Genomic DNA, 54358 nt, shown 5'->3' with positions numbered 1-54358 from the left:
GCATCAGCGAAGACCGCCACACCGGCTTCAACCAACTGCTGGAGCCTTCGGGCATCCAGATCAGCGAAGACGAGTTCACCCTGCTCTACAGGCCCGTCCTCGCCCGCCTCTTCCTCGACCGCGGCCAAGTTCGGCCACCGGTTCACGTCCAAGCCCGCAGGAACCGACACCACACGGGGAGAAGGCGCGGGTGAAGTGTCAGGCGGACGCGTCGCGGTCCATGCTCACGCCGCGGCCGGGCTCGTCCGCCTCGGTGCGCGGCAGCAACTGACCCCCCTCGTTCACGGGGGCACCGGCCCACACTCTCAGGGCGTCCATGCCCGGGCCGAGCCATTGAGCACCTCCGGTGAGGCGATAGGTGACGGACACGGGAGAGCCTGCTGCGACTTCCCGCTCCACCACGCCTGCGTCCGCCAGTTCCGTCTTTCAACACCGCCCTGGCGACCGTCGAGGCCGACGACTCGGTGAAGCAGACCGCCGCCGCGGGCGAAGTCGGCGACTTCCTGACCGCACGGGACTCGGGCCGCTGCGCCAAGGGCGTCGACGTACCCGTGCTGTCGGTCGTGGGCGACCACGACACCTTCTTCATCAACCCCGCCGACCGCGACAGGACCGTCGCCGCGGAGCCGGCCGCCTACCCGGCCAGCCCTCGAGGCGACGTGAAGGTGATTCCCGACGCCGGTCACGACCTCGCGCTGCAGCTCACGGTGAACGCACCACGTGAGCCGATGCCGGACCGACAGGCCGGCCCATGGCACTCCGATGTTTGCCCACCGCACCTGCCCGAGAACCAGCCGGTGGGCGACGAAACCCCCTCAGACGCCTGGCGGACCGCGACCTCACACCAATCCGGCGAACGGTAGCCTCGCGCTGTCCGCGGCACGGGCACCAGCCGGGCGAGGCGCCGCACGGCCGAGGCCGTGGCTGATCTTCCGCCAGGCCCGGTGGCCCATGATTGAGGCCCCTCGGCGATTCTCCACGGGAGGCCCGCGCCTCCCTTTCAGGGGAGAATCGCTTACCCGCGAATAGCAACCGGCACGCAGGTCAATTCCCGCGGTCGCGCCTTTCCGCAGACCCCGAAGGGAAGAATCGCTTACCTGGAGAACGGTAGGCAGGGGAAATTTTCTTACCCCTCACAGCGCGCTCTTCCGATGCAAAGCTTGGTCACGAACTGAGCAGAAACCTCGAGGAGCCCGATCACCATGTCCCGTTCCGGCCGCCCCACGATCGCCATTGCCTTTCACTCGGGCTACGGCCACACAGCCGTCATCGCCGAAGCCGTGGCGCGTGGCGCAGCGGAAGCCGACGCCGAGGTGGTCTCGATCGCCGTCGGCACCATCACCGACGAGCAGTGGGCACAGCTCGACGCCGCGGACGCGATCATCTTCGGAGCCCCCACGTACATGGGGACCGCGTCCGCGGCCTTCCACGCGTTCGCCGAGGCCAGCAGCAGACGCTGGTTCTCCCATGCCTGGGTGGACAAGCTCGCCGCGGGCTTCACCAACTCCGGCGCCAAGAACGGCGACAAGTCATCCACGCTGGGCTACTTCGCCACCATGGCCGCCCAGCACGGCATGCACTGGATCAGCCTGGGTCTGCAGCCGGGCTGGGCCTCCACCACGGGCACCGAGGACGACATCAACCGCCTGGGCTTCTTCATGGGCGCCGGCGCCCAGAGCCCGACCGATGCCGGACCGGAAGCGGTCCACAAGTCGGACATCGCCACCGCAGAGCACCTGGGTGCGCGCGTCGCACACCAGGCCGCGATCTTCCGGGCCGGGCGGGCCGCCCTCCCTGCCTGATCACAAGGCCCTCTTTCCCGTATCCGAATCCCCCCGCAAGGAGCGCACCATGTCCGACTCCCCCGACCTCGCCCTCATCCGCCGGGTCTACGAATCCCGCATGGCGCCCGAGGTCACCAAGGAGGTCATGGCCCCTGACTTCGTCTGGGACATCACCCCGGGGTTTCCGAACAGCGGCGTGTACCACGGCTGGGACAGCGTGGCGAAGGACTTCTTCGGCACACCGATGCCGAACATCGTGTCCTTCGGCGCTGTGCCCGAGGAGTTCTACGCCGACGACGCAGGCCACGTCTTCGTGTTCGGGCACTACCACGCCGAGACCAAGACCGGCGACAAGGCCGACGTCCGGTTCATCCACCTGTGGACCGTCCGCGACGGCAAGGCCGTCAGCATGCGGCAGGCCGCCGACAGCCACATCCTCCAGGAAGCCCTCAAGGGCTGAGACCACCCCCAAGGAGACCTACCCATGGCGAAGATCCTCTTCGTGATCACCGCGTCCGACCACTGGACACTGGCCGACGGAACGCGGCAGCCGGCCGGCTTCTGGGCCGAGGAAGCAATCGGCCCTCACCAGGTCTTCAAGGAGGCCGGATTCGAGATCGCGGCGGCGACACCCGGCGGTGTGCCGCCCACGGCGGATGCGCTCAGCCTCACCGCGGAGTTCAACGGCGGAGAGGAAGGCGCACAGCGCATGCGCACCGCCCTGCGTGAGGCGACCGAGCTGGCGCACCCGATGCGCATCGAGGACGTCAACATCGACGACTACGTGGCCGTGTTCTACCCCGGCGGCTGGGGTCCGATGGAGGACCTGCCCGACAACACCGCCTCCGGCAACCTCCTCACCGAATGGCTCGCTTCGGGGAAGCCGGTTTCGCTCGTCTGCCACGGTCCCGCGGCGCTGCTTGCCACCATCGGCCCCGACGGCACGTCCCCGTTCGCCGGCTACCGTCTGACCGGCCTCTCCAACGCCGAGGAGAAGCTGAACGGGCTCGCGGACCGTGCGAAATGGCTGTTGCAGGACCGCCTCGTCAACGAACTCGGGGCGGACTACCGCGAGGCCGATCCGTTCACGGTGCACGTCGAGTTCGACCGCAACCTGTACACCGGCCAGAACCCGGGCTCGGCGGTCCCGCTCGCCCAGGAACTCGTCAAGGCACTGGACTGACGCCGCAGCTGTGTGATCTCTCGGCGGCCCGTACGCGCTCCGGACCGCCGAGTCCACGTTCACCTGCTGCCATAGGGGTCGGAACCGAAGCATTTTTCGCACATCAGCCAGGCCGACATGGGCAGGAACTCTCCCCCTCACAGCTGCCGAGCTTTTGTGCGAAGCTGCAAATCATGAATCGCAATCCCCATCTGAACGAGCTGGGTGAGTTCCTCAAGGCCCGCCGTGCCGAAGTCAGCCCTTCCGAGGTCGGACTCCGCGGAGGGCAGCGGCGGCGTGTGAGCGGTCTGCGCCGTGAGGAAGTGGCTCTTCTCGCCGCGATCAGCACCGAGTACTACACACGGATCGAGCAGGGCCGTCTCCAAGCATCGGCCCCCCTCCTCGAGGAAATTGCCCAGGTGCTCCGCCTGAACGACGATCAGCGGACCTACCTCTTCGATCTCGCGGCGAAAGAGAGGCTGCGTCCGCCGACGTCCGGAGACCGCCAGCAGGTGGACACGCAGCTGCAGCGCATGCTGGACGATCTCACCGCCTCCCCGGCCTTCGTCATCGGCCGGCGCACCGACATCCTGGGCTGGAACCAGCTCGCCGCCGCCCTGTGGACCGACTTCGGGCGCTATCCGGAGCAGGAGCGCGTGTTCGTCCGGCTCCTTTTCACCGAACCCTGGATGCGCGAGCTGTATGCCGACTGGGAGGAGGTCACCCGGCTGGCCATCGCCCAGCTGCGCATGGAGAGCGCGCGCTACCCCGGCGACCAGCGCCTCACCGCTCTGGTCGAGGAACTCTCCGCCCGTGACGCACAGTTCCGGGAGTGGTGGACCGCCCATGACGTCGCGATGCGGGGCAAGGGCGTCAAGAAGCTTCGCCACCCGGCGGTGGGCGAGCTGACCCTCGACTGGAACACGCTCACGTGCGGCACCGACCCCGACCAGCACATCATCGTGTGGAACGCCGAACCGGGTTCCCCCTCTCACGACGGGCTACGCCTCCTGGCTTCCTGGGCCGCGGACCAGAGGCGGACGGCGTCCGACACCGTCACGTAAACCTCCCCCAGGATCACTGCGGTCAGAAATCAACTGCGGAGTGCGAGAAAGACCTTGGGGACCACGGCCACGCCGGACAAGTCGGCGCCATCGCCGACTGCGACCGAATCCCAAGCCCTGACACCGCCCGCCACGCGCCGGACGTTCATGGCCGCGGACTGACTCTCCTGTTCGCGATGGCGGGCGACGCAGCCGTCGGGAACCTCTACCGGGCAGCCGATGCTCGACTTCAATGCAAAGGACCTGCACGCACCGACCGCCACCGCGGGCTCGTCCCGGCCGATCAGGTCGGCTACGCCGCGGGGATCCTTCTCCACGTGCCGCTCGGTGACGTACGTGACCGGCGAAGGCTCATCCCCGTGATGTTGCTGTGCTCTGCAGTAGCGCTGCTCTTGTGCGCGCCGGCACCCTCGCGGAAGGTTGAACGTTCCTTCCTCCCGGCTTGCCATCGGTGCCGTTGTTCATCAGGGCAACCAGCGTTGACAGGCTCAGCGAACCCGCCATCAGCCTGGTCACGATGCCGAAGGCGGTGTCGCACTCCTCATCGGCCAGCCGTACTTCGCGGGCGAAATCGTGCAAGTGGCGCACCAGCGCCTGGATGATCTCCTTGGCGCGCGGGGCGCCGTCTCGCTCCGTCTCGGCAAGTACCACAGCGGTGAGGTGGTGTTCGTCGTGGATGACCACGTCCGCGTCTCCTCGTAGCAGCCGGCTACCCGCCCGTAGCAAGCACTGCCAGGGAGTGCCCGAAGGCCGTCTGGCCCGCGCAACGACGCTGTCCAACCAATGAACAACGAGTAAGGGATCAGCTGTTGTTGCGGACCTTGACGCCAGGGCGCCAGCCGAGGAGGCGGGAGATGCCGAGACCGCTCGCGATCACGGACGGAAGCACCTCCTGGTGCTTCACCGAGTCAGTGCGCACGACCACGGACAGCGCCGCTACGACACGACCTTCGCCATTCACGATGCGCATGGCCACCGAATCCAGACCGGGAGTCAGCTCTTCTCGCACCGTGGCCGTCCCGGTGCGACGACAGTCGGCGAGCTCCTTGCGCAGCACCTCCGACGCCACGATGCTTCGCGGCGCGTATTCCCGGAGTTCGCCCGACAGCACGGCCTCGATCAGCTCCGTGCCTCCGTGGCTGAGCAGCACCTTGCCAACGCCCGTGCAGTGCAGGGGAAGCCGCCCACCGACCTGGGAGACGAGCTCGGGTGCCTCCGGCGCGGACAGCCTCTCGATGATCACCGCTTGCCGGCCCTCCAGGACCGCCAGTTGCACGTGCTGGTGGAGTGCGGTGTAGAGATCCTCGAGGAACGGCTGGGCCAGCGTGCGCAGTGATTCGGTGAGCGGGGCCAGGGTCCCGAGTTGCCACAGACGCAGTCCCACCGTGAATCTGCCGTCCGGCCGACGATCCAGCGCGCCGAAGTCGGCGAGTTCCATGGCCAGTCTCCGCACAGTGGCGTGAGGCATGCCCGTCTTACGCACCAGGTCGGCGAGGCTGAGCGCAGTGTGCCCGGGCTGGAACACGAACAGTACTTCCAGCAGGCGGGAGCCCACCGTCCTGCCGGGCTCGCCGGTCCGGGGCATACGGCACTGCCTCCTCGCTGTGCGGTACCGCTCGTCTTGCCCGACTCAGGATAGCGACGCCATGGAAAGCGGTGTCCATTCAATGAACACAGCCGTTCCCGGCGGCGCCGGACGCCAGACAGGATCTGGGGCCAGTTGATTTGCCCTGGACGAGTCAGAGGAGTCCATCAGTGCCTGCCACCGTGCCTGGTCCGCGCATTGCCATCGTCGGGGGTGGCATCGGTGGTCTGGCCGCCGGTGCCTTCCTGCGCCGCTCAGGGTTGACGACCACCGTCTACGAACAGGCGACCGCACTCACCGAGGTCGGCGCCGGGCTCGTGATGGCTCCCAATGCCGTGCGGCTGCTGCGGCGCCTCGGCACCATGGACCAGTTCCTCCGCCGGGCCGTACCGCTGGACTGGGGTTGGGAGTTCCGCCGCTGGACGGACGGGACAGTGCTCTCGGTCGAGAAGCTGAACGGTGTCTGTGAGCGGCTCTACGGCGAGCGCACCTATGGCGTGCACCGCGCCGACCTGCTCGACTCACTCAGGGCGGCCGTGCCCAGCGAGTGGGTCCGCCTGGGCGCACGCTGCACGGCGGTCGACGCAGGCGAGGACGTCGTGCTGCTGCGCTTCGCCGATGGCAGCCATGCCGAGGCGGACATCGTCATCGGCGCCGACGGCGTGCACTCCGTCGTCCGCAGCGCCGTGACCGAGCCCTCACCACCGACGTACTCCGGCATCTGCGCCTTCCGCACGATCGTGCCCGCCCGAGCCGCGCCCGACTTCGCGCTGCGCCGCGCCCAGACCCTCTGGCTCGGGCCCGGACGACACTTCGTGCACTACCCGGTCGCCGGTGGGCGGGCCGTCAATGTCGTCGCGTTCGCTCCGGCCGGGGATCACACCGACGAGTCCTGGAGTACGACGGCCACGATCGAGGAGTTCCGTGCCGAGTTCGCCGACTGGGACCCGCGGGTGACGGACCTGATCACCGCCGGCGGTGTACCCGGGCGCTGGGCGCTGCTGGACCGGGCACCACTCCGGCGTTGGAGCCGGGGCAGGATCACCTTGCTCGGGGACGCCGCGCATCCCATGTTTCCCTTCTTCGCCCAGGGCGCGGCCCAGTCCATCGAGGACGCCGCGGCCCTGGCTCGCTGCCTGGCCGCGTATGCGAACGACCCCGAGCGGGCTCTGAAGCGGTACGAGGCGGCGCGGATCGAACGCACCACACGCCTGCAGGAGATCAGTCATGGTCGCAGGGAGATCAACCATCTGCCCGACGGGCCCGAGCAGCAGGCTCGCGACGCCGCACTGGCCGAATCCGATCCGCTGGTGCGCAACGGCTGGATCTACGGCTACGACGCCGAGGAGGCACCGACCTCGTGACCAACAACGCCGACGACAGGAGGAATGCCACCAGGGCCACCACCACTCCCGCGGCACCGGACCGGCAGCGTCAGGTCGAGGAGGAACTGGTCCAAGCCGTCCTAGCGTCATTCCAGGACACCCAGGATCCGCGGCTCAAGGAGCTGATACAGGCCCTCGCATCAGCTGGCCACGGCGCCGGCGCACACAGCCCCCCGACGGGCGAGCCTCGCGCCTCGTTTTGTCAGGCTGTCCCATCCCGCGCCCGCTGGTACGGGGAGGCAGTCCACGACGCAAGGAAACGCAGTCCGTCATGAGACGGGGTCCCGGACTCGGCCGTCATGACCACCAGTTGCTGTGCTGGGTCAGCTGTACGGGTCAGGCTGTCCCAGTCGAGAGTGAGGTCACCGGCGACCGGGTGACGCAGCCTCTTCGTGCCGACCCACAGACCGGGCACCTGGCGACCGGCCCACCACCGCCGGAAGTCGGCGTCGGCCACCGACAGCTCGCCGACAAGTCCGGTCAACGCGGGGTCGCCGGGGCATCTGGCAGCCTCCACGCGCAGTTGGGCGACGCAGCTCCGGGCGACCGACCTCCAGTCGAGGTAGAGCTCCCGAAAGCCCGGGTCGGTGAAGACCAGCCGGGCGTAGTTGCGCCTCTTCTCCGGAACCCGCTCGAAGTCGGTGAGCAGAGCGGCTGCCAGAGCGTTCCAGGCCAGGATGTCCATGTGACGCCCCAGGACGAGCGCAGGGGTCGCGGTCAGTTCGTCCAGGAGACGTCTGAGTTGCCCCTGGACCTTCTGTGCCGGTCGGCGGCGCGGCGCACACTCACCTCTCGCCGCGAGCGCGAACAGGTGGTCACGCTGGTCATCGTCGAGACGCAGGACACGGACGAGCGTTGCGAGCACTGCTGTCGACACTGGGGCACGCCCCTGTTCCAACCGCGCGTAGCGGTCGGCGCTGATCCCCGCGAGCTGGGCGACCTCCTCCCGGCGCAGCCCCGGCACTCGCCGGGGCGCCCCGGACTCGGGCAGACCCACCGTGCGCGGACTGAGCTGCGCCCGGCACACCTTGAGAAATTCTCCCAGTTCGGCCAAATGCGCTTTACTGCACATAGCAGCTAGTGTCACAGCGCTCGACTGAAAAGTGAGGGGGAGAGTTTTCTCCCAGGCTCTGGGCAGTCGCCTCTTGTTTTCCCGAGGCGTGGTGCTACAGATCCCCGGTGGTCATTTGCGGTCAGGTCAGGTCACCCGACCGGCTGCGGACTCGCCGAGGTGACTGGCGGCCCACGAGGCCAGCGTGCGCAGTCCGTCGTACGACGGACTGCCGGACTCCGCCGTCCAGACGACGAGTTCCTGATCCGGATTCGTGCTGCAGGTGAGGGTGTCCCAGTCGAGGGCCAGTTCGCCGACGACGGGATGGTAGAAGCGCTTCGTGCCTATGGTGCGGGACACCGCGTGGCGGCTTCCCCACCACTGCCCGAAGTCCTTGTCCTGCACGGAGAGTTCGCCAACCAGACTGGTCAGCCGCGGGTCGTCCGGGTACTTGGCGGCCAGCGTGCGCAGATGGGACACGCATGCGCGGGTGACGGTCCGCCAGTCCGCGTACAACGTCCTCATGGACGGGTCGGTGAAGAGGATCCGGACGTAGTTCCGGTTCCTTTCCGGCACCTGCGCGAAATCGGTGAGCAAGGCGGCTGCGAGCGGATTCCACGCCAGGATGTCCATACGACGGCCGATCACGACGCCGGGGGTCGCATTGAGGTCGTCGAGCAGGCGGCGCAACTGTGGCTGCACCCTCTGCGCGACCTGGCGGCGGGGGCGCGCCGTCTGCCGGCCGACCAGCTCGAACAGGTGGTCGCGCTGGTCGTTGCCCAGATGCAGGACCTGGGCCAGAGCTGCCAGCACCGGCGCGGACGGCTGGATGCGGCCCTGCTCCAGCCGCGTGTAGTAATCAGTGCTGATGGCTGCGAGCAGGGCGACCTCCTCGCGGCGCAGGCCGGGCACACGCCGGGGACCACCGGTGTCCGGCAGGCCGACGGTGCGCGGGCTCAATACGGCCCTTCGCGCCTTGAGGAATTCACCCAGCTCGTTCAGATGCGCGTCGCCGGTCATGAGTGCCAGTCTCGCACCGCTCGGTCTTCGCGAGGGGGGTAAGGATTCTTCCCCTGGATAAGTCATTCCCAGGATGGAATTCTCCCCTTTGCGGGTTCGCACGATGGTGGCAGGGTCGAGGGAGCGGCCCACGATCAGGACCGACCTACGGAGAGCATTCACCCGAAGAGGCGGGGTCGCCAACCTCGGGGCCGCAATTGCTTTCCGGACGTCACCGATATTCGGTATATCCATGCGGCAGGCGGAGGAGGCGGGAAGAGAAAGTACTGAAAGAAGTCGGGTCTCCCAGCAATGGCCTGACACTTGGCGCCGGTCTCCACGCCCGACGACTGGCCTCGCACGACTTCGCCTCTCCCTCCCTGAACACACGTTAGGAACACCCCCCATGACCGACCGGAAGAAGTTCGCGCCGCCGGCGATCCAGGAGTTCGCCCCCAAGCTCGCGGAGGTGACCGACACAGTCCTGTTCGGCGACATCTGGGAGCGCCCGGGTCTGTCCCCGCGCGACCGGAGCCTGGTCACCGTCACCGCGCTCGCCGCCCTGTACCGCAACGACCAGCTCGCCTTCCACCTTGGCAAGGCGCTGGAGAACGGCGTGACCAAGGACGAGTTGATCGAGGCCATCACCCATCTGGCCTTCTACGCCGGATGGCCCAACGCCATGACCGCCATGAACCAGCTCAAGGAGATCGTGGACAAGGCCGACCAGTCCGGCTGAGCCTCTCCCGGACGGCCCACACCCGACAGAGCGGGCTCGCGCCCCCATACCGCCGGCGCGCTGTCCGGCGACAGCACCGCCGAGGGAAACACACATGGAACTGCTGAAGCAGCCCCCGACCATGAGGCTTCCCGCCGAGTGGTTCACCGGCGACGCCTACGCCGATGTGATCTACCGCGGCGAGGCCCCCTCCCGAATGCGGGCCAACATGGTCCGGTTCACGCCCGGCGCCCGCACCGCCTGGCACTCCCACTCCCTGGGACAGACCCTCTACATCGTCGAGGGCATCGCCTTGGTGCAGTCGCGTGGCGGCGACATCATCGAGGCCCATCCCGGCGACGTCATCCACACGCCCCCGGGTGAGGAGCACTGGCACGGGGCCGCGCCCGACCAGTTCATGATCCATCTCGCGCTGTGGGAGACCGACGACGCCACCTGGCTCGAGCACGTCTCGGACGTCGAGTACCACGGCCCGCGCGTCAGCACCCGCACCCGCCCCTGACGCCACCACGTACCTGCCAAGACCTGGGAAAGCATCATGCGAGCAACCATCATTCACGGCCCCGGCGACATCCGGGTGGAGAACGCCCCCGAGCCGAAGATCACGGCGGCCACGGACGCGGTCATCCGTACCGTCGCCACCTGCGTGTGCGGCTCCGACCTGTGGAGCTACCGGGGTATCACCCCGATCACCGAGCCGCAGCCGATCGGCCACGAGTACGTCGGCATCGTCGAGGAGGTCGGCAACGACGTATCGACCGTCAGGCCCGGACAGTTCGTCATCGGCTCCTTCATCGCCTCCGACAACACCTGCCCGAACTGCCGGGCCGGCTACCAGACCAACTGCCTGCACCGCGACTTTCCCAACGGCTGCCAGGCCGAGTACATCCGCATCCCCCTCGCCGACGGCACCCTGGTCGCCATTCCGGAGCAGCCGGGCAAGGAGCTGATTCCGAGCCTGCTGGCCCTGTCCGACGTCATGGGCACCGGTTGGTACGCCGCCAAGGCGGCCGCGGTCCAGCCGGGTTCGACGGCCGTGGTCGTCGGTGACGGCGCGGTGGGCCTGTCCGGCGTCATCGCCGCGAAGGAACTGGGCGCCGAACGCATCATCGCCATGAGCCGCCACGAGTCCCGGCAGAAGCTGGCCCTGGAGTTCGGCGCCACCGACATCGTCACCGAACGCGGCGAGGAAGGCATCGCCCGCGTCAAGGAACTGACGAACGGCGTCGGCGCCGACTCCGTCCTCGAGTGCGTCGGCACACAGCAGTCGATGCAGCAGGCCCTGCAGTCCACGCGGCCGGGCGGCAGCGTCGGCTTCGTCGGCATGCCCCACGACGTACAGATCGACGGCCAGCAGCTCTTCTTCTCCCACGTCGGCCTGCGTGGCGGCCCCGCCCCCGTGCGGGCCTACCTTCCCGACCTCATAGAGCGCGTCTTCAGCGGCCGTATCAACCCGGGCAAGGTCTTCGACCTCACCCTGTCCCTGGACGAGGTCGCCGAAGGCTACAAAGCCATGGACGAGCGCCGCGCCGTCAAGGCGCTGCTGCGTCCGTGACTTGAAGCCCCGGCGGTGGTGGGCAGCCCCAGCCGCGCCCACCACCGCCGGCCCCGACCGGCGGTATCCGCGCCCGCCCACCACAGCCCAGCAGAACGGACCGACCGCCATGACCAGCGAGGCGATCCTCACCGTAGAGGCGTACTTCGACGCCCTCGGCACACGCGAAATGGAACGGATCCTCTCCCACTTCGCAGCCGACGCGACGTGGACGATCCCGGGTGACCCGGCACTGACTCCCTGGGCCGGACGCCGCACCGGACCGGAGGAGATCCGGCAGTCCCTCACCGCGTTCTTCGCAGCCGTCGAGCCGCTCGCGTTCGAGCTGCAGACCATGGTGGAGGCTGACGGACAGGTCCTGGCACCAGGCCGGTACGCCTCCCGGTTCCGTCCCTCGGGACAGGTGCTCGACAGCGAGATGATCCTGCGTTTCACCGTCGCCGACGGCCTGATAACCGACTATCGCGTCTTCGAGGACTCGCTCGGCATCACACGTACCTGCCTCGGCGAGCCTCTCACCACCACTCCCGCCTGAACGCAGGTCTTCCGGCACCCCCGACCACAGTGACGCGCCCATTCCTACGCCTTCGCCGACGCCGCGGTGAATCTCGTCCTGAGGCCGCCCCGACGACCGTGACGAGCTTCCTTGCCCTCACCGGATGATGGAGTTTGGAGAAACACCGATGACGACATGGACGAGCGACGAGCTCAACCGCATCGGCGGGGCCGACGAGCTGGAGATGTCGCCGCTCCGGCGTGACGGCACCCTGCGGGGGCCGGTGCCGATCTGGGTCGTCCGCGACGGCGACCATCTCTACGTCCGCTCCTTCCGAGGTAGGGACGGCGGTTGGTGGCGCACGGCACGCGCGAACCATCAGGGGCGCGTCCGATCCGGCGGCGTCGACAAGGACGTCACGTTCGTCGAGGTGACGGACTCCGAGATCAACGACCGCATCGACACCGCGTACCGCACCAAGTACGGCCGCTTCGGCGGCGCGTACGTCAATCCCATGGTGGCGGCACGCCCGACGACGCTGGAGCTGGTGCCCAGATGAGCCAGACGTGCCCGGTGGGTGCCGCTGGACTCCCGCCGGCAGCCCGCCCGACCCAGGAGCAAGCCCCGTGATCGGTCTCGAACTCGTCGTGCTCCTGGGTGTGGCCGTGCTGGTCGGCCAGTTCGTCGCGCAGCGGCTGGGCGTGGCACCACCTGTAGTGCTGCTTGTCGTGGGTGCCCTTGTCGGGCTGGTCCCGGCCGTGCGCCAGACACAGCTTCCACCGGAAGTGGTGCTGCTGCTCTTCCTGCCGGTGCTGCTGTACTGGGAGAGCCTCACGACGTCCATGCGGGAGATCCGTACGAACCTGCGCGGCATCGCCCTGCTCAGCACGGTGCTGGTGATCCTCACCGCGTGGGCCGTCGCGGTCGCCGGGCATGCGCTCGGACTGCCGTGGGGACCGGCGTGGGCGCTGGGCGCGGCCGTGGCTCCGACCGACGCCACAGCGGTGGGCGTCCTGGCCCGCTCTCTGCCGCGCCGTCAGGTCACCGTGCTGCGTGCCGAAAGCCTCGTCAACGACGGCACCGCACTGGTCATCTTCGGCCTGGCGGTCGGTCTCACCGTCGGCGAGGAACACCTCACCCTTCCGCACGTCGGCGCCCTGTTCCTCCTGGCCTACGGCGGAGGGGCCGCGGTCGGCGTGGCGGTCGCCTGGATCAACATGAACCTGCGGCGACGCCTGGACGATCCCCTGCTCGGCAATCTCGTCATGATCCTTGCGCCGTTCACGGCATACCTGCTCGCCGAGCTGATCCACGCCTCAGGCGTCCTCGCGGTCGTCGTGAGCGGGCTGATCATGGCCCAGGTGGCTCCCAGCCTCATCCGCGCCGAGCACCGCCGCCAGGCTCTGGCGTTCTGGCCACTGCTCACCTTCATCATCAACGGCACACTTTTCGTCCTGGTCGGAGTGGAACTCCAATACGCGCTCCGCCACTTGAACGGGTCCGACCTCCAGGACGCCCTGATCGCGATCGGAGTGGTCAGCGTGGTGCTGGTCGTGGTCCGGTTCGCGTTCCTGTTCTCCTCCGCCTACCTGATCCGCGCCATCGACCGGCGTCCCCAGCAGCGGGAACTGAGAATCAGTCACCGGGCACGTGTCGTCAGCGGCCTTGCGGGCTTCCGTGGCGCGGTGTCGCTCGCCGTGGCGCTCTCGGTGCCGGAGACCCTCGACTCCGGCGCCCCCTTCCCCGACCGTGCCTTCATCGTCTTCGTCACCTCCGGCGTCATCGTGGTGACTCTCGTGGTGCAGGGACTGCTGCTGCCGGGCGTGGTGCGCTGGGCCCGGCTGCCGCGCGACACGTCTGTGGACGAGGAAGAGATCCTCGCCGACACCACGGCCACCGAGGAAGCAATCTGGGCACTACCGCGACTCGCCGAGGAGCTGGGCACCACCCCGAGAGTCACGGAGTGGCTGCGCCAGGAGTACGAGGCCCACCTGGCAACCGTACGGGCCAGGGGCGCGGGCTCCGACGGCGATCCCGCCCTGCTCCACAACCGCCACTACACCGAGCTGCGCCTGGCCCTCATCGCCCACAAACGCGCAACCGTCGTCCGCCTGCGCGACGAACGGCACATCGACGACACCGTGCTGCGCCGACTCCAGGCCGCCCTGGACAACGAAGAGGTGCGACTGGCCGGACGCGAGCAGGCGGAGTGAGCCAAGCCTGACACCCGGCCTGGATCCAAGCCTCGCGAGCCTACAAGAAGGGACCCCCTCGTCATGTCCTCCGGCCTCATCGACGTCCACGCCCACCTGCTGCCCGACTTCTACGTCCAGCAGGCGACGGCGGCGGGCCACGCCCACCCCGACGGCATGGGCGGCTGGCCCACGTGGTCCGTGCGAACGCACCTGGACCTGATGGACCGCAACGGCATCGACACCGCGATGCTCTCCATGTCATCCCCCGGCGTGCACTTCGGCGACGACAATGCGGCTCGCCTCCTCGCCCGACGTGTCAACGAGTGCACCGCCGAGCTGAACCGCGACCACCCCGGCCGCTTCGGCAACTTCGTGTCGCTTCCCCTACCCGACGTGGAAGGCTCGTTGGAGGAGATCGCATTCGCCTTCGACGAACTCGACGCCGACGGCGTGGCCTTGCTGACGCACACGCACGGTGTGTACCTGGGCGACCAGCGCCTCGACCCGGTCTTCGCGGAACTCGACCGCCGCCGGGCTGTGGTTTTCCTGCACCCGACCTCACCGGTGTGCTGGGAACAGTCCGCACTCGGCAGACCGCGGCCGATGGTCGAGTACATCTTCGACACGGCCCGTACCGTCACGGACCTGGTGATGGCGGGCGTCCTGACGCGCCATCCGAACATGCAGGTGATCGTTCCGCACGGCGGTGGCGCGGTTCCCGTCCTGGCCGACCGCATCAACGAGTTCATGAGGCTGTTCCTGCCTTCGGAGAAGTCACCCTCCCTCGATGCCGTCCAGCAACTGCAGGGCCTGTACTACGACATGGCGGGCACAGCCTTTCCACGCCAGGTCCCCGCACTGCTCGAACTCGTCGGTCCGGACCGCGTGCTGTTCGGCAGCGACTACTGCTGGACGCCTCCCCCGCTGGCCGATGCCCACATCGCGGCGATCGACGCGGCCGAGTCACCGGTTGAGGGATCCACGTGGCGTTCCCTGACAACGGCCAACGCGAAACGCCTGTTCCCGGGGACAAGTCGGTGAAAGCCTCAAGTGGCGCCGTGCAGCCTCTCCGGCGCCCTCTCGATGGCGGCAGCCAGGGAACACAGGGCCCTGTAAGTCTGGCTGCCGGGTTCGGCGGTCCACACCACGAGCTGCTGTTCGGGATCCTCCGCGCAAATGAAGGTGGACCGTTGAAATGTCAGGTCGCCGACCGCGGGATGCCGGAGCAGCCTGGTGCCGCCGGCCCGCACGGCGACATCGTGCGAGGTCCACCACAGCCGGAACTGCGGATCAAGCGCGGAAAGTTCTTCGACAAGCACGGTCAGTCGAGGATCGTGAGGGTTCCGCCTGCTGTCCATGCGCAGGTGGGACACGGCCAGTCGCGCCATGTGCTCCCAGTCTCTGTACAACACCCGGATGACGGGTTCGGTGAACAGCAGGCGCACGTAGTTGCGCTGTTCCTCGGGGATACGCCCGAAGTCCGTCACCAGAGCGGCAGCCATGGCGTTCCACGCCAGAAGATCCGTGTTGCGCCCGATGACGAACCCCGCTGTCAGGGTGAAATCGTCCAGCAGGTACCGCAACTGCGGGCCGACTTCTTGCCGAGCGCTCTTGTTCGCCGGGGGCAAGGCGGTCTTTCCCGCGAGGGTCAGGATGTACTCGCGCTGATCGCCGTCGAGGCGGAGCACCTGCGCGAGAGCGTCGAGGACGGCCGCGGACGCCTGAACGCGACCCTGTTCGAGCCGGACGTAGTAATCGGTGCTGATCGTGGCCAGCCGAGCGACTTCCTCACGACGCAGACCGGGAACACGCCGCTGCTCACCGGTGTCGGGCAGCCCGACCCCACCGGGGCTCAGCTGTGCACGGCGCGCCTTGAGGAAGGCTCCCAGTTCGTCCAACCTCGGCTCGCGTTGCACATTCACAGCTTCGCACGTTGCCGTGATCCCGAACATCAAACCAAGCGGTTGCTGACGTCATCGCCTGGAGGTTGCTGTCGATCACCGCCGTAGTGGTGATCGTCGCAACGGCCGCGGTCTGCGGCTCGGGCCACACCCCGCAGCCACCCAGTGCCGTCCCTGGCGACGAAGGTCGAGGGTCGGCTGCAGGCTCGACCCCATATCGAGCACCATGAACGACACCGGATGGAGTAAAGATGCATACCCGAACACTTGGGCAGGACCTGCGGGTCTCCGCCATCGGTCTAGGCGCCATGGGAATGTCCCAGAGTTACGGCCCGAACCCCGGTGATCGAAGCGCCATGGTCGCCGTGCTCCGCGGGGCCGTGGACCGCGGAGTCACGTTTTTCGACACCGCGGAGGTGTACGGCCCCTACGTCAATGAGGAGCTCGTCGGAGAGGCCCTCGCTCCGGTCCGTGACCACGTGGTGATCGCCACGAAGTTCGGCTTCCGTATCGAGAACGGTGCGTCAGTCGGACTCAACAGCCGGCCCGAGCAGATCCGTGCCGTCGCGACGGCCTCCCTCGAACGGCTCGGGGTGGAGACGATCGACCTGTTCTACCAGCACCGTGTTGATCCACAGGTGCCGATCGAAGAGGTCGCCGGCACGGTGGCGGAGCTCGTGCAGGAGGGCAAGGTCCGCTGCTTCGGGCTCTCGGAGGCCGGTGCGGAGACCATCCGTCGTGCTCACTCGGTCCACCCGGTCACGGCAGTGCAGAGCGAGTACTCGCTGTGGACCCGGGATCCCGAGTCACAGATCCTGCCGACGTGCGCGGCGCTCGGCATCGGATTCGTTCCCTTCAGCCCGCTCGGCAAGGGGTTCCTGACCGGGGCGGTGGACGCCTCGACGTCGTTCGCGGCCGACGACGTCCGAACCACCATTCCACGGTTCACGGCCGAGAATCGAGCGGCCAACCAGGCTCTCCTCGATCACATTGCATCGCTCGCGCAGGCCAAGGACGCCACACCGGGGCAGGTCGCGCTCGCCTGGCTGCTTGCACAGCATCCGTGGATCGTCCCGATTCCCGGAACGCGGCGCATCGCCCGCATCGAGGAGAACATCGGCGCCACTCAACTACCGCTCTCCGCCGACGAACTGTCGGGCCTCAACGAACTCGCCGACCGGGTCGGGGTACAGGGAGACCGCTACAACGAGCACCACATGTCGCTGGTCGACAATTGACATGCTCCTCGCCCTGAAGGGCGAGGATTCTGGCCTTCTCTACCGGTTGCGGTGCCGCTACGCTGCACGGTTTCCGGTGGAGAATCCGTGGCTTCCTGTTTCTTCGCGCTGTGCCAGAACGGGTTCTGGTCTTACCGGCGCTCCGCAGGCTGATACCGCCAGTCCGGCGGCCTGTTGGACGTTGAGTGCGGCGTTGTGGTCCCGGTCGTGGACGGTGTGGCAGGCGGTACAGGTCCACTCCCGGACGCTGAGAGGTTTGGGCCCGTCCTTGACGCCGCAGGTCGAGCAGACCTGACTCGTCGGTGTGAACCGGCCGACCTTGACCAGGATCCGGCCGTACCGGACCGCCTTGTACTCCAGCATGTTCACGAACGAGGACCAGCCGGCGTCGTGCACGGACTTGGCCAGCCTGGTGCGCGCCAGTCCCGCCACCGACAGGTCCTCCACGGCGATCCCTTGGTTCTCGTAGATCAGCCGGGTGGAGAGCTGGTGGTGGAACTCACGGCGGGCATCGGTGACCTTCGCGTGGGCGCGGGCGACCGTGAGACGGGCCTTCTCCCGGTTCTTCGATCCCTTCTGCTTGCGGGACAGTTCCCGCTGGGTCTTCTTCAGCTTCTTCTCCGCGCGGCGCAGAAACCGCGGGGAGCCGATTTTCGTGCCGTCGGACAGAACGGCGAAGTGGGTCAGGCCGAGGTCGATGCCGATGGTGCGGTCGGTTTCAGGCATCCGTGTCGCGTCGGCGGCGGGGTCGGTGTCGATGACGAAGGAGGCGAAGTACCGTCCTGCCGCGTCCTTGACCACGGTGACCGAGGAAGGAGTGGTGGGCAGGGTGCGGGACCACTTCACCTTCACCGCCCCGATCTTCGGCAGATTCAGGCGCCCTTTGTCGGTGATGGACCAGCGGGCGTTGGCGGTGAACCGGATCGACTGCCGTTTGTCCTTGCGGGACTTGAAATGGGGAGCACCCATCCTGGGCCCCTTGCGATCGCCCTTGAGGGAAGCGAAGAAGTTGCGGTACGCGCTCTCGGCGTCCCGCAGGGACTGCTGCAGGACGACCGCGGACACCTCGCCCAGCCAGGACCGCTCGATCGTCTGTTTCGCCTCGGTAATCAGCCGGGTGGACAGCTCACCGGCCTTCGGGAAGGGCCTACCCGCCCTGCGGGCGTCCTCACGGGCCCGTACCGCGTCGTTGAACACGACACGGGCGCACCCGAACGCCCTCGCCAACGCGGTGCGCTGACCGGCATCCGGGTACACGCGAAACACGTACCGGAGCTGCATGCCGACCACACTAGGCCGGTCGAACAAGCATCATCACCAGGAACACAAAAGCGAACCCTCACCCCCACCACAGCACAGTCCGGCTCCGCCGAAACGACACCGCGACACTCCGCGCCGCAGGCACGAGATTCGCTTCACCACCAGGGTGAACCCCGGTGCACTGCGAATGAATCCCGGTAGCCGGAGATCTCGATAACTAGTGTCCTGCGGCAGGCAACGTTTGCGACGTTCGTCGTTGACCCTGAGCCGACGGTAAGTGACGTGGCACCGTGCATCGAAGTCGAGCGTTATGGGCGCCGTTCCGTTGCGAATCTGAACGCCCCGAGCGCCGAACCGGTCGCGCGTTCGGTCTGCGGTCTGGTTCGCATCACGACGGCGTTAACGTTCGCATCACGACGGTGTTGAGTAGGTGGGGTCGGGCGCCGATGAGAAATGGCGCCGACAGTCGTCTAAGTACGGTCCGGTGAAAACGCGCTGCGCGCATCAGGGAGAGCAACGAGATGAGACCACTTCGATACTCGATCAACGTCACGCTCGACGGCTGCTGCCATCACGAGGCAGGGCTCCCCCCGGACGAGGAGTCGATGCGCTACTGGACCGCTGAGATGGAGCGAGCCGATGCCCTGCTATTCGGCCGGGTGACCTACGAGATGATGGAGTCGGCGTGGCGGAAGCCGGCCACGGACACGTGGCCCGACTGGATGGATGAGTGGCAGATCCCGTTCGCCGAGGCCATCGACCGGGCGAAGAAGTACGTCGTGTCGAGCACGCTGAGCGAGGTCGATTGGAATGCCGAGCTGGTGCGAGGCGACTTGGGGCAAGCGGTTCAGCGGCTCAAGCAGGAGTCGGGCGAGGGCCTGTGGGTGGGTGGTGTGACGCTCCCCCTGGCGTTGGCAGATCTGGGTCTGATCGACGAGTACGAGTTCCTTGTTCAGCCGGTCCTTGCCGGACACGGGCCGACGTTGCTCGCCGGTCTGCGCGAGCGCATCCAGCTCGAGCCCGTGGACCGCCATGAGTTCCGGTCGGGGGCGGTCGCCCAGCGATACCGGCCCACGCGAGTTACAGCTTGACGTGATTCATCCTGGCACGTTGGCCGCTCCCTCGCGACGGAGCGACGGCTCGGGGTCGCGTTGGCCGCGCTGACCGTGCCCCCGAACGCGCGGACCTATCGACGGGGGACATCGCCCCGAGGTCGGCTCTGGAGCGTAGCCGCCGGCGCCGCGTGACCGGACGTCGTTGCCATGATCTCGGTCGCGCCCGCTGGCCACTCCCGGGGCCATGGGGCGCGCATTCCTCAGAGGAAGACGCTTCGTCATGCCGTTGAAGAAGATGAAGGGGCAGCGTCGCTCGCACCACGTGGGCGACGTGTTCGCGCTCCGGCTGGAGGACTCCGCGTACCGGTTCGGCAGAATCGTCAAGATCGGTGAGAGTGGTCCACGAGGCAGGTTCCCCGGCGGCATCCTCGCCTACCTCTACGACGTTCCCGCCGAAGCTCCGGAGCCGGATCCGGCAGTGCTGACTCCGGACCGGTTGCTCATGCCTCCCTTCTTCACCATGAACTGGGCATGGGACAAGGGGTATTTCCGGACCGTGGCCCACGAGGACCCGGACCCCACGCACCTGCTGAAGCGGCACTGCTTCTACGACGCCAGCATCGACGGCTATGTGGACGAGAACGACGACGTGCTTCCCCGTCGGGTCGAGCCCTGCGGCTGGTTTGCTCTCACCAACTTCGAGCACTTCCAGCACGAGGTGGACGAGGCGATAGCGGGACGCCCCGTGTACGGTGCAATTCCCAAGAAATGACCGCTCAGTCAGTTGATCCCGGGCTGGGCTGCTCGCCTGGTGGCAGACGGGGCATCACTTCCGCGGGCGGGCTCGGCCGCACATCCTCTTCCGCTGTACGGCGTTGACGGACTGTGCGGCACCCATATGGTGCAGGTACGTTCTACACCTCGCTGCACCGGGCACCCCCGGCTCAGTCGCGAACGCGCCGGCCGCTGACTGGCCACGGTCGGCTCGTCCCAGACCGACTCGATCCCCCGCGGCCGTCCGCTTTCCCGTCCAGACATCGGCTCATGGCCGTCGGCACGTTCAGCCGGACGTTTCCGCGGAGGGCTGCCGGTCGGTCGGCAGAAGAATGGGGTCGAAGAAACGGTTGAGCGGCGGGATGATGTCGAGGCGAGGGCTGAGCGACCACTTCGACGTTCAGGGCAACTGCCGAGTCGGAGCGGCGAGCGGCGCGTGATCCCTCTCCGTGGAATCAGGCCCGCTGGGAGATCTGTCGAGCGGAGAGCCCGGAATCCGCGGACCCGAGCAAGTGTCACGGTCGGATCGATCCCGACCGCCACGCCACCTCTCACCGCGCGCACCACCTGTCCGCCTCAGCCGATCGGCCATCCCTCACGCTCACCACAGCCGCGCACCTCGGCCGATCGACCATCCCCTCGCGCGCCACCACCGGCCGCCCCACCACAACGCCGTGTCCGCCCCCCCAGCCGCACCCCGACGGCAACAGCAAGTGCCGTGCTCCGCCTGGGGCAGAGGCTTGCGCAGGCCATAGCGGCGGGGCCGGAACAGTCGTGCTGTCCCGGCCCCGCCGTGGACAATGCGCCACGGAGGTGAAGGTGCTGCCGGTGGGCAGTGCACCAACCTCCTCCATCGGGCGATCGGACGGTGGAGGCCGCCTGGGCTGTGGCAACGGACGCAGGGCCCGGGGTTCTCGTTTCAGCGGGTGTCCAGCAGGCCGGCGAGCAGTTGGAGTCGTTCGGCGTCGGGGCCGCCGTCTTCGGCGGTGTAGACGATCAGCATCGGACCGGGATCACCGGGCAGCGGGTAGGCGTCCCAGTCCAGGTTCAGCTCTCCGACCAGCGGGTGGTTGACGCGCATCCGGCCGCGGGTCGTCTCCTCCACATCGTGGCGGGCCCACAGGGTGGCGAACTCACCGCTGTGGACTGCGAGTTCACCTACCAGTTCCGCGGCGCGCGGATGGCCCGGATGGGCGGCGACCTGCGCGCGGAGCATCGCGGTCAGCTCGGCGACGGTGGCTGCCCGCTCCGGGCAGGTCTGGTCTGCCTCCGGGTGCAGCAGCAGTGCCAGCAGGTTGCGTTGCGCCCGCGGCCTCTGGGTGAACTCGCCCAGCAGGGCCCCGGCCAACGGGCTCCAGGCCAGCACGTCCAGGAAGCGGCCGACGACCAGCGCGGGCGAGGGCATGGTGTGCAGCAGCCGCAGCGTGGTCGGCGGCACCTCCTCCGGCGCATGTCCGCGCGGGCGGCGGGCCGGCGTGCGCGCGGCGGCGGCGAGGCCGTGCAGGTGCCGGGACTCCTCGGCGGTGAAGTTCAGGGCGCGCGCCAGGGCGTCCAGGACCTGCTCGGAGGGGCGTACGTCGCGTCCCTGTTCCATGCGCTGGTAGTAGTCCGAGCTGACCCCTGCGAGCAGGGCCAGCTCCTCCCGCCGCAGCCCGGCAACGCGCCGCCTGGGGCCCGGTTCCAGGCCAACGTCCTGTGGACGTACGCGAGTTCGGCGGGTCCGCAGGAACTCGGCGAGTTCACGCCGGGGATCGTCGGTCACGGCCAGGGCATCGAGGGAGTCGTCGGTCACGGGGCAAGTATGGCGCGGACGCGGCCGGGGATGGTGGGTCTGCCAGTCCCAGGAAAAGGCGAACGACCATGATGCGGGCAACCGGCGGAAGGATCGGATGCACACCAGCCCACCACGGAAGGACCACCGACATGAAGGCCGCCCAGATCACGAGTTACGGTGCCGCGGATGTCCTGCGGGTCAACGAGGTCGCCCGCCCCGCTCCCGGTCCGGGCGAAGTCCTGGTGTCGGTCGAGGCGTCCAGCGTGAACGGGCACGATGTGATCGTCCGCGCCGGGGAGTTGAAGATGGTCTCAGGGCGCCGCTTCCCGATCGGGGCGGGCCTGGACTTCGCGGGCGTCGTCGTCGAGACCGGCGCGGAGGTCGAGGGTTACCGGGCCGGGGACCGGGTGTGGGGCATGGTGCATCCCCGCAAGCGGCACGTAACCGCCGGAGCGGCCGAGTACGTCGTAGTCCGCGCGGAACGCATCTCGCCCGCCCCGGCCGGGCTCTCGTCGGTCGACGCGGCCTCCCTGGTCGTCACGGGCGCGACGGCGCTTCTCGCGCTGCGGGACTCCGTGCACGCGGTGAAGGGGGAACGGGTCCTCGTCCGGGGCGCGGCAGGCGGGGTCGGCACGGCCGCCGTCCAACTGGCCCACGCACTCGGCTGCCACGTGACGGCACTCGCCCGCGACCGCCACGCGCCGGTCCTCACCGGCCTCGGCGCCGACGAGGTCCTCGACTACGGCTCGACCACCTCGGACGCGATCGGCCCCTTCGACGTCATCGTCGACACGGTCGGTACGGAACTGAACTGCTACCGGAGCCGGTTGGCGGCCGGCGGCCGGATGGTCACCGTAGGACTCTCCGCATCCGCCCTGGCGGCGATCGCCGCGTCGAGCGTGTACGGTTCCCGCCGCGTCCGCACCTTCAGCGCCAACCCCGACACCGCCGTACTGCGCGACCTCGCGGACCACGTCACGTCAGGTGCACTGCGCCCGGTCATCGACAGCGTGTACTCGCTCACGGACATCGCGGCTGCGCACGAGGCGTTCGAGCGCGGCGGCGCAGTGGGCAAGCACGTAGTCGCGGTAACCGCGTAGCACCGCCGCTGTCGTGGAGAACGGCCTGCAACCGTCCGGGGACTTGGCAACTCGTCGGCGAAGCTGACGGTCGAGCGGCACGACACGAGCACCGGTTGACGCAGTCATCAACTCGCTGCGGCTCAGCCCGCGCGCCTTTGGAGTTCGGCGAGGTAGTCGCCGATCGCGTCCCGGTTGCGGGCCAGGACGTCGACGCGCTCGGTCAGCCTGTCACGCTCGCGTTCGAGCACTGCCACGGTCTCGGATGTGACGCCGTCGAAGACGATCGGATCGCGCGGTGATTCCAGGCAGGGCAGGATCGCGCGGATCACTTGCGTCGACAGTCCGGCGTCCAGCAGCTCGCGGATCTGCTGGACGCGACCCAGGGCCGTTTCACCGTAGTCGCGGTAGTTGTTGGCCCCACGGGTCGAGGTGATCAAGCCCCTCGCCTCGTAGAACCGCACCTGCCGCGGAGACACACCCGCTCGCGCGGCCAGCTCACCAATACGCACATCGGCACACTACCGCTTGACCTTGACACCAGCGTCAAGGTTTGACGCTGTCGGCATGACCGAACTCAACGGAACCGTCAGCCCAATATTCGAACCCGTCCGCGACGCCGTGGAGCACCAACTGCGCAGCGGCGCCGAGGTGGGCCTGTCGTTGGTCGTCGATGTCGACGGCCAACAGGTGGTGAACCTGTGGGGCGGCCACCGCGACGCGGCACGCACCCACCCCTGGCAGCGCGACACGATCACCAACGTGTGGTCGATCACGAAGACCGTGACCAGCCTTGCCGCCCTGCTGCTCGTCGATGCCGGCGAACTGGACCTCTACGCGCCGGTCGCCCGCTACTGGCCCGAGTTCGCCGCGAACGGCAAGCAGAACGTGGAGGTGCGTCATCTGCTGTCACACACCTCGGGAGTGTCCGGCCTGGATCACCCCGCGCGGCTCGACGACCTGTACGACGTGCGCGCGGCGGCCTCCCGAATGGCTTCTCAAAAGCCGTGGTGGGAGCCCGGTACGGCTTCCGGCTACCACGTCCTGAACTACGGCCATTTGATAGGCGAGTTGGTGCACCGCCTGACCGGTCTGCCGCTGCGCGACTTCGTGCACCAGCACCTCGTCCAGCCGCTCGGCGCCGACTTCCGGATCGGGCTGCGTGACGTCGACGTCGAACGGGTCGCCGACGTGATCTCACCGCCGCTCGACTTCGATCCCTCGACACTCGAGCACGACACCGTCGCGTACAAGACCTTCACCGGTCCCTCGTTCAGCGCGACCGCAGCCAACACCCCGGCCTGGCGCGCTGCCGACCTGGGTGCGGCCAACGGGCACGGCAACGCCCAGTCGGTGGCCGAGATCCTCGCCCCGATCGCCCGCGCAGGAGCCTCCGCCCGCGGTCAGCTCCTCAAGCCCGACACCATCGGACTCATCTTCGACGAGCAGTCCAGCGGCACGGACCTCGTCAACGGACTGCATCTGAGATGGGGCATCGGATACGCACTGCCCGACCGGCGCACCCTGCCCTGGATCCCTGACGGCCGCATCGCGTTCTGGGGCGGCTGGGGCGGCTCAATGGCGATCATGGACCTCGACCGGCGCATGACCATCAGCTACGCCATGAACAACATGGGGGCCGACATCCTCGGCTCACAGCGGGCCGCGGCCTACACCACCGCCATCTACCGAGCCCTCGGTACCCGCGCCCACGCCTGACCAGTCCGGCGTCCTTGAGGGGGCTGCTTCAGACCTTGAGCGCGGGCTGCCTCAGAGGGCGAGTCACCTCGCGCCCGTCCCCATAGTGGGGAGCAGGGCCATAGCCTCCCAACCGGTGTCCGGGCGCGGGCTGTGTGCAGTTCGCCGCCGAGGACGGTGACGCGTTCGGTGAGGCAGACGATGCCGCAGCCGCCACTGGCGGCTGCGGCATCTGCGTGCCGACGCGACCGTCGTCGCGCACCAGCACCCGCAGCATCCCGTCCTCGTAGATCAGGACAACGGTGGCCGCGGTGGCATCGGCCGCGTTACGGCTGTCGTCGACCGGAGGCTTGATGTTCACCTCGCCGAGCGTACGGAGCGGCCGAGACCACGGGATCGACCGATCGGCCGACCCGGTCACGAACGGCCCCGCGGCCCCGTCCTCGCGTTCCGGACCGATGCACCGGAGAGCAGGAGGAATCCACCGGCGCCCTCCCCGCCAAACTGGCCCCTCCTCCCTTGGTTTCCCCACCCGGGGGGGCTCGCCCGGACAACCGCCGCAGCCCGCGTTGTCGACGCCTTCGCCGAGCGTCACGGCCTCGTACTGCCGCGCTTCACGCTCACCCAGGGGCGGCTGCATTCCTTGGAATCGACGTCCTGGATGTGCTCGCCCGGCCCAGGTGAGACGTCTGTGACGATCGGCTTCGGCTGACCAAGCATGCGGCGCCGGAGCTCGCCGATCAGCTTGCTCCGGCGTCGCCTTCGGGCGTCAGGCGCCGTCAGTCCTGTCGGACACGGTCGTGCTGACCGGTGTGCCCGCCTCGACGGTGCGGCTGACCGTGCAGAGCCGGTCGTGCGAAGTCTTCACGGCTCGGGGCAGGATGGTGCGGGCGCGTTCCCCCGACGGCCCGTCCGGGAACGCGACAGAGAAGGTGACTTCGAGGTTCGACATCCGGTTGCCGCTCTCGTCCTCGACCTTGTTGCCGGTCACGGCGACGGAGAACGTGGTCGGTTCCTCGTGACGACTCGTGGCAACCTCTACGTCGGCCGCGGTACAGCCGCCGATGGCCGCGAGGAACAACTCGACGGGCGTGAAGTCGGCACCCCCGCCGGTGCCGAAGCTCAGCGTGCCCCCGCGGGCATTGGTCACGGTGAACCGGCCCGGGCCGGCCCGCTCGATGGTGACAGAACGCAGCGAATTGTCAGTCATGGCGACGACAGTACTGTCACACCCCGCGGACCGTCCTCATGCCGCGCCTGCCCATATACCGAGCGCCTATGGCCGGGCGACGGATGCAGTGGCAGGCAGATTCCGGTTGCGTCCCTTTGACACCATCTGACGGGAAGATCGGCCGGGGCCAGGCTCTTGGGGCCCAGGCGGCTGCGGTCGCCGTCACGGGCGACGATGAGCAGCTCCGCGCCCTGCGCGGCGAGCACGACCTCCTGCTCGATGCGGCCGGTGCGCACTGTACGGGTGCAGGGGCGACCCAGGCGGTCAGCATGTTCGCCCGGGTCATGCCCTCAGATCCTCCGTCATGGGCAGGCACTCGGCGAGCAGGTCGACGACGTCGCGCCAGGCTCGCTGCGCGTGCTGCGGGTGGTAGCCGACGCCGGGGACCGTGGGGTGGTCGACCGGCGGATGGTGGAAGGCGTGCAAGGCGCCGCCGTAGACCGCGAGGCGCCAGTCGACGCCCGCGGCCTGCATCTCGGCGGTGAACGCGTTCCGTTGCGCGGGCAGCATGATCGGGTCTTCCGACCCGACCCCGGCCCACACCGGGCAGCGAATTCGCGCCGCCTCGCCCGGTCGGCCCGTGGTAAGTGCGTTGACTGTGCCGATCGCGCGCAGGTTGACGCCGTCGCGCCCGAGCTCCAGCCCGACAGCGCCCCCGGTGCCGTAGCCGACGGCGGCGATCCGGTCGGGGTCGGTCCGCGGTTCGGCGCGCAACACGTCGAGCGCTGCATGGCCGATGCTCCGCATGCGGTCGGGATCAGCGAGCAGTGGCATGCAACGGGCCAGCATCTCCTCGGGGTCGCTCAAATAACGCCCGCCGTGAAGGTCGAAGGCCAGCGCTATGTATCCCAGCTCGGCGAGAGCATCGGCCCGGCGGCGCTCGACGTCGCTGAGCCCCGTGCCCTCTGGTCCGAGCAGCACTGCGGGCCGGCGGTCGACACCGGCCGGGAGCGCGAGGTGCCCGATCATCGTCAGACCGTCGGCCGGGTACTCGACCGTACGCGTCGTAATCGTCGTCATGAGACTGGACTGTAGTGATCGTCGAGCCCGGTCCGGCCGCTGTTCTGCCGCAGGCAGAGCTGCGCGGACATTCCCCTGAAACACGGCGAGGGCTCACAAGAACCGTCACAAACCTCGTCCCCACGGCAGCTATCCATTCAGTTGCCCCTTTGACCCGTATCTCTGTCAGGCCTCTCACCGGTTTGAAGATGGGTTCCAAGGCCAACGGCAACCTCAGCGGAGGCGGCACCGCGCCGGTGCTGACGGGTCCGGCCTTCATCGCCAAGGACAACGTGGCCGCCGTCCCCGGGTTCGCCGGGTTCGCCGGGTTCGCCGCAAAGGGAACGCGGTAACCGGTTCACCCAGCCCCGGAACCGTACGTCCGTCTCTCAGGCCGACGGTTCCGGGATCGGCCCGCTGCTCCCCCGGACCACCAGCTTCGGGTCCAACACAGCTTCCCGCGGCTCCAGTTCCGGCTTCTCCAACCGCTCCACCGCGAAGCGCACCGCGTACTCCGCCATGAGCCCCGCGTCCTGACGGACGGTGGTCAGGCCGATCGGCATCAGGTGGGAGAGGTGGCTGTCGTCATAGCCGACGACGGACAGATCGCGCGGCACCTCGACGCCGGCCCTGGTCAGGGTCATCAACAGGCCCATCGCGCTGCGGTCGTTGCCCGCGAGGACCGCGGTCGGCAGGGGCTGCCCCTGGTCCCGTTCCGCCAGGAACAGACGGCCGGTCTCGATGCCCGACCGCTCCGTGTGGTCACCGGGGATGACACGAGCCTCGGACTCCAGCCCGTGGCGTCGCATCGCCGCCCGGTAGGCGCGGCGCCGCTCGGCCGAGCCGGGGCCGGTGCCACCGTCGATGTGCACGATCCTGCGGTGCCCCAACTCGACGAGGTGGTCCATGGCCTGCCGTACGCCCTTGCCCTCGGCGGTGTGCACGAAGTCGACGTGGGCGTGCGGAACCCGGCGGCTGACGGAGACGGCGACCGTACGGCGCCCGAGTTCGTCGAGGAAGGAGGGCTCCGCGAACGAGCCGAGCAGGATCACTGCCTCGCAGCGGTGACTGAGCAGTGCTTCCACGGCCTTCTGCTCGCTGCGGCCCTGGGTGGCACCCGACAGCAGCACTTCGTAACCAAGGCGCTCGACCTCGGCGTAGATGCCCTCGATGAGGTCGGTGTGGAAGGTCTGATGGACGGTGAACATCACGCCGAGCGTGCGGCTGCGGCCGCGGGCCAGCAGCCGGGCCGCGCTGTCGGGGCGGTAGCCGATCTCGTCGGCGACCCGCAGCACTCGCTGTCGGGTCTCCTCGCTGGCCCCCGGCTGGTTGCGGAAGATGATGGAGACGAGCGCCCTGGAGACACCGGCCTTCTCGGCGACGTCCGCCATCGTGGGCCGCTGCTTGCCCGATGCATCCACCTGTGAACCCGCCCTTCCGACACCGTCCACCTTGACCGGTGGACTCGAAATCTCCCGGCAACAGACTATTGACATGACATTTGGACCAGGGTCATCGTACTCGTACTAGAGCGCGCTAGTAGAGCGCGACAGCAAGCACCGTGAAACTCCCGATCTCGGGGTGAAGGGACATGTCATGGCAACGGCGCCAGGCCCGCTCCGCACCATCGCCGGCAACCTCTGTCTGGGCTCCGCTCCTGACTCCTGGGGCATCTGGTTCCCCGAGGACGAGCACCAGGTGCCGTACACCCGCTTTCTCGACGAGCTGGCCACGGCCGGCTACCAGTGGCTGGAGCTCGGCCCGTACGGCTATCTGCCCACCGACCCGCAGCGTCTGAAGGAGGAGCTGGACGCCCGTGGTCTGCAGGTCTCCGGCGGCACCGCGTTCGGTGCGCTGCACCGGCCGGAGGCGTGGGACGAGATGCTCGCCCATGTCCGGCAGGTCGCCGCACTGACCGAGGCCGCCGGCGCGCACCACCTCGTCCTCATCCCGCCCATGTACCGGGACGAGAAGACCGGCGCGTTCACCGAGTCGCCCGAGCTGACCGCCGAACAGTGGGCGGGCTTCGGCCGATCCGCCGACCGCCTCGGCAGACTGCTGCTCGACGAGTACGGCGTACGGCTCGTCATCCATCCGCACGCCGACAGCCACATCCAGACTCAGCCGGAGATCGAGCGGCTGCTCAACGAGTCGGACTCGCGCTACACCAACCTCTGTCTGGACACCGGGCACGTGGCCTATGGCGGCGGCGACAACCTCGATCTGATCCGCCGCTTCGGCGAGCGCGTGGGCTACGTCCACATCAAGCAGATGGATCCCGAGGTGCTGGCCCAAGTCGCCGTCGAGGACCTGTCGTTCGGGGAGGCGGTCAAGCGCGGCGTGTGCGTGTCACCTCCCGCAGGCGTGCCGAATCCGGCCGACGTGGTGGCCGAACTCGCGCTGCTCGACGCCGAGTTGTTCGTCATCGTCGAGCAGGACCTGTACCCGTGCACGCCCGAGGTACCGCTGCCCATCGCGGTCAGCACCCGCGAGCACCTGGCCATCTGCGGCCTGACCGGAACCCGCCGCCCGCGCCTCGACCGGTAGGAGGCGGCCATGGACGTCAGGAACGACATGCCCAAAGCCCCGACCACCGTGGCCGCGGACGACGCCCCTCCGGCGGTGTCGCGGCGGCTGCGACTCATCACCGTCATCGCCACGTTCGGCGGACTGCTCTTCGGCTACGACACCGGCGTCATCAACGGCGCCCTGCCCTACATGACCGACGACCTGGGCCTGACCCCCTTCACCGAGGGCATGGTCACCAGCTCGCTGCTGCTCGGCGCCGCGCTGGGCGCGGTCACCGGCGGCCGGCTGTCGGACGCGCGCGGGCGCCGCCGTACGATCCTCGTTCTCGCGGTGGTGTTCTTCGTCGGCGCACTCGGCTGCACGCTCGCGCCGAACACCGCCGTCATGGTGGTGGCCCGCTTCGTGCTCGGCCTCGCGGTCGGCGGCGCCTCGGTGACCGTGCCGGTCTATCTGGCCGAGATCTCGCCCGCCGAGCGGCGCGGCGCCCTGGTCACCCGCAACGAACTCATGATCGTCAGCGGTCAGCTGCTCGCGTTCACCTCCAACGCGATCATCGCCCGGGTGGGCGGTGAGTCCGGCGGCGTGTGGCGCTACATGCTCGTGCTCGCCACGATCCCGGCCGTCGTGCTCTGGTTCGGCATGCTGGTCATGCCGGAGAGCCCGCGCTGGCTGGCCTCCAAGACGCGCTTCAGCGAGGCCCTGGAGGTACTGAAGCAGGTCCGGTCCCAGCAGCGGGCCGAGGCAGAGCTGCGGGAGGTGTCCGCGCTCGCCGTCAAGGAGGATCAGCAGAGACTCGGCGGCTGGCAGGACATGAAGTCCGCACCGTGGCTGCGCCGGCTGATGTTCGTCGGGTTCGGCATCGCGATCGTGCAGCAGATCACCGGCGTCAACACGATCATGTACTACGGCACCCAGATCCTCACCGACGCCGGCTTCACCGCCGACAGCGCCCTGACCGCGAACATCGCCAACGGCGTCATCTCGGTGCTCGCCACCTTCGTCGGCATCTGGCTGCTGGGCCGCGTCAACCGCCGCCCCATGCTGATGACCGGTCAGATCGGCACGACAGCAGCTCTGTTGCTGATCGGTGTCTTCTCTCTGGTGCTGCCTTCCGGCGACGGCCGGGCGTTCGCGGTGCTCGCGATGACGGTCACCTTCCTCGCCTTCCAGCAGGGTGCGATCTCGCCGGTGACCTGGCTGATGCTCTCCGAGATCTTCCCGATGCGGATGCGCGGATTCGGGATGGGTGTCGCGGCGGTGGTGCTGTGGCTCACCAATTTCGCGATCGGCCTGGTCTTCCCGTCCCTGGTCTCCGGCATCGGGATCTCCAACACCTTCTTCCTCTTCGTGGTGGCGGGCGTCTTCTCGCTCGCCTTCGTCAAGCTCTACGTCCCCGAGACCAAGGGCCGCACCCTCGAAACCCTCGAAGCCGAACTCCGGGCGCGCTTCTCCTGATTTCCCCTGTTCCGCAGAAAGGATCACCAACCATGACTGTGCGCGTAGGCGTCATCGGCGTCGGCGGGATCGGCAAGGAGCACATCCGGCGCCTCACCCACACCGTCACAGGCGCCCGTGTCACCGCGGTCACCGACATCGACGCAGCCCGCGCCGAGGAGGCAGCGGCGCCGGTCGGTGCCCGGGTGCTGGCCGACGGCGCAGCCGTGATCGCGGCGGACGACGTCGACGCGGTCCTCGTGACGTCGTGGGGCCCGACCCACGCCGAACACGTACTGAACGCGGTAGCCGCCGGGAAACCGGTGTTCTGCGAGAAGCCGCTGGCCACGACGGCCGAGGACTGCCTGAAGATCGTCGAGGCGGAGACGGCCCACGGCCGCCGCCTGGTCCAGGTCGGCTTCATGCGCCGCTACGACGCCGGATACCGGCAGATGAAGCAGATCATCGACGCCGGTCGCATCGGTGAGCCGCTGATCGTGCACTGCGCCCACCGCAACCCGACCGTCCCGCAGTCGTACACCTCCGCCATGGCCGCCCTGGACACAGCCGTGCACGAGGTGGACGTACTGCGCTGGCTGCTCGACGACGAGATCGTCTCCACCCAGGTGATCACCCCGCGCGCCACGAGCAAGCGGTTCACCCACCTGAAGGACCCGCAGATCATGCTCTTCGAGACCGCCAAGGGCGTCCGCATCGACCTGGAGGTCTTCGTCAACTGCCAGTACGGCTACGACATCCAGTGCGAGGCAGTCGGCGAGGAGGGCCTGGTCCGCCTGCCCGACCCGGCCTCGGTCGGCCTGCGCAGCGCCGGACAGCACAGCACGGAGGTCCTCACGGACTGGGTGGGCCGATTCTCGGACGCCTTCGACACCGAGTTCCGCGAGTGGATCGCGGGAATCGCCGCCGGCAACGAACCCACCGGCCCCTCGGCATGGGACGGCTACGCGGCCACCGTCATCACCAGCGCGACCGTCGAGGCCCTGGAGTCGGGCCACGTCATCGCCACCGACCTCAAGCCCCGGCCCGCACTCTACGGAGGCACCGCATGAAGATCGCCCTCGACCCGTACATGTTCCGCGCCCTGCCCATCGACGACATGGTGCGTACGGTCGCCGAACTCGGCTACGAACACATCGAGTTGTCACCCCGCGACGACTTCATGCCCTTCTTCCTGCACCCGCGCGCCGACGACGAACGCATAGCCGCGCTGAAGAACTCCCTGCGCACACACGGCATCAAGCTGTCCTCCGTGCTCCCTCTGTACAAGTGGTCCTCGCCGGACGAGACCGAGCGACAGGCCGCCGTCCGCTACTGGAAGCGCATGATCGAGATCACCGCCGATCTCGGATGCCCCCTGATGAACTCGGAGTTCAACGGCCGCCCCGAGCAGGCCGCCGCGAGCGAGGCCGCCTTCTGGCGCTCCATGGACGAGCTGCTGCCCGTCTTCGAGCGCGAGGGCATCGCCCTCAACCTCGAGGCCCACCCGGACGACTTCTGCGAGGAGAACACCCCCGCCGTCGACCTCGTCCGGGCGATCAACAAGCCCTGGGTGAACTACCTCTACTGCGCCCCGCACTCCTTCCACCTCTCCGGAGCCTCCGAAGTCGGGGCGGACATCGCGAAGATGATGCGCTACGCCGGGGACAAGCTCCAGCACGTGCACATCGCCGACTCCTTCAACCACAAGGGCTCCTCCGGCCTGCGCTACATCCTCAACCCGCCCGGCACCACGGCCCGCATCCACCAGCACCTCGACATCGACCAGGGCGAGGTCGACTGGGACACCTTCTTCGGCACCCTGCGCGACCTCAACTTCGACGGCGTGGCCACCGCGTGCGTCTTCGCCTGGGAGGAACGCGCCCACGAGTCCTCGGCCTTCATGCTCGACCGCATCACCAAGGAACTCACCCTGTGACCGACCGCCCCACAAGGCCTGCCTGAGACCCCTCCGGGAGCCGGGCGGTGGGGCTCGATGGCATCACTCATCGAGCCCCACCGCTGGTCCATCCTCACCGTCAACGGTGACACAGCAGCGATCGAAGGTACCGGCCGCTACGAAGAGCTGGGCGCCTTCGCCAACCTCTGGGCGGTGACGCTCGACAAGAGCGGCAAGTGCACCGTGTTTCGCATGTGGAACAACGAGATCCGACCTGCACGAGCCCCTGCCAACTCAGCGCCGCAGGTCAGGGAGCAGGCCGATCTCTGCCGGGACATGTGAAGGGCGGACCCGTGTCAAGGCCGCGCACCACTCTCGCCCTGACTCGCTACGAGGCCCCGTTCCTCCAAGGCCGTCAGCACCCGCTCGCCGATCTGCTCGGCGGAGCCGACGGCATGGATCGTCAGCAGCCTGGTGGCGTAGTAGGCGAGGAGCGGGGCGGTCTGGTTGCGGTAGACCTGTTGCCGGTTCCGGATGACCTGCTCGGTGTCGTCCGCGCGGCCACGGCTCAACAGCCTGCTCACCACGACGTCTTCGGGGGCGGTGAACTCCAGTACGGCGTCGATCCCGCCCTCCACATCGGGGAGCATCGACTCAAGTTCCTCCGCTTGTTGCACGGTTCGCGGGAAGCCGTCGAGGAGGAAGCCCCGCTGCGCGTCCGATTCCGCCAGCCGTCGGCGGATCACCTCGCCCGTGATGTGATCGGGGACCAGTTCACCCGTGTCGAGATACCGCTGGGCGTCCTGCCCCAGTGCTGTCCGACGGCTGACGTGTTCGCGGAACAGATCGCCGGTGGAGATGTGAGGGATACCGAAATCCTTGCGGAGGATCGCCGCCTGGGTGCCCTTGCCTGCGCCAGGAGGGCCGATGAGCACAAGTCGCATCTGCGTACGGATACCTTCCGATCAAGCCGCATCCATGACGTGCCGGAACGGCGTCGCTCCTGCCCAGTGGGGCGGGGTCCATAGTCAACAGGCCCGGCCTGTGAGCGTCTACACCGTCCCGCTCGCTGTCTCCTCCTCCGTAACCCGATAGTCACCGGGCTTGAATCGCTTCGACTGCCACCAGTAGGAGACAGTCGTACCCGGCCACAGCGTGTCGATGCGGCCGTCCGCCGACCGGTACCAGCTGCGGCAACCGCCGGATACCCAGACGGCCTTCCTCATCGACCGCTGAGTCTGTCCGTAGGCGCTCGCCTGAACCTCCGGGCGCAGTTCGAGAGCCCCTGTCCTCCTCACATGTGCGTGCTTGATGGCGCCGACGATGTAGCGGGCCTGGGCCTCGATCATGAACACCATCGAGTTGTGCCCGAGTTCGGTGTTCGGGCCCAGCATCATGAAGAAGTTCGAGAACGCCGAGGTCGCGATGCCGAGCTTCGTGGCGGCGCCGTCCCATGACGATCCTGTCGACCGGGCCCGGTGAGCCGTCCGCCGCGACGACCGCGTCCGTCGTGATCTCGCGCAGGCCGGTCGTGACCAGTTCGACGTTGCTGCGCTGAAGCGCGGGGAACCAGTCGTCCGAAACGAACCGGCGCTTGCACCCGGGGGCGTAGTCGGGCGTCGGCACTGCCCTCATCGTCTCATCGGATACGGACTCCTTGATGAAGTCCAGCGCTCGCTGCCGGTGGCACTCGACGACCTCGGGGTGTCCGAGGAACCCCCGGGCCAGTGTCCAGAACTCCCAGTACGTCGCCCAGCGTCGCAGCCGCTGCACGAGGGGCATCCGACCGAGACGGAGACGACGCCGACGCGAAGGGATCTCCGCATCGCCGCGAGGCGTCACCCAGTGTGGTGTCAGCTGGAACACGTAGAGCTTTTCGGCCTGTTCGGCCAGGTGGGGAACGAACTGAGCCACGCTCGCGCCCGTTCCGATCACCGCGACGTGGCGTCCGGTGAAGTCGTGGTCACGGTCCCGCCGGACCGAGCCGCAGGCGAAGGCGGTGCAGGAGCTGGCGGCCATGCTCGGCGTCGACGTGCTGCAGTTGCCGGCACCCGGAACACCGGTCATGCTCGTCACGCCGCGCGCGACTGAGGCTGCCCCAGGACGACGTCACTGCCGCGCTGGGCATCAGCCGCAGTCTCTACGCCGCCGTCGAGCAGGGTGAGCGTGCCCGAAACGGCCGCGCTCGCTGCGGCTCTGCACACCTCGGTCGACCAGGTCCGCCGGGCGCTGCCGCCGCCGTCGGCGTGACGGCTCAGCCGCCGGGCCCGAGGAAGAGCCGGCGGCTCGATCTTGGGCGCCCCGGCCCCTCCAGCGTCCGAGCGCAAGAAGTACAGAGGTTCTGGCCTGTCCGGTGCAACGCAGGTCAGCGGCGGGGTAGCACGCCCAGGAGGGCTGCGGTCAGGGCCAGCTTCAACGAGTCCTTCAGCTCCAGGTGGAAGCGGGCCAGCTCGGGCTCGGCCTGGTAGGCCGCCTGCAGGCTGGGTGGGGGTGTGCTGTACGCCGACAGCGCGCCGGCCATGACCACGGTTTGCAGGCTGAACAGTGTCGCGTTCTCGCCCAGCTCCGGCAGGTACTTCTGGATCAGGGCGGTCATGGTTGTCAGGCGGTCCAGGGAGGCGCGCTTGTAGCGTGCCACGACCTCGACGGAGACGTTGTGTTCCAGGACGCTGCCCTGCGCGCCGAAGAGGTCGCACAGCACCACTCGGCCGGAGAGTGAGCGGCTGAGGATCTCGGCCACCGCTGCCGCCCGCTCGGCCATGGGTAGCTCTTCGTCGATGCCGGCGGCCAACTCGTCTGCCAGTTCCGTCAGCCACTCCTGCAGGAACTGGTCCAGCAGTTCCAGCAGCACCGCCTCGCGCGACTCGAAGTAGCGCAGCACGTTCGGCTTCGCCAGGCCTACCCGGCGACTGAGCTCGTTCAGAGTGACCGCGGCCACGGGCATCTCGTCGAGCATCGCCGACGCCATGTCGAGGATCGCCCGTCGGCGGATCTCCCGCTGCTCTTCGGTTCGCGCCCGCTGGAAAGTCACGATCACCAGCCTAACTTAGGTACCGTCGGTACGTTGACAACGTACCGAAAGTACTTTAACGTCATCGACACAAGATACCTACGGTACGTTACCTGATTGGGAGCCTGACATGAGCGAGAAGTGGACGACGGAGAACATTCCGGACCAGCGCGGGCGCGTGGCCGTGGTGACCGGGGCCAACACCGGACTGGGGTACGAGACCGCCAAGGCGCTCGCCGAGCGCGGGGCGTCCGTGGTGCTCGCCGTGCGCAACGTCGAGAGGGGCGAGCAGGCCGCGGCCCGCATGACCGGCGACGTGACCGTGCAGGCGCTGGACCTGACCTCGCTCGACTCCGTCCGGACCGCGGCGGCGGCGCTGCGGTCCCGGCTCGACCGAATCGACCTGCTGATCAACAACGCCGGCGTGATGTACACCCCGAAGCAGACCACCCGGGACGGCTTCGAGATGCAGTTCGGCACCAACCACCTCGGCCACTTCGCGCTCACCGGGCTGCTGCTGGACCTGATGCTGCCGGTGCCCGGCTCGCGCGTGGTGACGGTCAGCAGCACCGGCCACCGCATCCGGGCCGCGATCCACTTCGACGACCTGCAGTGGGAGCGGTCGTACGGCCGGGTCGGCGCCTACGGTCAGTCCAAGCTGGCCAACCTGATGTTCACGTACGAGCTGCAGCGCCGGCTCGCCACGCACGGCACCACCGTCGCGTTGGCCGCGCACCCCGGCATGTCCAGCACCGAACTCGCCCGCAACACCCCCGCGGCCCTCCGGCTTCCGCTCACCTGGCTCGCGCCGCTGATCACCCAGACGCCGGCGATGGGCGCGCTGCCGACCCTGCGCGCGGCCACCGACCCCGCCGCGCTCGGCGGCCAGTACTACGGTCCCGGCGGACGCAACGAGGTCAAGGGCCACCCCCGGCTGGTCACCTCCAGCCCACAGTCGTACGAGGCAGCCGTCCAGCAGCGGCTGTGGGTCGTCTCCGAAGACCTCACCGGGGTGAAGTTCCCCCTCGTTCAGTCCAAGCAGAACTCGTTTCCCTCCGGGTCAGCCATCACGATGTAGCTTGCGCCGGCAGAGGCGTCGGCTCGTCGCGGCGCAAGCGGGTGGCGCCGAGACCGACAAGGCGCTCGCACTCCGCTTCGAGCGCGGCCATCCGCTCGTCGCCGTGCACGTCGGGTGCAGCGCGTACGTCCAGGCGCAGGCGGTTGTTGGCTGTCTTGCCCTCGGGCACCTGCTGAAAGAAGATCCGAGGACGTACACCCCCAGGCGCCTCCAGACGGACACCCAAACCCCTCATCAGACCGCCTGGTGGCGGCCGGGCTGCTCAAGGGGCGGGGCCGACAGCGTAGATGCCATCCATGTCCTGGCAGCGGTTGAGCCGACTGGAGGTGGCGGGCGAGAGTGTGCGGGCTGCGCTGGAGGAGATCGCCAAGGCCGATCCCAACCGACTGCTGCCGCTGATCCAGCCCGACTGGGCCAAACGATACGGCCGGAAAGTCGAGATCGAGAAAGTTGCTGCGCGAACGTGCCGAGGAGTTCGGCGGGGACGGGCAGAAACTTCTCGCCTCGGCCCGGGCGTCCGATGCCCCCACCCCGTCTGCGGATATTGCGACAGGGAGATCCTGCGACAGGTCTGGATCCACCAGTACTACTGGGATCGCGAGGGACAACCGCGCCGGCGGGAGGGCACGGCTCGAACCGGGAAGGCACCCCCGGCGCTCACGGAGGAATCGAACAGCTCCGGTACCCACTGCGACGGCTCCCCGCAATTGCTGCCACACCCCAACTAGCGCCGCCTTGGCCACCGAACTCAGATCGGCGGCTCGCAGCGCACCCGTGGGCCACCGCTCTCCACCGGCTCCAGAAGCTGCGGGCGACCTGAGGCGATCATCATCCGGTTCGGGCTCAGGGCTTCCAGGTGCGCAGGAAGGAGGTGATCCGGGCGGCGCTGCAGCGCGGGTTGTTCAGCTCGTGGGCGAGTGCGGTGAGCTGTTCGCGGGTGGGATTGACGGGGATGTTGCTGGCCTCGAGATACATGACTGCGGCGGCACAGGCGACGGTGAGGTTGGAGCGCTCCAGCCAGCGGCATCGGCCCAGGGTGTGCACCAGGGCGGCGGCGCGGGAGTAGGCGCCGTCGTAGACGGGTGTGTCGAGGAGTTCGCCGCGGTGGCGGGCGACGGCGGCGATGGGGACGCCGTAGTCGTCGGCGGCCGGGTCGCGGTGGCCGGCCCGTTCCGCCACTTCGAGGATCCAGGATTCGTCGACGTGCAGGATCACGCGGCGGCGCCCGGCCGCGGCTCGGCGTACGGAGCGTCGAGCTGCTGCTCCAGATCGTCGAGGAACATGCCGTGGTCGTCGATGAGTCGCTGAGCCGCGGCCATACCGGCGGCGCGGGCACCGGTGGTGTCCTCAATGATGAGCCGCTCCACGTACTTGTTGAAGTCCAGTCGGCGGGCGGCCGCGGCAGCCTTGCCGGCCGCGAGCACTTCCTCTTCAAGCCGGACCTGCGTCTGCTTCTTCCCGGTAGTCACACCAGCATGGTAGCAGGGTGGTAGCAAGCGGATGGCGGAAGGCAGGATCCAACCCGCCTGCCCGTTCCCTTTCTGCCTGCGCTTTCCCGCCGAGTCTGCAGAGTGAAGTGAACGGGTCCCGGACGGTTGTCCTGCGACAGCGTTCTTGGGCCGCTTGCCGCTGAAGATGGATCGACGACAGTTGGTGTCAGCAAAGGTGAGCCACTGATCTGTTCGTGACAGCGAAGATGGGCCGATTACCTACTGTCCCGTCTTAAATGATCTGACTTCGAGTCGGACCCCTGACCTGCGGCGACCAGTTCAGCTGGGGCATGGGGGCGCCGGGAGTCTCGGGTGATGTGGTCCTGGGCGGGGGACGCCGGATGCCGTCTCAATTGAGCTGGTCCGGCCCTGCTGTTTCAGTGGTCGCGCCGTGGCGTAACAGTGGCTCATCACCCACTGTTACCCGTGCCTGTTACGTCTGTTACCTACGTCTGCTGCTCAAGCTTGTTCCTCACGCCTGTGACTTGCGCCGACGCCTCGGCCGTCTTGGGGCCACCTGCTCCGCTGCCGGCGGTGGCCGAAGAGGAGGCGGGCCCCGGGTCCAGGGCGTCGCGGACGGCGGTCAGGATGGCCTCGGTGTCGGCGCCGAGCGCTCGGGCGGCGGAGGTGAAGTGCCGGGCCAGAGTGGCGAGTTGGTCGGCATCGTGCGCGTGCGGCTCGGACGGGAGTGCCGCTACCCGGGTACCCGCGCCACGGCGGGTGCGGATCAGCTCGGCGGCCTCCAGCTCGCGGTAGGCGCGGGCCACGGTGCCCGGCGCCAGGCCCAGGTCGGCGGCGAGCTGGCGCACGGTCGGCAGGCGCTCGCCCTCGGTCAGCCGGCCGGTGCGGATAAGCGCGGCCAGCTGGGCGCGGATCTGCTCGTACGGCGGCACCTGGCTGGTGGTGTCGACGCGGACGGCGGGGTCACTCATCGTCGAAAGTCCCATTGTCGGCTGCCTCGTCGTCGACCGCCCGGGGTGCCACCACGGTGATCAGAGACCATCCGAAGGTGAACATGCTCAGCAGGCCCAGGGGGCAGATCACCACGATGGTGGCGGCGCCAAGCGGGCCGGCGCAGGCATTCTCCGTCAGCGCGACGAAGATCATCAGAACGACGAGCAGTACCTGGCTCGACACCAGCAGCCCCCAGGCTCCGGTGATCGCCCACGCGCGGTCACGGCGCTGCTGGTCGTTGCCCGGCCCGTGGGCGATACGGCGCAGGGCCCAGACGCAGGCGGGGGTTCCGACCGCGAGGGCGGCGAACATCGGGCCGCTGTAGTACAGGCCCGGCCAGGGGCCGAGGGAAGTGCGTATCCCTTCGCAGGTGACGGTCATGACACGCCCTGCTCCGCCTATCCGGCCCGGGTCGGAGGATGCCGTGACCACACCGATCACCAGCAGGATGGTGAGGGAGACCGCCTGCAGGAGAAGCAGGGGCGTCATACGGGGCGGCACGTGGGCTCGGACCAGGCGCGGGGCGAGACTCGCGGTGCGTACGGCTTCCTGGGGACGCAGGGTCAGGGCGTCACCGAGCAGGACACCGCCCACCGCACACAGGCCGAAAGCGGTGATGGCGAACACGAGGGGCATCGTGATGTCGTCGCTCTCCATGGTGACCAACTGCTGTGCGGCCACGACGCCGACGCCCAGACCGGACCAGCGGGCGTAGTGGTCGGCGTGTTCGAGGAACCGGGACTGGAGCGGGACGGTGTCGAGCATATGGAGATCCCCCCAGATCATCTTGTATCAAGTGGTGAGTACAAGATGCCCTGGTGCGGGATCTTGTGTCAAACCCTCGATACAAGGCGACGCAAAGGAAGACAGCTTCTGACACAAGGGGTTTGAGACGCAGACCGTATCGACGGAGACGGGACACCTACTCTGCGGTGCGGAGCTTGTGCACCGCCCGCCGGGGCAGCCTGGCGCGGACAGCGATCTCGCTGTCACTGCGACCCCAGCCGATCGCGGCGGTGACCAGTTGCCGGCGCTCCGCCTGCGTCGGCTCGAGTTCCTTGTCCAGGGTGTCCGCCGGCGCGTCACGGTCCTGCGATCGGAGTCACAGGGGGATGACGACCAGCGCGGTGTCGTCCGCGTTGCCGTTTGACGGGAGGAGGTCGGCCAGGAGGGCGTCGGCCAGGGCCTCGGGGTCCAGCCGACGGTGGCGGGTGAGGGCGTCGGCGAGTCGGGCCAGCCCCGTGTCGATGTCCTCGGTGCGGCGCTCGATCAGGCCGTCCGTGTACAGGACAAGGGTGGCGCCCTCACTGAAAGGCGTGCGGGCCTGGGCGCGGGGGATGTGTTCGGGCCGGGCGCCGAGCGGCGGGTCGGTGGCCCGGTCGAGGAAGATCACGGTTCCGTCGGGGCGGAGCAGCGCGGGCGGAGGGTGTCCGGCGCAGCTGTAGGTGATGGAGTGGTCGCCCCAGTCGACGAACGTCGTCGCCGCGGTGGTCGATTCGGCGCCCTCGACGGAGCGGGCGTACAGGCCGAGGGCATCCAGCGCCTGGGCCGGGCCCTCGGCGACTCGGCAGGCCGCGCTCAGGGCGCTGCGCAGCTGTCCCATGACGCAGGCAGCCCCCAGGCCGTGGCCGACGACGTCACCCACGGCTACCGCGAGGCTCTCGCCGGGCAGGTCGACCAGGTCGTACCAGTCGCCGCACACGTTCAATGCTCCGACGGCGGGCCGATAGCGCACGGCAGTTACGTGCGGCCCGGTCGGGCCGGGTGGCGGCAGCATCGCCGCCTGCAGGGCCAGCGCGACCTCACGGTCGCGGGCGTGCGCCTTGCGCAGACGTTCGTTGACCTCCTGCAGTTCTCTGGCCCTCGTGTACAGCTCGGACTCCAGCACGCGGGCCCTGCTGTCGCCGCCGGGGCGTCCGAATGCGCGGATGAGTTCGGTGACCTCCTCCACCCGGTGCACGATCAGCGCCACCTGCCCGTCGGGGCCGAGGACGGGTGCGTTGACCGGGCTCCAGTAGTGCTCCTGCCAATGGCCGGGCCGCGTGGGGTCCTCGATGTCGTAGCGGATCAGCGCCATCGTGTCGCGCTCACCGGTGGTCGCCGCGCGGCGCATCGATGCCTCGGTCTCCCGCATGCCGGCCGCGGCCGGCTCGTTGGGGTTCTCGGGGAAGACATCGAAGATGTAGCGGCCCAGCAGCTGCTCGCGGGTGCGCCCGGACAGCCGCTGGAAGTCGTCGTTGGCGTCGACGTAGTCCAGGTCGGGGGTGAGCAGCGCCACCATGCCGGGCAGGGCCCGGAAAACCGCCGCATAGTCGATCTGCGGTTCCCTCATGTGCTGCCTGCCTCGGCGCCGACCGTCAGTGAGCGGTTCCACGATAGGAGCGAACCCGCCACGGGGCCCTGGCACTACTCCGTCCGAGGGGCCTGACAGTCACCCGTACGGCCCCCTGCGACCAGCAACATCCGGAAGCATCGCAGCTCGACCGGAACTCACGGGACAGTCACGAGTACCTCATGACGGCCTGGCACCGCCAACCTTGATCGACAGGACGGACTCGTCCAGCCACACCTCACCAGCACAGTCCCAGGAGAACGCTTCCGGGCCGTGCCGCACAGTGCGGCCCGAAGCCTTCCGATCCGGCCATGCCTTCGTGCGGCCTCGCTCGGGGCGGGTCGAAGGCATGGCAGTCACCGACCGAAGCGTGAGCGGCGGAGCTCCTGGCGCACCGGTGAGACTCGGTGATCGTTGCTGTGCCGTCCGGGTTCTCCCACGTCACCTGCGATTTCCTCGTCAGTGCAACCAATCCAAGCTCTCGGCGGGAACGGATTACGCCCGGACATGTCCCGACCGTGGAGGCCCTCGGTGAAAGAAGTAGTGCAGATCAGTAGAAATCCCTCGGCGGGGCCTGACTTGCAGGAGTTGGTGAGCCGTGTGGCTCTGGGCGACGAGGACGCGTTCGCCGGTGTCTACGACGCCGTGGTGAGTCCGGTGACGGGTGTGGTGCGCGCCGTGCTGCGCGATCAGGCTCAGTCGGAGGAAGTGGCGCAGGAGGTTCTCGTGGAGGTGTGGCGGACCTCTCCCCGCTATCGGCCCGACGTCGGTACGGCCATCAACTGGATCCTCACCCTGGCGCACCGCAGGGCGGTGGACCGGGTGCGCTCGGTGGACGCCGCTGCCGCCCGGGAGCACAAGGCCGCGCTGCTGGACCAACTGCCCGAGTACGACGAGGTGGCCGAGCACGTCGAGGCACGGCTGGAGCGGGAACAGGTACGGCGCTGTCTGCGCACGCTGACCGAGCTCCAGCATCAGGCCGTCACCCTGGCGTACTACCGGGGGCTGACCTACCGCGAGGTGGCGGAGGCGCTGGCGGTTCCGCTGGGGACCGTCAAGACCCGACTGCGTGACGGGCTCATCCGGCTGCGCGACTGCCTGGGGGTGACCGCGTGACGACCATCGATCTGCACCAGCTGACGGGCGCCTACGCACTGCACGCTCTGTCCGACGAGGAGAGTGCCGCGTTCGAGCGCCACCTGCCGGGCTGCGAAGCGTGTGCGCAGGAGACGGCCGAGCTGAGCGCGACCGCGGCTCGCCTGGGACTCGCCGTCGCCACGGCACCCCGTCCGGTGCTGCGCGAACAGGTGCTGCGCCGGATCACCGCGGTCCGGCAGGAGACGCCCGGCAAGCGGGCCCAGGCCCTCCCCCTCCGGGCCCGTCTGCGGGCCCGGGTACTGTCCAGGTGGGCGCTCGCCGCCTGCCTGGCGGCGGCCACGGCGCTCGGCGGGACGGCCGTGTGGCAGCACCAGCGAGCCGAGGACGCCCGCGACCAGGCGCGCCGCACCGAGCAGGCGGCGGACGAGGTGGCCGCCGTACTGGCCGCGCCGGACGCCAGGACCCGGGCCGCCAAGCTGGCCGACGGCGCCACCGGTACTGTCGTCGTCTCCCACAGCCGGGACAAGGCCGTGTTCGTCGCCTCCGGGATGGCCCGTCCTCCCGGCGGGAAGGTCTACCAGCTCTGGTTCGACGACGGCGGGACCATGCGGTCCGCCGGCCTGATGGACCCCGACCGCAGTGACCAGGCCCTCCTGATGCAGGGCACCGTCGACAAGGCGTCGGGCATGGGCATCACCGTCGAACCCGGCGGCGGCTCCAAGCAGCCCACATCCGCCCCGCTCGCCCTGATGACCTTCCCTGGCTGAACGACTGAACGGCCGACCGGGTCAGACCGGCGACGGCGAGGCCCGGCCGTCCACGGCCCTGCCCTGGGAGACGGGCCCTACCGCACCGACCGGACCCGATCACGCCGGGACCGCTGCGGCCGGCCCACGGACCGGTGCCCGGCCGGCGGCGGTGCGTACCGCTCACCGCACGGCCGTCCCGGCACAGCGTGTGCCGGGACGGCTGCCGGAGGAGGCCGGGCCCGATCCGGTGATCCGGCGTCAGACGAGGCCCGTGACCGTCACGGTGACCCGCGGCGTCTGCTGCGCGGGCACCAGGGAGTCCAGGCGGTGCTCGACGGCGCTCCGGACGAGGCGGGCCACGTCCAGGGTCCTGGCCCGCCGAAGCGCGACGACGTGGATCTCGACGTGCCACGGGCCCTCGCCGTCCGGCCGGGTCATGCGCACTCCGGCCGGAGGTGCCCCGCCGGTACCTGGCGTGGGCCGTGCCGGCGCGGAGCGCAGCCGGTCGGCCAGACCCGGCCTGAGGAAGGCCACTCCCGGCACAGCCTGGACAGCCGTGGCGACTTCCTCGACGAGCTTCGCGTGCGCTGTGATCTCGTGGTGCGCGGTCATGGCGTACGACCTTCCTGGCCGTCGTCGGCCGTACCGGCGACGAGGTCGGTGACACGGATGTCCACGGACGCCAGGACCACGCCCAGTTCGCGGTCCGCGGCCTCCCACACACGGGCGCGTACCCGGTCGGTGAGTTCCGGCAGGGAGACACCCACCGGGGCGTGGATGTCGAGGCGGACCCCGCCGGAATCGCATGTGCCGTCTGTCCCGTCAACGCGGGCGTCGACGAGGCGGCAGGAACCCGCCCGGACGCCCGCGACCGTCTCGGCCGCCGCGCGCAGTGCGCGGGCCGCGACGGCCTCCATGATCCACAGATCCTCGGCGGGTTCGCCGAGGGGCAGGGGGCGGCCCGGGCGTAGTTCGAGGCGTACGACGTCCATGATCCGCCGGGTCAGCGGCTCGGCGTCGTAGGCGGAGGTGTCCGCCGACTCCGCTCGCAGGCCGCGCACCACGGACTCCAGGTCGTCCAGTCCCCGCACGGCGTCCCGGCAGTGCGGGCAGGACCGCAGGTGTGCGTCGTCGGTCTGCTGTTCCCAGTCGTCCCAGGTCCGCGACACCAGCCGTCCGCACGGCAGGAGTTCGTCGTCAGCGTGGGTGAACGCGCTGTTCGACGGGTCGGTGCGGTCGGTCATCGCCAGGCCCCCAGTGCTTGTGTGAGACGACGGCGTGCGCGGAAGACACGGGCACGGACGGCCTCCTGGCTGATGCCGACCGCGTCCGCGACGAACTCGTAGGACCGGCCGTCCAGTTCCCGCAGTACCCAGCAGGCCCGTTGTTCGGCCGAGAGCAGGTCGAGGGCCTCCCGCAGTTCGCGGACCGCGTCGCGGCCCTCGGTGATCCGGGCCGGAGAGGTGGCGTGTTCGGCCGCTGGCACGTCACCCGCCGCCTCCAGCGGTGCCACGGGCTTGCGGGCCCGCAGCACGCTCAGGCAGCGGTTGGTGACGATCCGGTACATCCAGGTGCCGAAGGAGGAACGCCCCTGGAACTCAGGCAGCCGCCGCCAGGCGCTGAGGAAGGCGTCCTGTACGGCGTCCTCCGCCTCGGCGCCGGTCCCGAGCAGACTCGTGGCGAGGCGGATCAGCGCCGCCGCGTGGCGTTGCACGAGCACGGCGAAGGCGTCCTCGTCCCCCTCCGCGGCACGGACCGCCAGCAGGGCGTCGTCCGGGGCCGTCGTGTCGGCCCGGGTGTCCGGTGGTTCGCTCTGTGTGCGGGCCCCCACCACTGGGCGGCTCCTCTCGTCCGGTCTTCTGAAGGTTGGACACCGCGGCGCCGTCCCCGTTACGGAGAACTTCGGGAAACCAGGACCGTACGGATGCGGGGCGGGCGGCGCCGGCACGGGGCAGGAAGGCTCCGATGCGCGGCAGCACCATGCGTTTCCGCTCCACGGCCGGACGGCAAGGGACCTCTTTGGGTACCTCTTTAATTCGCAATCCGTAGCCGAAGCGGGCGCGGATTGGTCGGAAAACGAAATTCATCCGATCGTGGGAGCGACCAATCCGCGCGGCTTTCGGAGCCGGATTCCCCCCGTGACCGAGAACGAGCAGGAACCACGGAGCGGATGCCGCCGCAGCAGCCCGACCCGGCCGCTGCTGGGCGCGCTCAGCGGCGCGTTGGCAGGTTTCGCGGCGCTCGCGGTCGCCGAACTGGTGGCAGGCGGAGGACGTCCGCAGGCCGGTCCGGTTGTCGCGGTCGGCGGCGCGGCGATCGACCGTACGCCCGCCGCGGTGAAGGACTGGGCGATCCGCAATTTCGGCAGCGACGACAAACTGGTTCTGCAGCTGGGAATTCTCGCGGTACTGGCACTTTTCGCGCCGGCGCTGGGAATTGCCGCGCTGCGGTTCCGGCGCACCGGGGCAGCCGGCGTGCTGCTGTTCGGAGCAGTCGGCGCGGTCGCCGCGACCGGCAGGCCCGACTCGACCGGTGTCGCCGACGCGCTGCCGTCCGTGGCCGGCGCCGCCGTCGGAGCTGTACTGCTGTACGTCCTGGTGGGCTGCCTCACGCCCCCGGAACCCGCGCCCGGCGCACCGGCGTCCGACGAGGGATGGGACCGCCGCGGCTTCGTGATCGCGGCGAGCGCCGCAGCGGTCGCGTCCGCCGGAGCCGGGCTGCTCGGCCGCTCCCTGAGCGGTTCGAGCGGCCGGGACGCGGTCGCCTCCCGAACGAACCTGGTGCTGCCCGCGCCCGGCTCCCCTGCCCGGGCCGTACCCAAGGGTGCCCAGCTGCGGCTCCCCGGGGTCAGCCCCTTCGTCACACCCAACGATGACTTCTACCGCGTCGACACCGCCCTCGTGGTGCCCAAGGTCGACGCGACGCAATGGCGGCTGCGCATCCACGGCGAAGGTGTCACCCGGCCGGTCACCCTCACCTTCGACGACCTTCTGCGGCGCGAGCTGATCGAACGCGACATCACGCTCACCTGCGTGTCGAACGAGGTCGGCGGCCCGTACGTCGGCAACGCCCGCTGGATCGGCGTACGACTGGCGGATCTGCTGGCCGAGTGCGGGGTGAAGGCGCCCTCGAAAGGAGGCCCGGCGGACCAGTTGGTGGCCCGCTCGGTGGACGGCATGACGACCGGCAGCCCGGTCGAGGACGTGATGGACGGCCGCGACGCCCTCCTCGCCCTCGGGATGAACGGCGAACCGCTGCCCTTCGAACACGGCTTCCCTGTCCGCATGGTCGTGCCCGGCCTCTACGGCTACGTCTCCGCCTGCAAGTGGATCAAGGACATCGAGCTCACCACGTTCGACGCCTACGACCCGTACTGGGTCGAGCGCGACTGGGCCCGCAAGGCACCGATCAAGACGCAGTCCCGCATCGACACCCCCAAGCCCTTCGCCCGCCCCAAGGCAGGCACGGTCATGGTCGCCGGGGTCGCCTGGGCCCAGCACCGCGGCATCGACAAGGTCGAGATCCGCGTCGACGACGGCCCCTGGGAGGAGGCCCGGCTGGCGGCGGAGGACTCGCGCGACACCTGGCGCCAGTGGTCCTTCGCCTGGCAGGCCGCCAAGGGCGGTCACACCCTCACCGTTCGCGCCACCGACCGCGACGGCCGGGTGCAGACCGAGAAGCGCGCGCGGACCATCCCCGACGGCGCCAGTGGATGGCACTCCGTCGTCGTCACCGCCGAGTGACACCCCGAGCCACCTTTCCCACCCCCGTACGAGCGCGGCTACAGCCGCGCCGACCAACAGGAGAAACACCATGAACACCCGTATCCGCCGTGTCGCCATGACCGTGGCCGCCGCCGCAGTGCTCCCGCTGACCCTGAGCGCCTGCTCGGACGACAGCGGCGACTCCGCCAAGTCGGACTCCTCCACCAAGGCGTCGGCCCCGGCGGCCGACGACGGCATGGGCAGCTCCGGCGATGCCTCCACGGCCGACCAGCCCTTCGGTACGGCCTGTTCCGCGGTTCCGAAGGACGGCGCCGGTTCCTTCGACGGCATGGCCCAGGACCCGGTGGCCACCGCCGCGTCCAACAACCCCGCCCTGTCCACGCTGGTCACGGCGGTGAAGAAGGCCGGGCTCGTCGACACCCTCAACAACGCACAGAACATCACCGTGTTCGCGCCGACCAACGACGCCTTCGCGAAGATCCCCAAGGCGACCCTGGACAAGGTCCTGAACGACAAGGCCCAGCTGACGAAGATCCTCACCTATCACGTGGTGGGCCAGAAGCTGGCCCCGAAGGACCTGGAGAACGGCTCCTTCGACACGCTGGAGAAGTCGAAGCTCACCACCGCCGGCTCCGGCGAGTCCTACACCGTCAACGACTCCGCCAGGGTGGTCTGCGGCAACGTCAAGACCGCCAACGCCAACGTCTACATCATCGACACCGTCCTGATGCCCACCAGCTGACGGACCGTCGGCCTCGGGGCGCCACTTCGGTGGCGCCCCGAGGTATTTCCGGGTACCCGCGTCACAGACGCGGCCGGGCCGGGTCTGAAGGAGTGAGAGCACATCAAGGAGTGAGAGCACATCAGCAACGAGGCAGGACAAGACAGAGAGGGCCACGCCATGACCACACAGACCGCACCAGCCGCCAAGGAACTGTCCACCCAGCAGACCGGCAGGTCGCCACAGGCCCAGGCCACGACTGCCGTGTCCGGCGGTACGGCGGGAGCCGACCAGCCGGCCGCGAACCGGGGCCGGACGTCGATCGCCGACGTCGTCGTCGTGAAGGTGGCGGGCATCGCCGCCCGGGAGATCCCCGGCGTGTACGACATGGGCGGCGGCCTCTCGCGCACCATCGGCGCCGTACGCGACCGCGTGCCCGGCGGCCGGCCCAACGTGGGGCGGGGAGTGAAGGTCGAGGTGGGCGAGCGGCAGACGGCCATCGACCTCGACCTGGTCGTCGAGTACGGGGTGTCCGTCATGGACGTCGCCCAGGACGTACGGGAGAACGTCATCTCCGCCGTGGAGCGCATCACCGGGCTTGAGGTCGTCGAGGTGAACGTCACGGTCAACGACGTGCACCTGCCCGACGAGGACGAGCCCGGGACCACGGCCGAAGCCCGCGTGGAGTAGAGCACCCGGTCAGGGGCACCGTCAGGAGTGGATCGGGTGAGAGGTGGATGGGCATGAGTACACCGTTCATGGGGATGGTCGCGGGCATGGCCCTGGCGTTCGCCGGGTTCTTCGGCGGGTTCGGCGCGTTCCTGCTCGTGGCCGCTCTCGGCGGCCTGGGCTGGGTGGTGGGCCGGTGGGCCGACGGCGGCGGCAGTGTCCAGGACGTACGGGACGCGTTCGAGCGGAGCCGTCGATGACCGCCGCCGCGCAGCGGGGCACCACCACCGTCTCGGAGCGGGCGGTGCGCCGGATCGCCGAGCGGGCCACCACCGAGGCGCTGCCCGCACCCGGCGGCGCCCGCACGGCCCGGGCCGCGGCGTCCGTACGCGGCAGGAGGGCGGAGGTGTCCCTCGGGGTGACGCTGCCTTATCCGGCTCCGCTGGCCGACACCGTGCGGGAGGTTCAGCGGCATGTGGTGGAGCGCACCCGGGAGCTGACGGGGCTGGAGGTACCGGCCGCACGCATCAGCGTCATCGCGCTTGCCACGCCGACCTCTGCCCAGCCCCTGGTGTCCCCGGCCGAGGACGCCATCGCGACAAGCGCTCCCTGGCGCTGGTGGTCCCAGCGCCGCGTCCCGGTCGCCGTCCTCACCTCGGTGGCCGCCCTGGGCTGCGGTGCGCTCGCCCTCGACATGTTTCAGGTGCACGCCGCGCACCTGCCGGCCGCGGCCTGGCGCACGTCCGCCGCGTACTGGCTGGCCGGGCACGGACCCGGCGACCCGGCTGTCGTCGTCGCGGGCGGGCTGACGGCCCTGGTCGGCATCTGGATGGTCGTCCTCGCCCTCTCCCCCGGCCGCCGTCACCAGTCCACCGTTCGCACCTCGGCCAATCACGTCGACGCGGCGGTGGACCGCTCGGCGGTTCAGGCCCTGATCCGCGACGCGGTGGGAGACGTGGAGGGCATCGCAGCGGTACGGGTTCGGGTACGACGCCGACGAGTCACCGTGCGGGCCGGGCTCGCCTTCGGCGACCGGGCAGGCGCCCACGCCGCCGCCACGGCCGCCGCCCGAGCCGCCCTGACCGCCTGCCATCTGCGCCGCAGCCCCCGGTTGCGGGTGGTCGTCACTCCGGAACCGGTCTGGCAGCCGCCCACCCCGACGGCTGACGCGACGGCTGACGCGCCCGGGGCGACACCGGGAGACCGTGACGGCCGATCCACACCCACCTCCGCCCTCGCATCCGCCACAGGAGGTGACCGGTGATGGCCCGCACCCGTACCGCCGTCAACCGGACCGTCCTCGGCGCCGTGGGATTCTCTCTCTTCCTGGCGGGCTCATGGCTCACCGCCACGGACCCCGCCTTCGCGGACCGGCTGCCGACGTGGTGGCCCGCCGCCGGTACGGGCACCGTCCTTCTGGACCGGGACCGGCTCGCGCAGTTGCGCGGCGAAGGCTGGTGGACGCCCACCGTCATGGCCGCGTCGATCGGCCTGGCCGTGCTGCTCGCGATCTGGTCCCTCGGGCAGTCGCGTTCGGGCCGGGCCCGGCCACTCGCCCTGCCCTCCCCCGGCTGCACAGTGCGCCCTCAGGCCCTGGCCGAGGCACTGGCCACACGCGTGACGGCCCTCCCCGGCATCGCCCGCAGCCGCGCCCGGGTACTCCCCCGTCGCGGACAGCGGCTGGAGGTACGTCTGCGCGTCTGGCTGGAACCGGACACACCTCCGGACGCCGTCCTGCCCGCCCTTCGTACGGCGACGGCAGAGGCCGACCGGACGGCGACGCCGTACACGGCCCACACACGGGTCCGCCTGAGTACCACCCCACACCGAACACGCCATGTCCGCTGAGCCGTACACCGACGTGCCCGGCGGGGTCCGCCCGGCACGTCGGCCCAGGCGGCCTCACTGGCCACGGCTGCCGACGGCCTGGTGGCCCGCACTGCGGCGCACGCCGGCGTCCCTGTGGAACGACGACATCACGGACTACGCGGCCGCGCTGACGTACTACGCGATCCTGGCCGTGCTCCCCGCGATGCTGGCCACCGTGCTGGCGTTCGGCATGATCAGCCCGGACACGGCCGAGGAGTTCGTTACCCACGTCACCGCGTACGCCCCGGCCCAGTCCGGTGCCGAGCTGCACGCCGTCCTGACCCGCGCGCTGGGCACGGACGGGACGGTCTGGCCCCTGTTGGTGGCGGGTGCGGCCAGCGCGCTGTGGTCGGCCTCCAGTTACCTCGCCGTCTTCCGCCGCGCCCTGCACCACATGCACCGTGTCGAGGACCGCCGTTCGCCCTGGCGCAAAGCGCCCCGCATCGCGCTGACCGCGCTCGCGCTGCTCGGCCTGCTCCTCGTCGGCTCGCTCACCCTGCTGCTGACCGGCCCGCTCGCGGAGGCCGTCGGCCGGACCCTCGGCGTGGACACCACCGCCGCCTGGGCCTGGAGCCTGCTGCGCTGGCCGGTGCTGCTGTTTCTGGTCGCCCTGCTGGTCGTGGTCGTCTTCAACACCGGTCCGGCCGGGGCACGTCGGCGCGGGCACAGCCTGCCCGGCGGCGCACTGGCCGCCGCGCTGTGGCTGACCGTCTCCGCGGGCTTCTCGTCGTACGCCTCGACTCTCGGCGCCTACAGCAGGCTGTACGGCTCGCTCTCCGGCATCGTCGTCTTCCTGATCTGGCTGTGGCTGTCGAACCTCGCGCTGCTGAGCGGCGCGCAGTTCGCCGCGGAACTCGCCAAGGGTGCGGATGTCCGCGCCTGCGAGACCGGTCAGAGCACGGGGAAGGTCTCTGTCCCGTAGCACGCCTCGGGCAGCGGGTCGAGTGCACCGGACGGGTCGAGCAGGTGGGCGACGACGGCGCCGATGGTGTGATGCCAGAAGCGGTGGCGGCGCAGCATCGCGTGGTCTCCGTCGGCGATGACCGCCATCCCGGCCCGCGCCGCCTTGTCCCGTGCCCGGCGCACGCCGTCGGCCGACTCGGTGGGCGAGGTCACGCGGTCCCGTTCGCCGTGCAGGACGACGACGTGCCGGTCCGCAGTCTGCTCCACCGGCTCACCCGGCGGCCACCAGGGCGCGAGGGCGACCACACCGTGCACCAGCGGGTGACCGGCGGCGCGCAGGGCCGCCCGGCCTCCCATGGAGTGGCCGAGCAGTACGGTCGGCACGGGGCCGGCGAGTTCGGCGAGGCCGTCCAGCGCACGCAGGGTGTCCCGTGCCGGGTCCGCTCGTTCGCCGTTCCAGCCTCGGAGGCGGTAGCGGACCTGGGCGACCAGGACGTCCTGGTGCGGCAGTGCGGTGACCACCGCGCGCACGACAGGGTCCATGCGCAACGCGGCGAGCTGCCAGGGCCGCGCGGGGCGCTCGCTCGTCGCCTGGCCGCCGTGCAGCACCAGGACGGCCGCCCTCGGGCGCGACGGCTGCCGTCGCACCGTCAACGGAACGTGTCCGGTGTGGTCCTGTGGCTCGATGAGGCGCTCCTCATGTCTCCGTGCACACACCCGCGCGGATGGTGCTGTGGTCCTCGGGCAGCCGTATCCTCCCGGGTCCGGTCCGTCACGCCTGCCCCGGCCCCCTCGGTCGCGGCGGGCGGGGGAAGAACCCGCTGGTGCGGGCCCGGTACTCGGCGTACCCGGGCCGGTCGGCCATGTGCCGTTCCAGCAGCCGCTTCCCGCTGCCCCGGGTCAGCAAGAGGCTCATCACCACCGGGGACACGACGGACACGAGGGCCGCGCCCGGGGAATCGCAGGCGAGCAGGAACAGGCCCCACCACACGCAGAAGTCCCCGAAGTAGTTGGGGTGCCGGGTCCAGGCCCACAGCCCCCGGTCCATGATCCGGCCCCGGTTGGCGGGATCGGCCCGGAACCGGGCCAGTTGGGCGTCCCCGACCGCCTCGAAGCCGATCCCGACCGCCCACAGCGCCGTACCGGCCCAGGCGAGGGCGGACGGCAGGCCGGGCACGTACTGCGCGGCCTGCACGGGCAGGGACACCAGCCAGACCAGCGCGCCCTGGAGGAGGTAGACCATGCGCAGCGCGTAGGCGTTGCGGCTGCCGGGTGCCTTGGCCAGCATCGCCTCGTAGCGCGGGTCCTCGCCGTGGCCCCGGCCCCGGCGGCCGATGTGAACGGCGAGCCGCAGACCCCAGACCGCCGTCAGCGAGGTCACCAGCAACCGTCGTACGAGATCGCCCTCACCGGTGGAGAGGGCGAAGGTCACGCCGGCCACCGCCGTGAAGGCGATCCCCCAGGCGACGTCCACGATCCGGTGCACGCCCGCGCGCACCGCGACGGCGAACGTGACGAGCATGACCGCGAACGCCGCGGCGGCGGCCCAGACGAGGTTGGGCACGAACGCGCTCCACGGGAAGCCGTTCATGGTCGGGCGGTGGTGCCGGTGGTGTTCATCGGGCGGGATTCTCCTTGGTGAAGAGGTACTGCTGTACGTCGAGGTAGCCGGCCCTGAACCCGGCCTCGGAGTAGGCGAGATAGAAGGTCCACAGCCTGCGGAAGACGTCGTCGAAGCCGAGCGCCTCGACCTCGTCGGCCCGTTCGGTGAACCGCTCGCGCCACAGGCGCAGGGTCTCGGCGTAGTGGGCGCCGAAGGCGTCGCGGCGGGCCAGGCGCAGCCCGGTGTGGGCGCGGGCGGTCTCCTCGATCGCCTCGGTGGACGGGATGAGGCCGCCGGGGAACACGTACTTGTGGATCCAGGTGAAGGTGTCGCGGGAGGCGAGCATCCGGTCGTGCGGCATGGTGATGGCCTGGAGTGCCATCCGGCCGCCCGGGTCCAGCCGCTCGTCCAGGGCACGGAAGTACACCGGCCAGAACTCCGCGCCGACCGCCTCGATCATCTCCACACTGACGACGGCGTCGTATCTCCCGCGGGCCTCGCGGTAGTCGCAGAGCTCGATGGAGACCCGCTCATCCAGGCCTGCCTCGCGCACCCGCTCGCGTGCCAGGTCCCGCTGTTCCCGGGAGAGGGTGAGCGAGGTGACGCGTGCGCCCCTCGCGGCGGCGCGCAGTGAGAGTTCGCCCCATCCGGTGCCGATCTCCAACAGCCGGGTGCCCTCCCCCACGTCGGCGAGGTCCAGCAGCCGGTCGATCTTGCGGTGCTGGGCCGCCGCGAGCCGGTCCCGGCTCGCGGGGAAGCCCCGGAAGACGGCGGACGAGTAGGTGAGGGTGTCGTCGAGGAAGAGGGCGAACAGGTCGTTGGACAGGTCGTAGTGGCGGCTGATGTTGGCGCGGGAGCCGTCGGGGGTGTTGCGCTCGTCGTGTGGATGGCGCGGTGCCCACAGGCCGCGCAGCCGTTGCAGCGGGGCCGGGATCAGGTCGGCGGCGTGCCCGGCGAGCACGGTGAGGGCCGCCACCAGGTCGGGAGCGTCCCACTCTCCGGCCATGTAGGACTCGCCGAACCCGACCAGGCCGTGGGTACCGATGCGGGCGTGGAAGGCGGTCGGGTCGCGGACATCGATCAGCGGCCCGCCCAGCCCGATGTCTTCGAAACCGGCGAACCGGGCCCGCAGCGGCAGCCCGTCGAGGGCCCGCCGGACGAGGGCAGCTGTCACTGCGGTGCGGAGCCGTGAGGCGGCTGGTACGGCGGAGACGTCGGGCCAGCCTGCGGCGTCGACGGTGGTGGTGGTGGCGGCGGTGGCGGTGGCGGTGGC

62 protein-coding genes and 3 pseudogenes (1 of these 65 cut by a window edge) are annotated in these 54358 nt (G+C 69.4%); 35 read left to right on the top strand and 30 right to left on the bottom strand.

The window, feature by feature from the left end; genetic code table 11:
• On the top strand, window positions 1–194 hold the final stretch of the coding sequence (locus AOK17_RS15060; protein WP_245697162.1) for a TetR/AcrR family transcriptional regulator. 340 nt of this gene lie to the left of the window's left edge; 194 of the gene's 534 nt are visible here — the last part of the coding sequence; its start codon lies beyond the left edge, outside the window; it ends in the stop codon at window positions 192–194.
• Between the two features lie 4 nt (window positions 195–198).
• Here the strand turns inward: AOK17_RS15060 and AOK17_RS50755 are convergent, their stop codons facing one another.
• Window positions 199–369, bottom strand: a complete 171-nt coding sequence (locus AOK17_RS50755; RefSeq protein WP_157881331.1) for a hypothetical protein — start codon at window positions 367–369, stop codon at window positions 199–201.
• A gap of 95 nt (window positions 370–464) precedes the next feature.
• Here AOK17_RS50755 and AOK17_RS15055 point away from each other — a divergent pair, with 95 nt between their 5' ends.
• From AOK17_RS15055 to AOK17_RS15035, 5 genes are all read left to right on the top strand, one after another.
• Window positions 465–863: a hypothetical protein gene (locus AOK17_RS15055; RefSeq protein WP_055612960.1), complete on the top strand. Its 399-nt coding sequence runs from the start codon at window positions 465–467 to the stop codon at window positions 861–863.
• A 339-nt stretch (window positions 864–1202) separates the two neighbouring features.
• Window positions 1203–1802, top strand: a complete 600-nt coding sequence (locus AOK17_RS15050; RefSeq protein WP_055612959.1) for a flavodoxin family protein — start codon at window positions 1203–1205, stop codon at window positions 1800–1802.
• A 49-nt stretch (window positions 1803–1851) separates the two neighbouring features.
• Entirely contained in the window at window positions 1852–2244 is a 393-nt protein-coding gene (locus AOK17_RS15045) for a nuclear transport factor 2 family protein (RefSeq protein ID WP_055612958.1), read from the top strand.
• Window positions 2245–2268: 24 nt separating this feature from the next.
• Window positions 2269–2967 carry a type 1 glutamine amidotransferase domain-containing protein gene (locus AOK17_RS15040; RefSeq protein ID WP_055612957.1) on the top strand — a complete coding sequence of 233 codons (699 nt, stop codon included), beginning with the start codon at window positions 2269–2271 and terminating at the stop codon, window positions 2965–2967.
• Between the two features lie 173 nt (window positions 2968–3140).
• Window positions 3141–4010, top strand: coding sequence for a helix-turn-helix domain-containing protein (locus tag AOK17_RS15035; protein WP_055612956.1), 870 nt, complete (start codon window positions 3141–3143; stop codon window positions 4008–4010).
• Window positions 4011–4039: 29 nt separating this feature from the next.
• On the opposite strand, the gene AOK17_RS50750 is transcribed toward AOK17_RS15035, so the two are convergent.
• The 3 genes from AOK17_RS50750 to AOK17_RS15020 form a co-directional block, all read right to left on the bottom strand.
• Window positions 4040–4327 carry a hypothetical protein gene (locus AOK17_RS50750; protein ID WP_055612955.1) on the bottom strand — a complete coding sequence of 96 codons (288 nt, stop codon included), beginning with the start codon at window positions 4325–4327 and terminating at the stop codon, window positions 4040–4042.
• Window positions 4328–4361: 34 nt separating this feature from the next.
• A complete protein-coding gene (locus AOK17_RS15025; RefSeq protein ID WP_055612954.1) occupies window positions 4362–4694 on the bottom strand; it encodes a dioxygenase in 333 nt (110 codons plus the stop codon).
• Window positions 4695–4812: 118 nt separating this feature from the next.
• On the bottom strand, window positions 4813–5595 hold the full coding sequence (locus AOK17_RS15020) for an IclR family transcriptional regulator (protein ID WP_055612953.1): 783 nt from the start codon (window positions 5593–5595) through the stop codon (window positions 4813–4815).
• Between the two features lie 170 nt (window positions 5596–5765).
• On the opposite strand from AOK17_RS15020, the gene AOK17_RS15015 reads away from it, so the two are divergent.
• Complete coding sequence (locus AOK17_RS15015) at window positions 5766–6959, top strand: FAD-dependent monooxygenase (RefSeq protein WP_055612952.1); 1194 nt, start codon at window positions 5766–5768, stop codon at window positions 6957–6959.
• 223 nt (window positions 6960–7182) lie between these two features.
• On the opposite strand, the gene AOK17_RS15010 is transcribed toward AOK17_RS15015, so the two are convergent.
• The gene (locus AOK17_RS15010; RefSeq protein ID WP_055612951.1) at window positions 7183–8052 is read right to left on the bottom strand and encodes a helix-turn-helix domain-containing protein; all 870 of its coding nucleotides are present in this window, start codon (window positions 8050–8052) and stop codon (window positions 7183–7185) included.
• Window positions 8053–8178: 126 nt separating this feature from the next.
• The gene (locus tag AOK17_RS15005; RefSeq protein ID WP_055612950.1) at window positions 8179–9051 is read right to left on the bottom strand and encodes a helix-turn-helix domain-containing protein; all 873 of its coding nucleotides are present in this window, start codon (window positions 9049–9051) and stop codon (window positions 8179–8181) included.
• A gap of 385 nt (window positions 9052–9436) precedes the next feature.
• On the opposite strand from AOK17_RS15005, the gene AOK17_RS15000 reads away from it, so the two are divergent.
• From AOK17_RS15000 to AOK17_RS14970, 7 genes are all read left to right on the top strand, one after another.
• Window positions 9437–9769 (top strand): carboxymuconolactone decarboxylase family protein, encoded by a 333-nt coding sequence (locus AOK17_RS15000; RefSeq protein WP_055612949.1) that lies wholly within the window; start codon window positions 9437–9439, stop codon window positions 9767–9769.
• Between the two features lie 94 nt (window positions 9770–9863).
• Entirely contained in the window at window positions 9864–10271 is a 408-nt protein-coding gene (locus tag AOK17_RS14995; protein WP_055612948.1) for a (R)-mandelonitrile lyase, read from the top strand.
• Window positions 10272–10307: 36 nt separating this feature from the next.
• Window positions 10308–11324 carry a zinc-dependent alcohol dehydrogenase family protein gene (locus tag AOK17_RS14990; RefSeq protein ID WP_055612947.1) on the top strand — a complete coding sequence of 339 codons (1017 nt, stop codon included), beginning with the start codon at window positions 10308–10310 and terminating at the stop codon, window positions 11322–11324.
• 109 nt (window positions 11325–11433) lie between these two features.
• A complete protein-coding gene (locus AOK17_RS14985; RefSeq protein WP_055612946.1) occupies window positions 11434–11859 on the top strand; it encodes a nuclear transport factor 2 family protein in 426 nt (141 codons plus the stop codon).
• Window positions 11860–12007: 148 nt separating this feature from the next.
• Window positions 12008–12379, top strand: coding sequence for a DUF2255 family protein (locus AOK17_RS14980; protein ID WP_055612945.1), 372 nt, complete (start codon window positions 12008–12010; stop codon window positions 12377–12379).
• Between the two features lie 67 nt (window positions 12380–12446).
• Entirely contained in the window at window positions 12447–14033 is a 1587-nt protein-coding gene (locus AOK17_RS14975; protein ID WP_055612944.1) for a Na+/H+ antiporter, read from the top strand.
• Between the two features lie 63 nt (window positions 14034–14096).
• Window positions 14097–15056 (top strand): amidohydrolase family protein, encoded by a 960-nt coding sequence (locus tag AOK17_RS14970; protein WP_055612943.1) that lies wholly within the window; start codon window positions 14097–14099, stop codon window positions 15054–15056.
• A gap of 5 nt (window positions 15057–15061) precedes the next feature.
• Here AOK17_RS14970 and AOK17_RS14965 read toward each other — a convergent pair whose 3' ends face one another.
• The gene (locus AOK17_RS14965; protein WP_055612942.1) at window positions 15062–15967 is read right to left on the bottom strand and encodes a helix-turn-helix domain-containing protein; all 906 of its coding nucleotides are present in this window, start codon (window positions 15965–15967) and stop codon (window positions 15062–15064) included.
• 200 nt (window positions 15968–16167) lie between these two features.
• On the opposite strand from AOK17_RS14965, the gene AOK17_RS14960 reads away from it, so the two are divergent.
• Window positions 16168–17154, top strand: a complete 987-nt coding sequence (locus tag AOK17_RS14960; RefSeq protein WP_055612941.1) for an aldo/keto reductase — start codon at window positions 16168–16170, stop codon at window positions 17152–17154.
• A gap of 57 nt (window positions 17155–17211) precedes the next feature.
• On the opposite strand, the gene AOK17_RS14955 is transcribed toward AOK17_RS14960, so the two are convergent.
• Window positions 17212–18435, bottom strand: coding sequence for an RNA-guided endonuclease InsQ/TnpB family protein (locus tag AOK17_RS14955; RefSeq protein WP_055613000.1), 1224 nt, complete (start codon window positions 18433–18435; stop codon window positions 17212–17214).
• 500 nt (window positions 18436–18935) lie between these two features.
• Between AOK17_RS14955 and AOK17_RS14950 the strand changes: the two genes are divergently transcribed.
• Complete coding sequence (locus AOK17_RS14950; RefSeq protein ID WP_055612940.1) at window positions 18936–19505, top strand: dihydrofolate reductase family protein; 570 nt, start codon at window positions 18936–18938, stop codon at window positions 19503–19505.
• Window positions 19506–19749: 244 nt separating this feature from the next.
• Window positions 19750–20241: an Imm26 family immunity protein gene (locus AOK17_RS14945; protein WP_055612939.1), complete on the top strand. Its 492-nt coding sequence runs from the start codon at window positions 19750–19752 to the stop codon at window positions 20239–20241.
• Window positions 20242–21162: 921 nt separating this feature from the next.
• Here the strand turns inward: AOK17_RS14945 and AOK17_RS14940 are convergent.
• Complete coding sequence (locus AOK17_RS14940) at window positions 21163–22035, bottom strand: helix-turn-helix transcriptional regulator (RefSeq protein WP_245697160.1); 873 nt, start codon at window positions 22033–22035, stop codon at window positions 21163–21165.
• A 131-nt stretch (window positions 22036–22166) separates the two neighbouring features.
• On the opposite strand from AOK17_RS14940, the gene AOK17_RS14935 reads away from it, so the two are divergent.
• Complete coding sequence (locus tag AOK17_RS14935; protein WP_055612938.1) at window positions 22167–23117, top strand: NAD(P)-dependent alcohol dehydrogenase; 951 nt, start codon at window positions 22167–22169, stop codon at window positions 23115–23117.
• Between the two features lie 122 nt (window positions 23118–23239).
• On the opposite strand, the gene AOK17_RS14930 is transcribed toward AOK17_RS14935, so the two are convergent.
• A complete protein-coding gene (locus AOK17_RS14930; protein ID WP_055612937.1) occupies window positions 23240–23608 on the bottom strand; it encodes a MerR family transcriptional regulator in 369 nt (122 codons plus the stop codon).
• Window positions 23609–23663: 55 nt separating this feature from the next.
• On the opposite strand from AOK17_RS14930, the gene AOK17_RS14925 reads away from it, so the two are divergent.
• Window positions 23664–24815, top strand: a complete 1152-nt coding sequence (locus tag AOK17_RS14925) for a serine hydrolase domain-containing protein (protein ID WP_055612936.1) — start codon at window positions 23664–23666, stop codon at window positions 24813–24815.
• 28 nt (window positions 24816–24843) lie between these two features.
• Here AOK17_RS14925 and AOK17_RS50745 read toward each other — a convergent pair whose 3' ends face one another.
• The 4 genes and pseudogenes from AOK17_RS50745 to AOK17_RS14915 form a co-directional block, all read right to left on the bottom strand.
• On the bottom strand, window positions 24844–25155 hold the full coding sequence (locus tag AOK17_RS50745; RefSeq protein ID WP_157881330.1) for a hypothetical protein: 312 nt from the start codon (window positions 25153–25155) through the stop codon (window positions 24844–24846).
• Between the two features lie 408 nt (window positions 25156–25563).
• Window positions 25564–26004, bottom strand: coding sequence for an OsmC family protein (locus tag AOK17_RS14920; RefSeq protein WP_055612935.1), 441 nt, complete (start codon window positions 26002–26004; stop codon window positions 25564–25566).
• Window positions 26001–26294, bottom strand: a pseudogene (locus AOK17_RS53945) (hypothetical protein); the annotation flags it as partial. The pseudogene AOK17_RS53945 and the gene AOK17_RS14920, both read right to left, overlap by 4 nt.
• 13 nt (window positions 26295–26307) lie before the next feature.
• Entirely contained in the window at window positions 26308–27045 is a 738-nt protein-coding gene (locus AOK17_RS14915; RefSeq protein WP_055612934.1) for a dienelactone hydrolase family protein, read from the bottom strand.
• A 149-nt stretch (window positions 27046–27194) separates the two neighbouring features.
• Here AOK17_RS14915 and AOK17_RS50740 point away from each other — a divergent pair, with 149 nt between their 5' ends.
• Window positions 27195–27377 (top strand): hypothetical protein, encoded by a 183-nt coding sequence (locus tag AOK17_RS50740; RefSeq protein ID WP_157881329.1) that lies wholly within the window; start codon window positions 27195–27197, stop codon window positions 27375–27377.
• 36 nt (window positions 27378–27413) lie between these two features.
• On the opposite strand, the gene AOK17_RS14910 is transcribed toward AOK17_RS50740, so the two are convergent.
• The gene (locus AOK17_RS14910) at window positions 27414–28415 is read right to left on the bottom strand and encodes a LacI family DNA-binding transcriptional regulator (RefSeq protein WP_055612933.1); all 1002 of its coding nucleotides are present in this window, start codon (window positions 28413–28415) and stop codon (window positions 27414–27416) included.
• A gap of 205 nt (window positions 28416–28620) precedes the next feature.
• Here AOK17_RS14910 and AOK17_RS14905 point away from each other — a divergent pair, with 205 nt between their 5' ends.
• Genes AOK17_RS14905 through AOK17_RS14885 form a run of 5 tightly spaced genes read left to right on the top strand, consistent with a single transcriptional unit; the run spans window position 28621 to window position 33226 of the window.
• Window positions 28621–29571 carry a TIM barrel protein gene (locus AOK17_RS14905; protein ID WP_055612932.1) on the top strand — a complete coding sequence of 317 codons (951 nt, stop codon included), beginning with the start codon at window positions 28621–28623 and terminating at the stop codon, window positions 29569–29571.
• A 9-nt stretch (window positions 29572–29580) separates the two neighbouring features.
• The gene (locus AOK17_RS14900; protein ID WP_055612931.1) at window positions 29581–31008 is read left to right on the top strand and encodes a sugar porter family MFS transporter; all 1428 of its coding nucleotides are present in this window, start codon (window positions 29581–29583) and stop codon (window positions 31006–31008) included.
• Between the two features lie 32 nt (window positions 31009–31040).
• A complete protein-coding gene (locus tag AOK17_RS14895) occupies window positions 31041–32057 on the top strand; it encodes a Gfo/Idh/MocA family oxidoreductase (RefSeq protein ID WP_055612930.1) in 1017 nt (338 codons plus the stop codon).
• A complete protein-coding gene (locus AOK17_RS14890; protein ID WP_055612929.1) occupies window positions 32054–32923 on the top strand; it encodes a sugar phosphate isomerase/epimerase family protein in 870 nt (289 codons plus the stop codon). The genes AOK17_RS14895 and AOK17_RS14890 overlap by 4 nt, the downstream gene beginning before the upstream one ends.
• A 57-nt stretch (window positions 32924–32980) precedes the next feature.
• The gene (locus tag AOK17_RS14885; protein ID WP_055612928.1) at window positions 32981–33226 is read left to right on the top strand and encodes a hypothetical protein; all 246 of its coding nucleotides are present in this window, start codon (window positions 32981–32983) and stop codon (window positions 33224–33226) included.
• A gap of 14 nt (window positions 33227–33240) precedes the next feature.
• Here the strand turns inward: AOK17_RS14885 and AOK17_RS14880 are convergent, their stop codons facing one another.
• From AOK17_RS14880 to AOK17_RS14870, 3 genes are all read right to left on the bottom strand, one after another.
• Window positions 33241–33828 carry an adenylate kinase gene (locus AOK17_RS14880; protein WP_055612927.1) on the bottom strand — a complete coding sequence of 196 codons (588 nt, stop codon included), beginning with the start codon at window positions 33826–33828 and terminating at the stop codon, window positions 33241–33243.
• Between the two features lie 108 nt (window positions 33829–33936).
• On the bottom strand, window positions 33937–34281 hold the full coding sequence (locus AOK17_RS14875; protein ID WP_055612926.1) for a hypothetical protein: 345 nt from the start codon (window positions 34279–34281) through the stop codon (window positions 33937–33939).
• A 968-nt stretch (window positions 34282–35249) separates the two neighbouring features.
• Window positions 35250–35915: a TetR/AcrR family transcriptional regulator gene (locus tag AOK17_RS14870; protein ID WP_055612998.1), complete on the bottom strand. Its 666-nt coding sequence runs from the start codon at window positions 35913–35915 to the stop codon at window positions 35250–35252.
• A gap of 109 nt (window positions 35916–36024) precedes the next feature.
• On the opposite strand from AOK17_RS14870, the gene AOK17_RS14865 reads away from it, so the two are divergent.
• Window positions 36025–36972: an SDR family NAD(P)-dependent oxidoreductase gene (locus AOK17_RS14865; protein ID WP_055612925.1), complete on the top strand. Its 948-nt coding sequence runs from the start codon at window positions 36025–36027 to the stop codon at window positions 36970–36972.
• Here AOK17_RS14865 and AOK17_RS48430 read toward each other — a convergent pair.
• The 6 genes and pseudogenes from AOK17_RS48430 to AOK17_RS14840 form a co-directional block, all read right to left on the bottom strand.
• Window positions 36924–37186 (bottom strand): annotated as a pseudogene (locus AOK17_RS48430) (VOC family protein); the annotation flags it as partial. The gene AOK17_RS14865 and the pseudogene AOK17_RS48430 overlap by 49 nt on opposite strands.
• A gap of 629 nt (window positions 37187–37815) precedes the next feature.
• Entirely contained in the window at window positions 37816–38187 is a 372-nt protein-coding gene (locus AOK17_RS14860; RefSeq protein WP_055612924.1) for a hypothetical protein, read from the bottom strand.
• Window positions 38184–38441 carry a hypothetical protein gene (locus AOK17_RS14855; protein WP_245697158.1) on the bottom strand — a complete coding sequence of 86 codons (258 nt, stop codon included), beginning with the start codon at window positions 38439–38441 and terminating at the stop codon, window positions 38184–38186. The genes AOK17_RS14860 and AOK17_RS14855 overlap by 4 nt, the downstream gene beginning before the upstream one ends.
• Window positions 38442–39019: 578 nt before the next feature.
• Window positions 39020–39394: pseudogene (locus tag AOK17_RS14850) on the bottom strand (GntR family transcriptional regulator); the annotation flags it as partial.
• Window positions 39387–40181 (bottom strand): hypothetical protein, encoded by a 795-nt coding sequence (locus AOK17_RS14845; RefSeq protein ID WP_206190763.1) that lies wholly within the window; start codon window positions 40179–40181, stop codon window positions 39387–39389. The pseudogene AOK17_RS14850 and the gene AOK17_RS14845, both read right to left, overlap by 8 nt.
• A 337-nt stretch (window positions 40182–40518) precedes the next feature.
• Window positions 40519–41748, bottom strand: coding sequence for a PP2C family protein-serine/threonine phosphatase (locus AOK17_RS14840; RefSeq protein WP_055612920.1), 1230 nt, complete (start codon window positions 41746–41748; stop codon window positions 40519–40521).
• 531 nt (window positions 41749–42279) lie between these two features.
• On the opposite strand from AOK17_RS14840, the gene sigK reads away from it, so the two are divergent.
• Both sigK and AOK17_RS14830 read left to right on the top strand, forming a co-directional pair.
• The gene (gene sigK / locus AOK17_RS14835; protein ID WP_055612919.1) at window positions 42280–42864 is read left to right on the top strand and encodes an ECF RNA polymerase sigma factor SigK; all 585 of its coding nucleotides are present in this window, start codon (window positions 42280–42282) and stop codon (window positions 42862–42864) included.
• Window positions 42861–43613 carry an anti-sigma factor gene (locus AOK17_RS14830; protein WP_055612918.1) on the top strand — a complete coding sequence of 251 codons (753 nt, stop codon included), beginning with the start codon at window positions 42861–42863 and terminating at the stop codon, window positions 43611–43613. The genes sigK and AOK17_RS14830 overlap by 4 nt, the downstream gene beginning before the upstream one ends.
• A 240-nt stretch (window positions 43614–43853) precedes the next feature.
• On the opposite strand, the gene AOK17_RS14825 is transcribed toward AOK17_RS14830, so the two are convergent.
• Genes AOK17_RS14825 through AOK17_RS14815 form a run of 3 tightly spaced genes read right to left on the bottom strand, consistent with a single transcriptional unit; the run spans window position 43854 to window position 45429 of the window.
• Window positions 43854–44207, bottom strand: coding sequence for a hypothetical protein (locus AOK17_RS14825; RefSeq protein ID WP_055612917.1), 354 nt, complete (start codon window positions 44205–44207; stop codon window positions 43854–43856).
• Window positions 44204–44839, bottom strand: a complete 636-nt coding sequence (locus AOK17_RS14820) for a hypothetical protein (RefSeq protein WP_055612916.1) — start codon at window positions 44837–44839, stop codon at window positions 44204–44206. Before AOK17_RS14820 ends, AOK17_RS14825 begins: the two co-directional genes overlap by 4 nt.
• Entirely contained in the window at window positions 44836–45429 is a 594-nt protein-coding gene (locus AOK17_RS14815; RefSeq protein ID WP_055612915.1) for an RNA polymerase sigma factor, read from the bottom strand. Before AOK17_RS14815 ends, AOK17_RS14820 begins: the two co-directional genes overlap by 4 nt.
• Before the next feature lie 304 nt (window positions 45430–45733).
• On the opposite strand from AOK17_RS14815, the gene AOK17_RS14810 reads away from it, so the two are divergent.
• The 7 genes from AOK17_RS14810 to AOK17_RS14780 all read left to right on the top strand — a co-directional run bounded on the left by AOK17_RS14810 (window position 45734) and on the right by AOK17_RS14780 (window position 51501).
• Window positions 45734–47338: a sulfite oxidase gene (locus AOK17_RS14810; protein WP_055612914.1), complete on the top strand. Its 1605-nt coding sequence runs from the start codon at window positions 45734–45736 to the stop codon at window positions 47336–47338.
• A gap of 70 nt (window positions 47339–47408) precedes the next feature.
• Entirely contained in the window at window positions 47409–48062 is a 654-nt protein-coding gene (locus AOK17_RS14805) for a fasciclin domain-containing protein (protein WP_055612913.1), read from the top strand.
• A gap of 159 nt (window positions 48063–48221) precedes the next feature.
• A complete protein-coding gene (locus AOK17_RS14800; RefSeq protein ID WP_055612912.1) occupies window positions 48222–48731 on the top strand; it encodes an Asp23/Gls24 family envelope stress response protein in 510 nt (169 codons plus the stop codon).
• Between the two features lie 53 nt (window positions 48732–48784).
• Window positions 48785–48970: a hypothetical protein gene (locus AOK17_RS14795; RefSeq protein ID WP_157881328.1), complete on the top strand. Its 186-nt coding sequence runs from the start codon at window positions 48785–48787 to the stop codon at window positions 48968–48970.
• Window positions 48967–49974: a DUF6286 domain-containing Asp23/Gls24 family envelope stress response protein gene (locus AOK17_RS14790; protein ID WP_055612910.1), complete on the top strand. Its 1008-nt coding sequence runs from the start codon at window positions 48967–48969 to the stop codon at window positions 49972–49974. Before AOK17_RS14795 ends, AOK17_RS14790 begins: the two co-directional genes overlap by 4 nt.
• A complete protein-coding gene (locus AOK17_RS14785; RefSeq protein ID WP_055612909.1) occupies window positions 49974–50558 on the top strand; it encodes a hypothetical protein in 585 nt (194 codons plus the stop codon). The genes AOK17_RS14790 and AOK17_RS14785 overlap by 1 nt, the downstream gene beginning before the upstream one ends.
• On the top strand, window positions 50548–51501 hold the full coding sequence (locus AOK17_RS14780; protein ID WP_055612908.1) for a YihY/virulence factor BrkB family protein: 954 nt from the start codon (window positions 50548–50550) through the stop codon (window positions 51499–51501). Before AOK17_RS14785 ends, AOK17_RS14780 begins: the two co-directional genes overlap by 11 nt.
• Here AOK17_RS14780 and AOK17_RS14775 read toward each other — a convergent pair.
• The 3 genes from AOK17_RS14775 to AOK17_RS14765 all read right to left on the bottom strand — a co-directional run.
• Window positions 51471–52136 (bottom strand): alpha/beta fold hydrolase, encoded by a 666-nt coding sequence (locus AOK17_RS14775; RefSeq protein ID WP_055612907.1) that lies wholly within the window; start codon window positions 52134–52136, stop codon window positions 51471–51473. The two genes, AOK17_RS14780 and AOK17_RS14775, sit on opposite strands and share 31 nt — an antisense overlap.
• Window positions 52137–52254: 118 nt before the next feature.
• On the bottom strand, window positions 52255–53073 hold the full coding sequence (locus AOK17_RS14770; RefSeq protein ID WP_055612906.1) for a DUF1295 domain-containing protein: 819 nt from the start codon (window positions 53071–53073) through the stop codon (window positions 52255–52257).
• A gap of 25 nt (window positions 53074–53098) precedes the next feature.
• Window positions 53099–54358: SAM-dependent methyltransferase (locus AOK17_RS14765; RefSeq protein ID WP_055612905.1), on the bottom strand; the 1260-nt coding region annotated here is incomplete at its 5' end.

The organism is Streptomyces phaeochromogenes (assembly GCF_001418655.1).
In the GTDB taxonomy this organism is placed as follows: Bacteria; Actinomycetota; Actinomycetes; order Streptomycetales; family Streptomycetaceae; genus Streptomyces; species Streptomyces phaeochromogenes.
The sequence above is the reverse complement of the archived record's forward strand: the minus strand, read 5'-3'. Positions and strand labels throughout refer to the sequence as shown.

Coding starts and splice junctions, on each gene's coding strand:
- AOK17_RS15050 (WP_055612959.1), top strand. CDS start 1,203: ATGTCCCGTTCCGGCCGCCCCACGATCGCCATTGCCTTTCACTCGGGC.
- AOK17_RS15045 (WP_055612958.1), top strand. CDS start 1,852: ATGTCCGACTCCCCCGACCTCGCCCTCATCCGCCGGGTCTACGAATCC.
- AOK17_RS15040 (WP_055612957.1), top strand. CDS start 2,269: ATGGCGAAGATCCTCTTCGTGATCACCGCGTCCGACCACTGGACACTG.
- AOK17_RS15035 (WP_055612956.1), top strand. CDS start 3,141: ATGAATCGCAATCCCCATCTGAACGAGCTGGGTGAGTTCCTCAAGGCC.
- AOK17_RS15020 (WP_055612953.1), bottom strand. CDS start 5,595: ATGCCCCGGACCGGCGAGCCCGGCAGGACGGTGGGCTCCCGCCTGCTG.
- AOK17_RS15010 (WP_055612951.1), bottom strand. CDS start 8,052: ATGTGCAGTAAAGCGCATTTGGCCGAACTGGGAGAATTTCTCAAGGTG.
- AOK17_RS15005 (WP_055612950.1), bottom strand. CDS start 9,051: ATGACCGGCGACGCGCATCTGAACGAGCTGGGTGAATTCCTCAAGGCG.
- AOK17_RS15000 (WP_055612949.1), top strand. CDS start 9,437: ATGACCGACCGGAAGAAGTTCGCGCCGCCGGCGATCCAGGAGTTCGCC.
- AOK17_RS14995 (WP_055612948.1), top strand. CDS start 9,864: ATGGAACTGCTGAAGCAGCCCCCGACCATGAGGCTTCCCGCCGAGTGG.
- AOK17_RS14990 (WP_055612947.1), top strand. CDS start 10,308: ATGCGAGCAACCATCATTCACGGCCCCGGCGACATCCGGGTGGAGAAC.
- AOK17_RS14985 (WP_055612946.1), top strand. CDS start 11,434: ATGACCAGCGAGGCGATCCTCACCGTAGAGGCGTACTTCGACGCCCTC.
- AOK17_RS14980 (WP_055612945.1), top strand. CDS start 12,008: ATGACGACATGGACGAGCGACGAGCTCAACCGCATCGGCGGGGCCGAC.
- AOK17_RS14970 (WP_055612943.1), top strand. CDS start 14,097: ATGTCCTCCGGCCTCATCGACGTCCACGCCCACCTGCTGCCCGACTTC.
- AOK17_RS14965 (WP_055612942.1), bottom strand. CDS start 15,967: ATGTTCGGGATCACGGCAACGTGCGAAGCTGTGAATGTGCAACGCGAG.
- AOK17_RS14960 (WP_055612941.1), top strand. CDS start 16,168: ATGCATACCCGAACACTTGGGCAGGACCTGCGGGTCTCCGCCATCGGT.
- AOK17_RS14955 (WP_055613000.1), bottom strand. CDS start 18,435: ATGCAGCTCCGGTACGTGTTTCGCGTGTACCCGGATGCCGGTCAGCGC.
- AOK17_RS14950 (WP_055612940.1), top strand. CDS start 18,936: ATGAGACCACTTCGATACTCGATCAACGTCACGCTCGACGGCTGCTGC.
- AOK17_RS14945 (WP_055612939.1), top strand. CDS start 19,750: ATGCCGTTGAAGAAGATGAAGGGGCAGCGTCGCTCGCACCACGTGGGC.
- AOK17_RS14935 (WP_055612938.1), top strand. CDS start 22,167: ATGAAGGCCGCCCAGATCACGAGTTACGGTGCCGCGGATGTCCTGCGG.
- AOK17_RS14925 (WP_055612936.1), top strand. CDS start 23,664: ATGACCGAACTCAACGGAACCGTCAGCCCAATATTCGAACCCGTCCGC.
- AOK17_RS14920 (WP_055612935.1), bottom strand. CDS start 26,004: ATGACTGACAATTCGCTGCGTTCTGTCACCATCGAGCGGGCCGGCCCG.
- AOK17_RS14915 (WP_055612934.1), bottom strand. CDS start 27,045: ATGACGACGATTACGACGCGTACGGTCGAGTACCCGGCCGACGGTCTG.
- AOK17_RS14910 (WP_055612933.1), bottom strand. CDS start 28,415: ATGGCGGACGTCGCCGAGAAGGCCGGTGTCTCCAGGGCGCTCGTCTCC.
- AOK17_RS14905 (WP_055612932.1), top strand. CDS start 28,621: ATGGCAACGGCGCCAGGCCCGCTCCGCACCATCGCCGGCAACCTCTGT.
- AOK17_RS14900 (WP_055612931.1), top strand. CDS start 29,581: ATGGACGTCAGGAACGACATGCCCAAAGCCCCGACCACCGTGGCCGCG.
- AOK17_RS14895 (WP_055612930.1), top strand. CDS start 31,041: ATGACTGTGCGCGTAGGCGTCATCGGCGTCGGCGGGATCGGCAAGGAG.
- AOK17_RS14890 (WP_055612929.1), top strand. CDS start 32,054: ATGAAGATCGCCCTCGACCCGTACATGTTCCGCGCCCTGCCCATCGAC.
- AOK17_RS14885 (WP_055612928.1), top strand. CDS start 32,981: ATGGCATCACTCATCGAGCCCCACCGCTGGTCCATCCTCACCGTCAAC.
- AOK17_RS14880 (WP_055612927.1), bottom strand. CDS start 33,828: ATGCGACTTGTGCTCATCGGCCCTCCTGGCGCAGGCAAGGGCACCCAG.
- AOK17_RS14875 (WP_055612926.1), bottom strand. CDS start 34,281: ATGATGCTGGGCCCGAACACCGAACTCGGGCACAACTCGATGGTGTTC.
- AOK17_RS14865 (WP_055612925.1), top strand. CDS start 36,025: ATGAGCGAGAAGTGGACGACGGAGAACATTCCGGACCAGCGCGGGCGC.
- AOK17_RS14845 (WP_206190763.1), bottom strand. CDS start 40,181: ATGCTCGACACCGTCCCGCTCCAGTCCCGGTTCCTCGAACACGCCGAC.
- AOK17_RS14840 (WP_055612920.1), bottom strand. CDS start 41,748: ATGAGGGAACCGCAGATCGACTATGCGGCGGTTTTCCGGGCCCTGCCC.
- AOK17_RS14825 (WP_055612917.1), bottom strand. CDS start 44,207: ATGACCGCGCACCACGAGATCACAGCGCACGCGAAGCTCGTCGAGGAA.
- AOK17_RS14820 (WP_055612916.1), bottom strand. CDS start 44,839: ATGACCGACCGCACCGACCCGTCGAACAGCGCGTTCACCCACGCTGAC.
- AOK17_RS14805 (WP_055612913.1), top strand. CDS start 47,409: ATGAACACCCGTATCCGCCGTGTCGCCATGACCGTGGCCGCCGCCGCA.
- AOK17_RS14800 (WP_055612912.1), top strand. CDS start 48,222: ATGACCACACAGACCGCACCAGCCGCCAAGGAACTGTCCACCCAGCAG.
- AOK17_RS14795 (WP_157881328.1), top strand. CDS start 48,785: ATGAGTACACCGTTCATGGGGATGGTCGCGGGCATGGCCCTGGCGTTC.
- AOK17_RS14790 (WP_055612910.1), top strand. CDS start 48,967: ATGACCGCCGCCGCGCAGCGGGGCACCACCACCGTCTCGGAGCGGGCG.
- AOK17_RS14785 (WP_055612909.1), top strand. CDS start 49,974: ATGGCCCGCACCCGTACCGCCGTCAACCGGACCGTCCTCGGCGCCGTG.
- AOK17_RS14780 (WP_055612908.1), top strand. CDS start 50,548: ATGTCCGCTGAGCCGTACACCGACGTGCCCGGCGGGGTCCGCCCGGCA.
- AOK17_RS14770 (WP_055612906.1), bottom strand. CDS start 53,073: ATGAACGGCTTCCCGTGGAGCGCGTTCGTGCCCAACCTCGTCTGGGCC.